This is a genomic window from Streptomyces sp. NRRL F-5755 (assembly GCF_001279365.1).
In the GTDB taxonomy this organism is placed as follows: domain Bacteria; phylum Actinomycetota; class Actinomycetes; order Streptomycetales; family Streptomycetaceae; genus Streptomyces; species Streptomyces rimosus.
The window spans coordinates 56,285-113,955 of record NZ_LGCW01000295.1 but is presented as its reverse complement, the minus strand read 5'-3'; the positions used below and the strand labels follow the sequence as shown (position 1 = coordinate 113,955).

The following is a 57,671-nucleotide window of genomic DNA, read 5'->3' as shown; positions in this document are numbered from 1 at the left end:
GCCCTGATCCAGGCGCTCGGCGACGCGGACCTCGCCGCACCCCTGTGGTGCGTCACCCGCGGCGCGGTCGCCGCCGCGCCCTGCGAGCCGGTACCCGGGCTCGCCCAGGCCGCCGTCTGGGGTCTGGGACGGGTCGCCGCGCTGGAGCACCCGCAGCGCTGGGGCGGCCTGGTCGACCTGCCCGACACCCTCGACGAGCGGTCCACGGCCCGCTTCGCCGACATCCTCGCGGCCCCCGGAGGCGAGGACCAGATCGCGGTCCGGCCCTCCGCCGCCCTCGGCCGCCGGCTGGTCCCCGTACCGGCCGGACGCGGCACGGCGGAGTGGGACCCCACCGGCACCGTCCTGATCACCGGTGGCACCGGGGCCCTGGGCGCCCACGTGGCACGCCGCCTCGCCGAGGCGGGCGCCCGGCACCTGCTGCTCCTCAGCCGCCGGGGCCCGGACGCGCCCGGAGCCGACGAACTGCGGACCGAACTCACCGCCCTGGGCGCCGAGGTCACCCTCACCGCCTGCGACGCCGCCGACCGCGACGCGCTCGCGGCAGTCCTGGCCGGCATCCCCGAGGAAGCACCGCTGACCGGCGTGATCCACACGGCGGGCGTCCTGGACGACGGTGTCCTCGACAGCCTCACCCCCGACCGCTACGAGGCTGTCTTCCACGCCAAGGCCGCCTCGGCCCTGGCCCTGCACGACCTCACCCGCGACCGGGACCTGGCCGTCTTCGCCCTGTTCTCCTCGTCCTCCGGCGCGGTCGGCAACGCCGGCCAGGCCAACTACGCCGCCGCCAACGCCTTCCTGGACGCGCTCGCCGAACAGCGCCGCGCCCAGGGCCTGGCCGCCACCTCGATCGCCTGGGGCGTGTGGGGCGGCGACGGGATGGCCGCCGGCCACCGGGCGGCGGACGTGGCCCGGCGTACCGGCATCCGCCCGCTCGACCCGGACCTCGCCGTCGTGGCGCTGCGCCGGGCCGTGCTGGACGGGCGGCCCACCGAGGTCGTCGCCGACATCGAACGCGAGCAGTTCGTCCGCTCCTTCACCGCTGTACGGCCCAGCCCGCTCCTCGGCGAGCCGGCCGCGGCCGGACACCCGGCGGCGGACGGCACCGGCGAGGACACCACCGGCGACGCGCTGCGCGAGAAGCTGACGGGCCTTTCGCCCGCCAAGCGCTCCGAAGCCGTACTGGACCTGGTGCGCACCCGGGCCGCGGCCGTACTCGGCCACCCCACGGCCGACGCGGTGGGCGCCGACCGGGCGTTCCGCGACCTCGGCTTCGACTCCCTGAGCGCCGTCGAACTGCGCAACCAGCTCGGCGCCGCGACCGGACTGAGCCTGGCCGCCACGCTCGTCTTCGACCACCCCAGCCCCGCCGGCCTGGCGGCGCACCTCCTGAGCCTGCTCGTACCCGACGCGGGGCCGGGGGAGGGGACCGGCGACGGCGACCCGGACGCGGCCGGCATCAGGGCCCTGCTCGCCTCCGTATCGCTGCACCAGCTGCGGGAGATCGGCGTACTGGAGCCCCTGATGAAGCTCGCCGCCGAACAGACCGCGGCGGCCGGTGGCCAGGCCGCCGGAGCGCCGGAGACCGACGCCTACGAGGAGTCGATCGACGCGATGGACGTCGCCGACCTGGTGCAGGCGGCACTTGACGGCAATGCCCCCGAAGAGCGCTGAAAGAGGGACCATGACCACATCCAGTGAGCAGATCGTCGCGGCCCTCCGCGCGTCGCTGAAGGAAGTCGAGCACCTGCGCCGGCAGAACCGCACCCTCGTCGCCGCGGCCACCGAACCGCTCGCGATCGTGGCGATGAGCTGCCGCTACCCCGGCGGCGTCAACTCGCCCGAGGACCTGTGGGAACTGCTGGCCTCCGGCAAGGACGCGATCGGCGCGTTCCCCACGGACCGCGGCTGGGACCTCGACGCCCTGCGGGACGCCGGGGTCGACCAGCGGGGCAACGCCGTCAGCCAGGAAGGCGGCTTCCTCGACGGCGTGGCCGACTTCGACGCGGACTTCTTCGGGATCTCGCCGCGCGAGTCCCTGACCATGGACCCGCAGCAGCGGCTCCTGCTGGAGACCTCCTGGGAGGCGATCGAGCGGGCCGGCATCGACCCGGTGTCCCTGCGCGGCAGCCGCACCGGCGTGTTCGTCGGCACCAACGGCCAGGACTACGCCTATCTGCTGGTGCGCTCCCTGTCCGACGCCACCGGCGACATCGGCACCGGGATCGCCGCCAGCGCCACCTCCGGGCGGCTGTCCTACACGCTGGGCCTCGAAGGCCCGGCGGTGACGGTCGACACGGCGTGCTCCTCCTCGCTGGTGGCCCTGCACTCGGCGGCCCACGCCCTGCGGGCCGGTGAGTGCTCGCTCGCCCTGGTCGGCGGCGTGAACGTGATGTCGTCACCCGGCTCCCTGATGGAGTTCAGCCGGCAGGGCGGCCTCGCGGCGGACGGCCGGTGCAAGGCGTTCTCCGAGGCCGCCGACGGCACCGGCTGGTCGGAAGGCGTCGGCATGCTCCTCGTCGAGCGGTTGTCCGACGCCCGCCGCAACGGGCACCCCGTGCTCGCCGTCGTGCGGGGCTCGGCCGTCAACCAGGACGGCGCCTCCAACGGCTTCACGGCGCCCAGCGGCCCGTCCCAGCAGCGGGTGATCCGCCAGGCGCTGGCGAGCGCCGGCCTGTCGGCCACCGACGTGGACGTGGTCGAGGCCCATGGCACGGGCACGCCGCTCGGCGACCCGATCGAGGCACAGGCGCTGCTGGCCACCTACGGCCAGGACCGCGACCCCGAGCGCCCGCTGCTGCTCGGCTCGGTGAAGTCCAACCTCGGCCACACGCAGGCCGCGGCCGGGGTCGCCGGGATCATCAAGATGGTGCTGGCGATGCGGCACGGCGTGCTGCCGCAGACCTTGCACGTGGATACGCCGTCGTCGCACGTGGACTGGGCGTCCGGCGCGGTGGAACTGCTGGCCACCGGGCCGCGGGAGTGGCCGGCGGCCGGCCGGCCGTGGCGGGCGGGTGTGTCGTCGTTCGGCATCAGCGGCACCAACGCCCATGTGATCGTGGAACAGGCGGCACCGGCCGACGAACCGGCCCCCGAATCCGAGGTGGCGCCCGCCGTGGTGCCCTGGCCGGTGTCGGCCAGGTCCGAGGAGGCCCTGGCGGCGCAGATCGAGCGGATCTCGGCGCTGCGGGGCGCGTCGTCCCCGGTGGACGTGGGTTTCTCGCTCGCCAACGGCCGTTCGGTCTTCGAGCACCGCGCGGTGCTGCTGGCGCGGTGCCCCGACGGTGAACTGTCCGAGGCGGCCCGGGGCCGCGCGGAGACGGGCCGCTCGCTCGCGGTGCTGTTCTCGGGCCAGGGCGCGCAGCGCGCCGGGATGGGGCGGGAACTGTACGGCCGGTTCGCCGTGTTCGCCGAGGCGCTGGAGGGCTGCGGGACGTGATCTTCGGCGAGGCGGAGGGCCTGGACGAGACCGGGTTCACGCAGCCCGCGCTGTTCGCGGTCGAGGTGGCGCTGTTCCGGCTGGTGGAGTTCTGGGGGGTCCGCCCGGACTACGTGGCGGGGCACTCGATCGGCGAGATCGCCGCCGCGCATGTCGCTGGGGTGCTGTCGCTGGAGGACGCGTGTGCGCTCGTCGCGGCGCGGGCGCGGCTGATGCAGGCGCTGCCGGAGGGCGGCGCGATGGTGGCCGTGCAGGCCGCCGAGGACGAGGTGGCCGGGCGGCTGGTCGACGGGGTGTCGATCGCCGCCGTCAACGGCCCGGAAGCCGTGGTGATCGCCGGGCAGGAAGCCGAAGTGCTGCGGATCGCCGAGGAGTTCACCGGCCAGGGCCGCAAGACCCGCCGCCTGCCGGTGAGCCACTCGCCGCTGATGGACCCGATGCTGGCGGACTTCCGGCAGGTGGCCGAGGGGCTGGCGTACGAGGCCCCGCGTATCCCGCTCGTGTCCAACGTGACCGGCGAGGTGGCCGACGACGAGCTGGTGTGCTCACCCGAGTACTGGGTCCGGCACGTACGGGAGACGGTGCGCTTCGGCGACGGCGTACGCGCGCTGGCCGGCGAAGGCGTCTCGGTCTTCCTGGAGCTGGGCCCGGACGGCGTGCTGACGGCCATGGCCCAGCACACCCTGGACGAGACGGCCGTGACCGTACCCGCCCTCCGCAAGGACCGCCCCGAAGAGACCGCCCTGCTCACCGCGCTGGCACGGCTGCACGTCACCGGTGTCGGCATCGACTGGTCCGGCGTCTTCGACGGCACCGGCGCCCGGCGCGTGGACCTGCCCACCTACCCCTTCCAGCACCAGCGGTACTGGCCTCAGCCCGCCGCGCTCTCCGGAGACGTGACCGGAGCGGGCCTCCAGCCCGCGGAACATCCGCTGCTGGGCGCGACACTGACCGTCGCGGACTCGGGCCAGGTCGTGTTCACCGGCCGGCTGTCGTTGCAGACGTACCCGTGGCTGACCGACCACAAGATGGGCGGCAGCGTCCTCTTCCCGGCCACCGGCTTCCTGGAGCTGGCGATGCGCGCCGGTGACCAGATCGGCTGCGACCGGGTCGAGGAATTCCTGCTGCTGACTCCGCTGGTCCTCACGGCGGAGGGCGCCGCACAGGTCCAGGTGGTGGCAGGAGCCCCCGACGAGACGGGCGCCCGTACGGTCTCGGTGCACTCGCGCCCCGGCGGCGCCGCCGACGAGCCCTGGACCCAGCACGCCGAGGGAACCCTGACCAGCGGCGAGCGCATCGCGGACTTCGGCGTCCGCACCTGGCCCCCGCAGGACGCGGTGGCCGTCGACCTGGAGGGCTTCTACGAGGGGACCGGTTACGGCCCGGCCTTCCAGGGCCTGCGCTCGGTGTGGCAGTACGAGGGCGGGGCCTACGTGGAGGTGGCGCTCCCGGCGCAGGCGGCCGAGGAGGCCGGTTGCTTCGGGCTCCATCCGGCGCTGCTGGACGCGGTGCTCCAGTCCCACCGGATGGCCGGGGTCGGCAGCGAGCACGAGGACGCCCTGCCGTTCGCCTGGCGGGGCGTCTCCCTGCATGCCGGGGGAGCCTCCGTGCTGCGGGCCCGGGTCGCGAAGACCGGTGACGACTCGGTGTCCATCGCGGCCGTCGACATCGAGGGCGCGCCCGTCCTGTCCGCCGAGGCGATGGTGATACGGGCCTACCAGGACCCCGGCACCGGCCGGCCGGCGGGACAGCGCGGCACGGAGCAGGGAACGCTCCTGTCGCTGGACTGGGTGGCGGCACCCGAGGCGGGTTCCACCGAGATCCGGTGCGTCTGCCTGGGCGACGATGAACTCGGAGTGGGCGCATCGGTCGCGTCATTGGCGGACCTGACGGGGGACGAGGACCTGGTGGTCGTCCCGGTGTCCGGCGGCACGGGCGCCGACGTACCCGCCGCGACACACGAAGTGACGGCCCAAGCTCTGGGCGTGCTTCAGGACTGGCTCGGCCGGGAGGAGTCCGGCGCCACGCGTCTGGTGTTCGTCACGCGCGGTGCCGTCTCCGCCGACGAGGGCGAGACCGTACGGGATGTGGCCGCGTCCGCGGTGTGGGGCCTGGTGCGCTCGGCGCAGACGGAGAACCCCGGGCGGATCGCGCTCCTGGACCTCGAAGACGGCTGCGACCCGAAGGACGTACTCGCGGAACTCCCGGGCCTGCCGGCCACCGACGACGCCCAGTTCGTGGTCCGCGACGGCGCCCTCCGAGTGGCACGGCTGGCCTCTCTCAGCGGCAGCGCGGGCCTGCTGCCGCCCGCCGACGTGCCGTGGCGGCTGGACAGCGCGGCCAAGGGCAGCCTGGACAACCTGGTCCTCGCGCCGTGCCCGGACATCCTCGCCCCGCTCACCGAGGGCCAGGTCCGCATCCAGGTCCAGGCCGCGGGCGTCAACTTCCGCGACGTACTGAACGCCCTGGGAATGTACCCGGGCGAGGCCGGGCTGCTGGGCGCCGAGGCCGCCGGTGTGGTGACCGGGACCGGGCCCGGCGTGCACGGACTGCGCCCGGGGGACCGCGTCATGGGCATGGTCTTCGGTGGCTACGGACCGGTGGGCGTGACCGACCAGCGGCTGCTGACCCGTATCCCCGAGGACTGGGCACCCGAGCAGGCGGCGTCGGTGCCGCTGGTCTTCCTGACCGCGCTCTACGCCCTGAAGGACCTCGCCGGTCTGCGGCCCGGTCAGACGATTCTGGTGCACGCCGGAGCCGGCGGTGTCGGTATGGCGGCGATCCAGCTGGCCCGGCACTTCGGTGCCGAGGTGTTCGCCACGGCCAGTGAGGGCAAGTGGGACACGCTGCGCGAACTGGGCGTCGCGGACGACCACATCGCCTCCTCCCGGACCACGGACTTCGAGGAGCGGTTCCGCGCGGTCACCGGCGGCCGCGGCGTGGACGTGGTCCTCAACGCCCTGGCGGGCGAGTTCGTCGACGCCTCCCTGCGGCTGACCGCCCCCGGCGGCCACTTCCTGGAGATGGGCAAGACGGACATCCGCGAGCCCGGGTCCGCAGCCCCGGTCCACTACAAGGCGTTCGACCTCGCCGACGCGGGCCCCGACCGCGTACAGGGGATGCTGACCGAGCTGCTGGAGCTGTTCGGGGCGGGCACGATCCGCCCGCTGCCGGTGGTGACCTGGGACGTGCGGCGCGCGCCGGAGGCGTTCCGGTTCATGAGCCGGGCGCAGCACGTCGGGAAGATCGTGCTGACGCTGCCCCGCGCGTGGGACCCGGACGGCACCGTGCTGATCACCGGCGGCACGGGCGGTCTGGGCGGTGAGCTGGCCCGGCACCTGGTGGCCGAGCGGGGCGTACGGCACCTGCTGCTGGCCAGCCGCAGCGGCCCGGACGCGCCCGGCGCCGAGGAGCTGCGGGCGGAACTGGCCGCGCAGGGCGCCGAGGTGACCATCGTCGCGGGCGATGTGGCCGACCGGGAAGCGGCCACGGGGATCGTGGCTTCGGTGCCCGCCGACCACCCGCTGACCGCCGTCATCCACACCGCCGGCATCCTGGACGACGGTGTGGTGGCGTCGCTGACGCCCGAGCGGCTGTCGGCCGTGCTGCGTCCGAAGGTGGACGCGGCCTGGCATCTGCACGAGGCCACCAAGGACCTCGACCTCGCCGATTTCGTCATGTACTCGTCCGTCTCGGGCATCCTCGGCGGCGCGGGCCAGGGCAACTACGCCGCGGGCAACGTCTTCCTCGACGCACTGGCCCGGCACCGTACGGCACAGGGCCTGCCCGCCCACTCCCTGGCCTGGGGCGCCTGGGCCCCGAGCGGCGGCATGACCGCCACCCTCTCGGACACCGACGTCCAGCGGATCGCCTCCTCCGGAGCCACGCCCCTGACCGTCGCACAGGGACTGGCCCTGTTCGACGCCGCCACCACGACCGACGCGGCACACCTCGTGCCCATCGGACCGGTCACCACCGGCGCCCGGGACCGGGGCGCCGTACCGCCGGTCCTGCGGAACCTCGTCAAGGGCGCCCGGCGTACGGCGGCGGGCGGCGCGGGCGGCGCCGAAGCGGCCGCGACGCTCACCCAACGGCTGCGCGAGGCACGTCCGGAGGAGCGCCTGCGCATCATGACCGACCTCGTACGCACCGAGGCCGCCGCCGTGCTCGGACACGCCTCGGCCAAGGCCATCGACACCCGGCGGGAGTTCAACGAGCTGGGCTTCGACTCGCTGACCTCGGTCGAGCTCCGCAACCGGCTGTCCACCGCCACCGGCCTGCGGCTGAGCGCCACCCTCGTCTTCGACTACCCCAACCCCGCCGCACTCGCCGGTCACCTCGTCCCGCAGCTCGTGGACGAGTCCGCAACGGGTCCCGACCTCCTCGCCGAGCTCGACCGGCTCGACGCCGCACTCGCCGCCGGCGAGCCCGACGCCCGTACCAGGGCCGCCGTCGCCGGGCGCCTGGCGCAGCTCCTGGACGCCTGGCGCGGGGCCCCGGCGGAGGAGGACGGCGAGCAGGTCGCCGAGCGGATCGAGGCCGCCAGCACCGACGAGATCTTCGCCTTCATCGACAACGAGCTCGGCCGGCACAGCGCTCGCTGAATCCGGCCCCCGCACATACACGGAAGGTTCCAGTCATGCCGAACGACAACAAGCTCGTTGACTACCTCAAGTGGGTCACGAACGACTTGCACCAGACCCGCCAACGGCTTCGGGAGGCTGAGTCCGCCAAGCAGGAGCCGATAGCCATCGTCGGCATGTCCTGCCGGCTGCCCGGGGGAGTCCGGTCGCCGGAAGAGCTCTGGCGGATGCTGGACGAGGGCCGCGACGGCATCGCGGCCTTCCCCACGGACCGTGGCTGGAACCTCGACATTCTCAGCGGTGACGGAGGCGGCAGCAGCGCCACCGCCGAAGGCGGCTTCGTGGACGCCGCCTCCTTCGACGCGGGCTTCTTCGGCATCTCGCCCCGCGAGGCCGTGGCGATGGACCCGCAGCAGCGCATCCTGCTGGAGACCTCCTGGGAGGCGTTCGAGCGGGCCGGCATCGACCCGGTGTCCCTGAAAGGCAGCCGGACCGGTGTCTTCGTCGGCACCAGCGGCGTCGACTACATCAACGCGGTGCTGAACTCCCGCGAGGACATCGAGGGCCACGGCAGCACCGGCCTCGCGGGCAGCATCCTGTCCGGCCGGCTCGCCTACAGCTTCGGCCTGGAGGGCCCGGCCCTCACCGTCGACACAGCGTGCTCCTCCTCGCTCGTCTCCCTGCACCTGGCGGCCCACGCGCTGCGCAACGGCGAGTGCACGCTGGCGCTGGCCGGCGGTGTGACGGTGATGTCCACGCCGATGAGCTTCGCCGGCTTCACCCGGCAGGGCGGGCTGGCCGGTGACGGCCGGTGCAAGGCGTTCTCCGACGACGCCGACGGCACCGGGTGGTCCGAGGGCGTCGGCATCGTCGTGGTCGAGCGCCTGTCCGACGCCCGCCGCAACGGCCACGAGATCCTCGCCGTGGTGCGCGGCTCGGCCGTCAACCAGGACGGCGCCTCCAACGGCCTGATGGCACCCAACGGCCCCTCCCAGCAGCGGGTGATCCAGCAGGCGCTGGCGAGCGCCGGACTCACGCCCTCGGACGTGGACGCCGTCGAGGCCCACGGCACCGGCACGACCCTGGGCGACCCGATCGAGGCGCAGGCGCTGCTGGCCGCGTACGGCCAGGACCGCGACCCGGAGCGGCCGCTGCTGCTCGGCTCGGTGAAGTCCAACCTCGGCCACACGCAGGCGGCGGCCGGTGCGGCGGGGCTCATCAAGATGGTCCTGGCGCTGCGGCACGGCGTCCTGCCGAAGACGCTGTACGCCGATGTGCCGTCGTCGCACGTGGACTGGGCGTCCGGCGCGGTCGAGCTGCTGACGGAGTCCCGGGAGTGGCCCGAGTCCGACCGGCCGTGGCGGGCGGGTGTGTCGTCGTTCGGCATCAGCGGCACCAACGCCCACGTCATCCTTGAGCAGGCACCGGCTGCTGCCGAAGAGACCGGTGAGGAGTCCGGCGCGGAGTCCGGCGAGCAGGACGGGAGCGAGCCGAAGGCCGCTGCGGAGGCCGCTCCGGAGCCCGCGACGGTCGTTCCGACGGCCGTGCCGTGGCTGGTCTCCGCCAGGTCCGAGGAAGCCCTCGCCGCCCAGCGCGAGCAGATCACCGCGCTGACCGGCCTGTCGCCCGTCGATCTGGGCTTCTCCCTGGCGACCACCCGCGCGCATCTGGAACACCGCGCGGTCCTGCTGGCCGAGGGCGGCGAAAGCGTCGAGGTGGCGCAGGGCTTCGCCGAGGACACGACCGGGAACGTCGCGGTGCTGTTCTCGGGCCAGGGCGCGCAGCGGGGCTGCGGGACGTGATCTTCGGCGAGGCGGAGGGCCTGGACGAGACCGGGTTCACGCAGCCCGCGCTGTTCGCGGTCGAGGTGGCGCTGTTCCGGCTGACCGAGTCGCTGGGCATCCGGCCGGACTTCGTGGGCGGTCACTCGATCGGTGAGATCGCTGCCGCCCACGTGGCCGGGGTGCTGTCGCTGGAGGACGCGTGTGCGCTCGTCGCGGCGCGGGCGCGGCTCATGCAGGCCCTTCCCGCAGGCGGGGCGATGGTGGCCGTGCAGGCCGCCGAGGAGGAGGTGGCCGGGCGGCTGGTCGACGGGGTGTCGATCGCCGCCGTCAACGGCCCGCAGGCAGTGGTGATCGCGGGGGAGGAGGCCCGGGTTCTGCGGATCGCCGGGGAGCTGGCGGCCGAGGGCCGCAAGACACAGCGCCTGTCGGTGAGCCACGCCTTCCACTCGCCGCTGATGGACCCGATGCTGGACGACTTCCGGCAGGTGGCCGGGGAACTGTCGTACGCGGCCCCGCAGATTCCGCTCGTCTCCAACGTGACCGGGGACCTCGCCGACGGCGAGCTGGTGTGCTCGCCCGAGTACTGGGTCCGGCACGTACGGGAAACGGTGCGCTTCGCGGACGGCGTCCGCGCGCTGGAGGCCGAAGGGGCCTCCGTCTTCCTGGAGCTGGGCCCGGACGGGGTGCTGACGGCGATGGCCCAGCACGGCGCGGACGAGGCCGCGGTCTTCGTCAGCGCCCTGCGCAAGGACCGGCCCGAGGAGTCGGCGCTGCTGACCGCGCTGGCGCGGCTGCACGTCACCGGCGTGCCGGTGGACTGGGCGGCGTGGTTCGCCGGCACCGGCGCCCGCCGCGTGGACCTGCCCACCTACCCCTTCCAGCACCAGCGGTACTGGCCCCGCCCCGCAGCGCTCTCCGGAGACGTGACCGGAGCCGGGCTCCTCCCGGCGGAGCACCCGCTGCTGGGCGTGACCCTCACCCTCGCCGACTCCGGCGAGGTGCTGTTCACCGGCCGGCTGTCGGCGCAGACGTACCCGTGGCTGACCGACCACGCCCTGGGCGGCCGTGTCCTCTTCCCGGCCACCGGCTTCCTGGAACTGGCCCTGCGCGCCGGTGACCAGGCCGGCTGCGACCGGATCGGGGAGTTCGCCCTGCTCGCCCCGCTGGAGCTGGCCGAGGAGGGCGCCGCACAGGTCCAGGTGCTGGTCGGCGCCCCCGACGAGGCGGGCGCCCGTACGGTCTCGGTGTACTCGCGGGCCGAGGGCGCCGCCGACGAGCCGTGGACGCAGCACGCCCAGGGCATCCTGACCAGCGGCGAACGGATCGCGGGCATCGGCTCCGAGATCTGGCCGCCGGAGGGCGCCGTGGTCGTGGACCTGGAGGGCTTCTACGAGGGCACCGGTTACGGCCCGGCCTTCCAGGGGCTGCGCTCGGTGTGGCGGCGCGGTGACGAGATCTTCGTCGAGGCGGCGCTGCCCGGCCAGGTGGCCGAGGAGGCCGGTTCCTTCGGGCTCCATCCCGCACTGCTGGACGCCGTGCTCCAGTCCCACCGGATGGCCGGGATCGGCGACGGCGGCGAACTCCTCCTGCCGTCCGCCTGGCGGGGCGTCTCCCTGCATGCCGGAGGAGCCTCCGTGCTGCGGGCCCGGGTGACGAAGACCGGTGACGACTCGGTGTCCATCGCCGCCGTCGACACCGAGGGCGCGCCCGTCCTGTCCGCCGAGGCGATCGTCCTGAGCAGTCAACTCGACACGTCGGGGCGGGCGTTGACGATGCGGCCGGGCGTGGAGTACGACGGACTGCTGTCGTTGGACTGGGTGGCGGCGCCCGAGGTGGGCTCCACCGAGGTTCGGTGTGTGTCCCTGGGCACCGATGAACTCGGAGTGGGCGCGTCGGTCGCCTCCCTGGCGGACCTGACGGGGGCCGAGGACTTCGTGGTCGTTCCCGTCTCCGGCGACGGTACGGGCGATGATGTGCCCGCCGCGACGCACCAGCTCACCGCCCGGGTTCTGGGCCTGCTCCAGGACTGGGCGGGCCGGGGCGGGGCCGACGCCACGCGTCTGGTGTTCGTCACGCGCGGTGCTGTGTCCGCCGACGAGGGCGAGACCGTACGGGATGTGGCCGCGTCCGCGGTGTGGGGCCTGGTGCGTTCGGCGCAGACGGAGAACCCCGGACGTTTCGTCCTCCTGGACCACGAAGGCGCCGACCCGAGCGGAGTGCTCGCAGCCCTCCCGGGCCTGCTGGCCACCGACGACGCCCAGTTCGTGGTCCGCGACGGCGCCGTTCGCGTGGCACGGCTGGCGCCGCTCGGCAGCCACGCCGGACTGCTCCCGCCCGTACGGACGCCGTGGCGGCTGGACAGTGCGGCCAAGGGCAGCCTGGACAGCCTGGCCCTCACCCCCTGCCCGGAGGTGCGGGAGCCGCTGACCGAGGGCCGGGTGCGTCTCGGGGTCGAGGCCGCCGGCGTCAACTTCCGCGACGTACTGGCCGCCCTGGACATGTACCCGGGCGAGGCCGGGCTGCTGGGCGCCGAGGCCGCCGGTGTGGTGACCGAGACCGGGCCCGGCGTACAGGGCCTGCGTATCGGGGACCGCGTGACGGGCCTGGTCTTCGGCGGTTTCGGCCCGGAAGCCGTCGCCGACGAGCACCTGCTGGCCCGGATTCCCGACGGCTGGACGGCCACCGAAGCCGCCTCCGTACCGATGGTCTTCCTGACCGCGTACTACGCCCTGAAGGACCTCGCCGGTCTGCGGCCCGGTCAGTCGATTCTCGTGCACGCCGGAGCCGGTGGCGTGGGGATGGCGGCGATCCAGCTGGCCCGGCACTTCGGTGCCGAGGTGTTCGCGACGGCCAGTGAGGGCAAGTGGGACACGCTGCGTGAACTGGGCGTCGCGGACGACCACATCGCCTCCTCCCGTACGACCGACTTCGAGGAGCGGTTCCGCGCGGTCACCGAAGGCCGCGGCGTGGACGTCGTCCTCAACGCCCTCACCGGCGAATTCATCGACGCCTCCCTGCGGATCACCGCCCCCGGCGGGCACTTCCTGGAGATGGGGCAGACGGACCTCCGCGACCCCGGATCCGCCGCCGGAGTGCGCTACCGCGCCTTCGACCTCGCGGAAGCGGGCCCGGAGCGCACCCGGGACATGCTCGGCGAACTGCTGGAGCTGTTCACCGCCGAGAAGATCCGCCCGCTGCCGGTGACGACATGGGACGTACGACGGGCCCCCGAGGCGTTCCGGTACATGAGCCGGGCGCAGCACGTCGGGAAGATCGTGCTGACGCTGCCCCGCGCCTGGAACCCGGACGGCACCGTGCTGATCACCGACGGCACGGGCGACCTGGGTGGTGAGCTGGCCCGGCACCTGGTGGCCGAGCGGGGCGTACGGCACCTGCTGCTGGGCGGCCACAGCGGCCCGGACACGCCCGGCGCGAGCGAGCTGGAAGCGGAACTGATCGCGCACGGCGCCGAGGTGACCTTCCTCGACGGCGACCTGGCCGACCGCGATGCGGTGGCCGCCGCCGTCGGCGCGGTACCCGCCGCGCACCCGCTGACCGCCGTCATCCACACCGCCGGCGTCGTCGACGGCGCCGAGGTGACCTCGCTGACGCCCGAGCAACTGTCGGCCGTGCTGCGTCCGAAGGCGGACGCGGCCTGGCACCTGCACGAGGCCACCAAGGACCTCGATCTCGCCGCGTTCGTCATGTACTCGTCCGTTTCGGGCATCCTCGGCAGCGGCGGACACGGCGACTACGCCGCGGGCAACGTCTTCCTCGACGCGCTGGCCCGGCACCGTACGGCACAGGGCCTGCCCGCCCAGTCCCTCGCGTGGGGCGCCTGGGCGACGCCGGACGGGACGACTGGCGCGCCGTCCGCCCCGGAGCGGATCGCGTCGCTCGACGTGCCCCCGCTGCCGGCCGAGCGGGGCGTGGCGCTGTTCGACGCCGCCACCGCGACCGACGCGGCACACCTCGTGCCCATCGGCCCCGTCGCCGCCAACGCCCGTGGCCGCGGCGCCGTACCGCCGGTCCTGCGCGGCCTGGTCAAGGGCGCCCGCCGTACGGCAGCGGGCTCCGCGGGCGGCGCCGCCGCGGCGGCGCGGCTCACCCGGCGGCTGACGGAGCTGAGCGGGGACGAGCGGAGCGCCTTCACGGTCGACCTCGTACGCACCGAGGCCGCCGCCGTGCTCGGGCACGCCTCGGCCAAGGCCATCGACACCCGCCGGGACTTCAACGACCTGGGCTTCGACTCGCTGACCGCCGTCGAACTCCGCAACCGGCTCTCCACCGCCACCGGTCTGCGGCTGCCCGCCACCCTCGTCTTCGACTACCCCAACCCCGTCATCCTCGCCGACCACCTCATCGCCGTCCTGCTCGACGAGCAGGGCGAGGCACGCACCGCCACCGCGGTCACCACGGCATCCGCCGACGACCCGGTCGTCATCGTCGGCATGGCCTGCCGGCTGCCCGGCGGCGTACGGTCCCCGGAGGACCTGTGGCGGCTCGTCACCGACGAGCGCGACGGCATCTCCGCCTTCCCGACCGACCGGGGCTGGGACCTGGAGACCCTGCTCGGCGGGGCCGAGGGCGACCAGGGCCGCAGCTCCGCGTCCAAGGGCGGCTTCCTGGACGGCCTCGGCGACTTCGACGCCCCCTTCTTCGGCATCTCCCCGCGCGAGGCCATGGCGATGGACCCGCAGCAGCGGCTGATGCTGGAAACCTCCTGGGAGGCCGTCGAACGGGCCGGCATCGACCCGGTGTCCCTGCGCGGCACCGAGACCGGCGTCTTCGTCGGCACCAGCGGCTCCGACTACGCCAGCATCCTGATGAACTCCGGTGAGGACGTGGAGGCCCACGCCAGCACCGGCCTCGCGGGCAGCGTCCTGTCCGGCCGGCTGTCCTACACCTTCGGCCTGGAGGGCCCGGCCGTCACCGTCGACACCGCGTGCTCCTCCTCGCTCGTCTCCCTGCACCTGGCGGCCCACGCGCTGCGCAACGGCGAGTGCTCGCTCGCGCTGGCCGGCGGTGTGACGCTGCTGTCCACGCCGATGAGCATCGCCGGATTCAGCCGGCAGGGCGCGCTGGCGACGGACGGCCGGTGCAAGGCGTTCTCCGACGACGCCGACGGCACGAGCTGGGCCGAGGGCGTCGGCGTCCTCGTACTGGAACGGCAGTCCGACGCCCGCCGCAACGGGCACGAGATCCTCGCCGTCGTCCGCGGCTCGGCCGTCAACCAGGACGGCGCCTCCAACGGCCTGACCGCCCCCAACGGCCCCTCCCAGCAGCGCGTCATCGGCCAGGCCCTGGCCAGCGCCGGGCTGTCCACGGACGAGGTGGACGCGGTCGAGGCACACGGCACCGGCACCTCGCTCGGTGACCCCATCGAGGCACAGGCGCTGCTCGCCACCTACGGCCAGGACCGGCCCGAGGGGCAGCCGCTGCTCCTCGGCTCGCTGAAGTCGAACATCGGCCACACCATGGCGGCGGCCGGCGTCTCCGGCGTCATCAAGATGGTCATGGCGCTGCGGCACGGCGTACTGCCGCGCTCCCTGCACATCGACACGCCCTCCTCCCACGTCGACTGGACGGCGGGGGACGTCAGGCTCCTCACCGAGCGGACCGATTGGCCGGACACCGGCCGCCCGCGCCGCGGCGCCGTCTCCTCCTTCGGCATGAGCGGCACCAACGCCCACGCCATCCTCGAACAGGCACCGGCGGACGCCGGGCGGCCGGCCGAGGACACCCGGGCCGCCGAGCCGGGAGCCGTCCCGTGGCTCGTCTCGGGCAAGTCCGCCCAGGCGCTGGACGACGGGATCGGACAGCTTCAGGAGTGGGTCGCCGAGCGGCCGGAACTCGCACCCGCCGACGTGGGCTTCTCGCTGGCCACCGGGCGGCCGCTGTTCGCGCACCGCGCGGTGCTGCTGGACGGTGCCGAGGTGGCGCGCGGCACCGCCGAGGACCGCTCGCTGGCCATGCTCTTCCCGGGCCAGGGCGGACAGCGCATCGGCATGGGCCGCGAGCTGTACGACCGGTTCCCGGCGTTCGCCGAGGCCCTGGACGCGGTACTGGCCCACTTCGACGACGAGCTGCGCGAGGTGATGCGCAGCGACGCGGAGCGGCTGGACCGGACCCGGTTCACCCAGCCGGCCATGTTCGCCATCCAGGTGGCGCTGTTCCGGCTCGTCGAATCCTGGGGCGTACGGCCCGACTTCGTCGGCGGGCACTCGTTCGGCGAAATCGCCGCCGCGCACGTCGCCGGGGTCCTCTCCCTGAAGGACGCCTGCACCCTGGTGGCCGCCCGCGGGCGGCTGATGGGCACCCTGGAGGGCCGGGGCGCCATCATGGTGGCGGTCCAGGCGAGCGAGCAGGAAGTGACCGCGCGGCTGGTCGACGGCGTCTCGATCGCGGCGGTCAACGGACCGGAGTCCGTCGTCATCGCCGGCGACGGGCCCGCCACCCAGCGCGTCGCCGACGCGTTCGCCGCCGAGGGCCGCAAGACGCGGCAGGTGGCGGTGCAGGTCGCCGGCCACTGCCCGCTGATGGACCCGATCCTGGACGAGTTCCGCCAGGTTGCCGAGGGCCTGTCCTACCAGGAGCCGCGCATCCCGCTCGTCTCCACCGTGACCGGCGGGCGGGCCCCGGAGGAGCTGATGTGCTCCGCCGACTACTGGGTCCGCAACGTCCGTGAGCCCGTCCGCTTCGCCGACGCGATCCGCACCCTGGCCGACGAGGACGTCTCGGCGTTCTTGGAGCTGGGCCTCGACGGGGCACTGACGGGCATGGTCCCGCATAACCTGGACGGCACCGCCGTCACCGTCAGCGCCCTGCGCAAGGACCACCCCGAAGAGCCGGCCCTGCTCACCACCCTGGCGCAGCTGCACGTCGCCGGGGTCGACGCGGACTGGGCCCGGATCTTCGACGGCACCGGCGCCCGCCGCGTCGACCTGCCCACCTACCCCTTCCAGCGCCAGCGGTACTGGCCCAAGCGCAGGGCCCTGGCGGGCGATGTGACCTCCGCCGGCCTGCTGCCCACCGAGCACCCGCTGCTCGGCGCGGCGGTGCCGCTGGCGGACGGCGGCGGCACGCTGTTCACCAGCCGGCTGTCGCTGGAAACCCACCCCTGGCTCAAGGACCACGTGGCGGGCGGCACGGCCGTCTTCCCGGCCGCCGGCTTCGTCGAGCTGGCCGTGAGCGCCGGGGACCGGTTCGACTGCGACCGGATCGCCGAACTGACCCTCGACACGCCGCTGGGGCTCACCGACGGCGCGGCCCTGGTGCTCCAGGTGTGGGTCGGCGCCCCCGACGACGACGGCAACCGGCAGATCCGGTTCTTCACGCGTCCCCAGGCCGCGCCGGACGAGCCCTGGGTCCGGCACGCCACCGGCACCCTCGCCGCCGACCGGCACACCGACACCCTCGACGTGTCCGGCTGGCCGCCCAGCGACGCGACCGAAATGGACGTGGACGAGTACTACGAGGGCACCGAATTCGGACCCGCCCTCCAGGGGCTGCGGGCGGTCTGGGTCCGCGACGACGAGACCTTCGTCGAAGCCGAACTCCAGGACGACACCGCCTCCGACGCCCCGTCCTTCGGCCTGCACCCCGCACTGCTCGAAGCGGTCCTGCACGGCACCTCCTTCAGCGGCGTGGGCGACGGGAAGCACATCTCCTACGGCGCCTCCTGGAACGACGTGTCGCTGCACGCCTCCGGCGCCGCGGCCCTGCGGGCACGGATCACGAAGACCGGCGAGGACACCGTCGCCGTCACCGCGGTCGACGCCGCCGGGGAACCCGTGCTGTCGGCCCGCACCGTCACACTGCGCGCGCTGGCCGAAGCCCCCGAGCGCACCGCCCGCGGCCAAAGCCAGAAACTGCTCCGCCTGGAGTGGATCCCCGCACCGCGTACGGAGGACGCGCCGAGCGCCCGGAGCACCGTCCTGGCACCCCTGGGCACCACGTCGCTCGCCGGCCTCACGGACACCCCCGACCTGGTCGTGGTCCCCGTGCCCCGTACGGCGGACGGCTACCCGGAGGCCGTGCACGAGCTGACGACCCAGGCCCTGCTCCTGGTACAGCAGTGGATCGCCGACGAGCGCTTCACCACGTCCCAGATGGTGTTCCTGACCTCCGGCGCCGTCGACGGCGGCGACCTGGTCGGCTCCGCCCTCTGGGGCCTGCTGCGCTCGACGATCGCGGAACACCCCGGCCGTTTCGTGCTGGCCGACGTCGAGGACCCGGACGAGGACGGCGACGACCTCGCCACACTCCTCGACGCCCTGCCGGGCCTGCTGCCCACCGGCGAGACCCAGTTCGTCGTCCGCGACGGCGCGGTGCTCATGGGCCGGCTGGCCTGGCTGCCCGCCGACGCCGGCACCCGGCCGGGGCAGTGGGACCCCGAAGGGACCGTACTGATCACCGGTGGCACCGGCGGCCTGGGCATCGAACTCGCCCGGTACCTGGCCACGACCGGCACCCGGCACCTGCTGCTGGTCAGCCGCAGCGGCCCGGCGGCCCGCGGGGCGGACGAACTGGCCGAAGAGCTGCGGGCCCTCGGCGCGCGGCCCACGATCGCGGCCTGCGACACGGCGGACCCCGCCGCGCTCGCCGGCCTGCTGGCCGCCATCCCCGAGGAGCACCCGCTGACCGCGGTCGTCCACCTCGCCGGCGTCCTCGACGACGGCGTGGTCACCGCGCTGACCCCGGAGCGCCTGACGCCGGTGCTGCGGCCGAAGGTGGACGCCGCCTGGCACCTGCACGAGGCCACCAAGGACCTCGGCCTGTCCGCGTTCATCATGTTCTCCTCCGTCTCCGGTGTGCTGGGCGCCCCGGGCGTGGCCAACTACGCCTCCGCGAACGCCTTCCTCGACGGCCTGATCCGGCACCGCGCCGCCCTGGGCCTGCCGGGCCAGTCACTGGTGTGGGGCCACTGGGACGGCGGCGGCATGGCCGACGCGATGAACCAGGCCACCGTGCAGCGCATGCGCCTCAACGGCATGGCGCCGGTCTCCATCGAGGAGGGCATGGAACTGTTCGACATCGCGCGCGGCTACGCCGAGCCCGTCGTGATGGCGGTGGGCCTGATCCCCGGCGCCCGTGTGCCGGAAGGACAGATCCCGCCGCTCTTCAGGGGGCTGGTGCGGCACAGCAGGCGGACCGCCGTCAACGCCGCGAGCACGTCCGCCTCCCCGGACACCTTCGCCCAGCAGCTGCTGGCGCTGCCGGAGGGGGAGCGCGTACGCCACCTCGTCGACCTCGTCCGTACCGAGGCCGCCACCATCCTCGGCCATGTCTCCGCCGAGGAGATCGAGGCCGGCCGGGACTTCTACGAGCTGGGCATCGACTCGCTGACCTCGATCGAGCTGCGCAACCGGCTCGCCACCGTCACCGGGCTCCAGCTCCCGGCGACCCTGGTCTTCGACAACAAGACCCCCGACGCCCTCGGCGCCCGGCTGCGCAGCGAGTTCGCCGCACAGCCCGGCCTGGGCGGCGGCGAGGGCGGCCTCCTGCTGGCCGGGCCCGACCCCGACTCGCTGGAGCGGATGTTCCTCGACGCCATGGACGAGGGCAGGTTCCCGGAGATCCGGCTCATGCTGCGGGCCCTGACCGGCCTGCGCACGACCTTCGAGAACACGGCCGAACTGGTGGAGCTGCCGCTGCCGACCACGCTCGCCGAGGGCCCCGCCGAGCCGCGGCTGATCTGCATCAGCACACCCACCGCCAATGGCGGCGTCCACGAATACGCCAGGTTCGCCGCGTCCTTCCGGGGCGAGCGGCACGTCAGCGCACTGCCGCTGGTCGGCTTCGCCGCCGGGGAACGGCTGCCCGCCACACCCACCAGCGCGGTCAGGACCATCGCGGAGAGCGCCCTGCGCGCAAGCGACGGCAACCCGTTCATCCTGGTCGGACACTCCTCCGGCGGGGCGTACGCCTACGTGGCCGCCGGGCTGCTGGAGAGCACCTGGGGCATCAAGCCCGAGGCCGTGGTGCTGCTGGACACCGTCAGCATCCGGCACGACGACCGGGAGGACATCGACTACGACAACCTGATGCACCGCAACTTCCTCGCCGACCAGGAATCCCCGGTGCGGGTGACCAACTCCCGGCTGTCCGGGATGGGGCGGTACATGGGCCTGCTCGGGCAGCTCGACGTCCAGCACACCAGCGCACCCGTGCTGATCGTCCGCGCCGCCCGGGAGACCTTCGCCATGGAGGGCACCGCGGCCGTCTCGCCCGACGACACGAAGAGCGACATGCTCCCGTCGGCCGAGGTCCGCATCGTCGACGCGGATCACTTCTCCATGGTCCGCGACCACGCCCCGCAGACCGCGCAGATCGTCAAGGACTGGCTGGCCACCCTCGGCCAGGAATGATCCGGCAGCGGTGACCAGCGCCCCGGCGGGCGGCCACCCGGCCGCCCGCCGGGGCGTATCCGCGCACTCATCTAGGGAAACCCGCAGTCCACCGCGGCGAAGATGGCGGGGCAACGGTCAAACGTGCGTGTCGGGTCCCCGGGCCGGCATCCCACCGAAAGATTGGCGTCCTGATGTCGAACGAGGAGAAGCTGCGCGAGTACCTCAAGCGCGCGATCGCGGACCTCCACGAGACCCGTCAGCAGTTGGACGAGACCGAGGCGAAGCAGCGCGAGCCCATCGCGATCGTCTCGATGGCCTGCCGCTTCCCCGGTGGCGTCCGGTCCCCGGAAGACCTCTGGGACCTGCTGCGGGACGGCGTCGACGCGATCTCCTCCTTCCCCCGCAACCGCGGCTGGGACCTGGATGCGCTCTACCACCCCGAGCCGTCCCACCAGGGCACCAGCTACGCCCGCGAGGGCGGGTTCCTGCACGACGCGGGCGAGTTCGACCCCGGCTTCTTCGGGATCTCCCCGCGCGAGGCGCTGGCCATGGACCCCCAGCAGCGGCTGCTGCTGGAGACCGCGTGGGAAGCCGTCGAACGCGCCGGCATCGACCCGGAATCCCTCGCGGGCAGCAGCACCGGCGTGTTCGTCGGCACCGGCCACGGGGAGTACGACACCGAGGGCGGCCGGCGCGCCGACGAGGTCGGCGGGCACCTGCTGACCGGCAACCACATCAGCATCGCCTCCGGCCGGATCTCCTACGTGCTGGGCCTGGAGGGCCCCGCGCTGACCGTGGACACGGCCTGCTCCTCCTCGCTGGTTGCCCTGCACCTGGCCGCGCACGCGCTGCGGCGCGGCGAGTGCGCCATGGCCCTGGTGGGCGGCGCGACCGTGATGTCCACGCCGAAGATCTTCGTGGAGTTCTCCCGCCAGCGCGGCCTGGCGCCCGACGGCCGCTGCAAGCCGTTCGCGGCCGCTGCCGACGGCACCGGCTGGAGCGAGGGCGTCGGCATGCTGTGCGTCGAGCGGCTCTCGGACGCGGTGCGCAACGGCCATCCCGTACTCGCCGTACTGAAGGGCTCGGCCGTCAACCAGGACGGCGCGTCCAACGGCCTGACCGCCCCCAACGGCCCCGCGCAGCAGCGCGTCATCCGCCAGGCGCTCACCGGCGCCGGCCTGGCCGCCGCGGACATCGACGCCGTGGAGGCGCACGGCACCGGCACCACCCTCGGTGACCCCGTCGAGGCGCACGCGCTGCTGGCCACGTATGGTCAGCAGCGCCCCGCCGACCGGCCCGTGCTGATCGGCGCCATGAAGTCCAACGTCGGGCACACCCAGGCCGCCGCCGGTATCGCGGGCGTGATGAAGATGGTCCTGGCGATGCGGCACGGGCAGCTGCCCAGGACCCTGCACCTGGACGAGCCCACCGGGCACGTCGACTGGAGCGAGGGCAACGCCAGGCTCCTCGCGGAGCCCGAGCCCTGGCCGAGCGCCGACCGGCCCCGCCGCGCCGCCGTCTCGTCCTTCGGCATCAGCGGCACCAACGCCCACGTCATCCTGGAACAGGCGCCCGCCCAGGACGCCGAACCGGCCCCCGAACCGGCCGTCCGGCCGGGCGCGCTGCCCCTGGTCCTGTCCGCCCGCACCGAAGAGGCCCTGCGCGCCCAGGCCGAACGGCTCGGCCGCCACCTGCGGGACCGGGCCGACCTGGAACCGGCCGCGGTCGCGCGCGCCCTCGCGAGCAGCCGTACGCTCATGGAGCACCGCGCGGTCGTCGTCGCGGACGACCGGGAAGCGCTGCTGAACGGCCTGGACGCGCTGGCCGCGAGCCGCACCGCCACCGGCCTGGTCAGCGGCGTCGCCGCCACGGCCCCCACCGCCTTCCTCTTCGCCGGACAGGGCTCGCAGCGCGCCGGCATGGGACGCGAGCTGTACGCGACGTACCCCGCGTTCGCCACGGCCTTCGACGCGGTGTGCGCGGAACTCGACCCGCACCTGGACCGGCCGCTGCGCGACATCGTCTTCGCCGAGGAAGGCAGCGACGAGGCCGCCCTGCTGGACCGCACCGCCTACACGCAGACCGCCCTGTTCGCCCTGGAGACCGCCCTGTTCCGGCTGGTCGAGTCCTGGGGCATGGCGCCCCGGTTCGTCGCCGGGCACTCCATCGGCGAGCTGACCGCCGCCCACGTCAGCGGCGTACTGACCCTCCAGGACGCCGCACGGCTGGTCGCCGCGCGCGGCACCCTGATGCAGGCGCTGCCCGAAGGCGGCGCGATGGTGGCGGTCCAGGCCACCGAAGAGGAGATACGCGGCCACCTCGCGGACCGCGAGGACGTGGCCCTGGCAGCCGCCAACGGGCCCGATTCCACCGTCATTTCGGGCGACGAGCAGGCCGTGACCGAGATCGCGGAGCACTGGGCGGCGCAGGGCCGCCGCACCAAGCGGCTGCGGGTCAGCCATGCCTTCCACTCCCCGCACATGGACGGCATGCTGGAGGACTTCCGGCGCGTCGCGCGCGGCCTGACCTTCCACGCGCCCCGTATCCCCATCGTGTCCACGGTGACCGGCGCGCTCGCCGCCGAGGAGGACCTGCGCTCACCCGACTACTGGGTACGGCAGGTCCGCGAAGCGGTGCGCTTCTGCGCCGCGGTACGCACTCTCGAAGCCGAGGGCGTCACCACGTACGTGGAGATCGGCCCCGGCGGCGTCCTGACGCCCATGGTCCAGGACAGCCTGACCACCCTCGAAGCGCCCGTGCTCGTCCCGCTGCTGCGCACCGGACGCCCCGAGGCGCCCGCCCTCACCGAGGCCGTCGCCACCGCCTTCGCGCACGGCGACCGCGTCGACTGGACCGCCTGCTTGGGCGCGCCCGGCACCTCGCACGTCGACCTGCCCACCTACGCCTTCCAGCGCCAGTGGTACTGGCTGGACCCGGCGGGCCGCGACGAGGAGGAGACCGCCGCCGCAGCGGGCGAGGCCGGCTTCTGGGCGGCCGTCGAACGCGAGGACCTCCAGGAACTCTCGGCCGTCCTGGCCATCGACGGCAGCGAGGCGGACTCCCTCGGCAGCCTCCTGCCCACCCTCTCCTCCTGGCACCGGCAGCGCAGGACGCAGGCCGCCGCGGACCGCTTCAGCTACCGCGTCCACTGGACCCCGCGCACCGCCTCCGGCGGCCCCGCCGCCACCGGCCACTGGCTCGTCGTGGTGCCCGAAGACGGCACCGGCGACCCGTGGACCGCCCGCCTCCTGGACACGCTGCACGACCAGGGCCTGCACACCGACGTACGCGAACTGCCCGCCGACCATGACCCCGACGCGCCCATCGCCTGGCCCGACACCCCACTCGACGGCGTGCTCTCCCTCCTGGCCCTGGACGAGCGGCCCCACCCGGACCTGCCCTCCGTGCCCCGCGGCCTGGCCGCCACCACCACACTGCTGCACGCCCTGGAGAGCGCGGGCGTCCAGGCGCCGCTGTGGTGCGCGACCCGCGGCGCCGTCGCCGTCGACCGGCACGACGCGCTCGACAGCCCCGTACAGGCACAGATCTGGGGCCTGGGCCGGGTGGCCGCCCTGGAGGCGCCGCAGAGCTGGGGCGGCCTCGTCGACCTCCCCGAGAACCTGGACCGGCGCACCGTCTCCGCACTGCTGGACGCCCTCGCCTCGGAAGAGGACCAGGTCGCGATCCGCCCGGCCGGGACCTTCGCCCGCCGCCTGGAAAGGATCGCCCCCGGCGGCGACACCGGTGTCCGGTGGAGCATCCACGGCACCGTCCTGGTCACCGGCGGCACCGGAGCCCTCGGCGGCCACCTCGCCCACTGGCTGGCCGACGCCGGGGCCGAACACCTCGTGCTCACCGGCCGCCGCGGCCCGCAGGCCCCCGGCGCCCAGGAACTCGCCGCCGCGCTCACCGACCGGGGCGTCAAGGTCACCCTCGCCGCCTGCGACGCCGCCGACCGCGAAGCGCTGGCGGCCGTCCTCGCGGACATCCCGCCGGAACTGCCGCTGACCGGCGTCGTGCACGCCGCGGGCGTCCTGGACGACGGCGTGCTGGCCGCGCTCACCCCCGAGCGCTTCGAGACCGTACTGCGCCCCAAGGCGCGTGCCGCACAGCACCTGCACGACCTCACCGAGGGCATGGACCTGGACCTCTTCGTCCTGTTCTCCTCGATCGTCGGCGTCCTGGGCAATGCCGGGCAGGCCGGCTACGCCGCCGCCAACGCCCACCTGGACGCCCTTGCCGCGCACCGCCGCCAACAAGGACTCCCGGCCACCTCCGTGTCCTGGGGCCCCTGGGCGGGCGAGGGCATGGCCACCGACAGCGACGCGGCCGACCGGCTGAGCCGTGACGGACTGCTGCCCATGGCCGCGGCCCCTGCGCTCGCCGCCCTGCGCCAGGCCCTCGCCCAGGACATGACGCACGTGACCGTGGCCGACATCGACTGGAGCGCGTACGCCCCGGCCCTGACCGCCGTCCGCCCCAGCCCCCTCATCGGCGACCTGCCCGAGGCCCGCCGCGCGCTCGGCCCCGCGGACGGCCCGCGCCGGGAACGCTCCCCCCTGCGCGACCGGATCGCCGCCCTGCCGCCCGCCGAGCAGGAACAGGCCCTCGTCACCACGGTCAGGGAAGAGGCCGCGAAGGTCCTCGGACACCCCTCGCCGGACACCGTCGACGTCCAGCGCGCCTTCCGCGAGCAGGGCTTCGACTCGCTGATGTCGGTCGACCTGCGCAACCGGCTCTCCGCCGCCACCGGCCTGCGGCTGCCCGCCACCCTGCTGTACGACCACCCCTCCACCGTCGCGGTCGCCGCGTACCTGCGCTCCGAGGTCCTGGGCGCCGCGGGCCCCGCCACGGTCGTCCAGGCGTCGGCCGCCGCCCTCGACGAACCGGTGGCGATCGTCGGCATGGCCTGCCGCTTCCCCGGCGGGGTGGACTCGCCCGAGGCCCTGTGGCGCCTGCTCGCCGAGGGCGGCGACGCCATCACCCGGATGCCCGCCGACCGGGGCTGGGACCTGGACCGGATCTACCACCCCGACCCCGACCACCAGGGCACCAGCTACACCCGCGACGGTGGCTTCCTGGAGGGCGTGGCCGGCTTCGACGCGGACTTTTTCGGCATCTCGCCGCGCGAGGCCCTCACCATGGACCCCCAGCAGCGGCTGCTCCTGGAAACGACCTGGGAAGTCCTCGAACAGGCCGGTATCGACCCGGAGACGCTGCGCGGCAGCAGCACCGGCGTCTTCGCGGGCACCAACACCCAGGACTACGGCACGGTCCTGGACGCGGCCCAGGACGAGACCGGCGGCCACCGGATCACCGGCAACGCGATGAGCGTCGTCTCCGGCCGCGTCTCCTACACCTTCGGCTTCGAGGGCCCGGCGGTCACAGTGGACACGGCGTGCTCCTCCTCGCTGGTGGCCCTGCACATGGCGGCACAGGCGCTGCGCCAGGGCGAATGCTCCCTCGCGGTCGCGGGCGGCGTCACGGTGATGTCCACCCCGTCCTCCTTCGTGGAGTTCGCCCGCCAGCGCGGACTGTCCCCCGACGGCCGCTGCAAGCCGTTCGCTGCCGCCGCCGACGGCACCGGCTGGAGCGAGGGCGTCGGCCTGCTGCTCGTGGAACGGCTCAGCGACGCCCGCCGCAACGGCCATCAGGTGTTGGCCGTCGTCCGCGGCTCCGCCGTCAACCAGGACGGCGCGTCCAACGGCCTGAGCGCCCCCAGCGGCCCGTCCCAGCAGCGGGTCATCCGCCAGGCCCTGGCCAACGCCCGGCTGGACGCCTCCGAGGTCGACGCCGTGGAGGCGCACGGCACCGGCACCACGCTCGGCGACCCGATCGAGGCGCAGGCGCTCCTCGCCACCTACGGCCAGGGGCGGCCTGCGGAGCAGCCGCTGCTGCTGGGCGCGGTGAAGTCCAACCTCGGCCACACCCAGGCCGCCGCCGGTGTGGCGGGCGTGATGAAGATGGTCCTGGCGATGCGGCACGGCGTACTGCCGCGCACCCTCCACCTGGACGAGCCCACCGGGCACGTCGACTGGACCGCGGGCGCCGTCGAACTGCTCGCCGAGAACACCGACTGGCCCGAGACCGGCCACCCCCGGCGCAGCGCCGTCTCCGCATTCGGCATCAGCGGCACCAACGCGCACGTGGTCCTGGAGCTGCCCCCGGCCACAGAATCCGAAGCGCCCGCCACCGCTCCCGACGGGCCGGCACCGCTGCTGCTCTCCGCCAAGACCGAGAGCGCCCTGCGCGCCCAGGCGGCCCGCCTGCACGCCCACCTCGGCCGCGAGCCCGCGCCCCGGCTCACGGACACCGCGTACACGCTGATGACGCGCCGCGCGGCCTTCGCCCACCGCGCGGCCGTCCGCGCCGACGACCACGGCGCCGCACTGCGCGCTCTGGCCGCACTGGCCGCGGGCGAGCCCGACCCCGCCGTGGCCACCGGCACCGCCCGGACCGGCCCGGACGCCGTCCTCTTCTCGGGTCAGGGCTCGCAGCGTCTGGGCATGGGCCGGGAGTTGTACGGCCAATACGCGGCCTTCACGGACGCCTTCGACGCGGTGTGCGCGGCCTTGGACGAGCACCTGGACCGCCCCCTGCGGGAGGTCGTCTGGGGCGAGGACGCCGAGCTGCTGAACCAGACGGCCTACGCGCAGGCCGCGCTGTTCGCCATCGAGGTGGCCCTCTTCCGGCTCGTGGAGTCCTGGGGCGTACGGCCGCAGTACGTGGCCGGGCACTCCGTCGGCGAGATCGCCGCGGCGCATGTGGCCGGAGTGTTCTCGCTGCCCGACGCCTGTGCGCTGGTGGCGGCGCGTGGCCGGCTGATGCAGGCGTTGCCCGTCGGCGGGGCGATGGTGGCGATCCGTGCGACGGAGGCCGAGATTCTTCCGCATCTGACGGAAGAGGTGTCGATAGCGGCGATCAACGGCCCGTCGTCGGTCGTGGTCTCGGGCGCGGAGGAAGCCGTACTTGCGATTGCGCGGCACTTCGAGGAGGAGGGCCGCAAAACGACCCGCCTCCGGGTCTCGCACGCTTTCCACTCGCCCCTCATGGAACCGATGCTGGAGGAATTCCGGGCCGTCGCCGAGGGCCTTTCCTACGGCGAACCGGAACTGGCCGTCGTATCGAACGTCACCGGCGAACTCGCCACCCCCGACCAACTGCGCACCCCCGAATACTGGGTGACCCATGTCCGCGCGGCGGTCCGGTTCGCCGACGGCGTCCGCGCCCTGCGCGCTCAGGGCGTGACGCGCTTCCTGGAACTGGGGCCCGACGGCACGCTCTCGGCGATGGCACGCGAGTCGCTGCCGGACGGGGCCGCCGACGGCGGCACTCCCGAGGAGGCCGTTCTCGTCCCCGTCCTGCGCAAGGACCGCCGCGAGGAGACAACGCTCCTCGCGGCCCTGACGGAACTGCACGTACACGGCGCCGACATCGACTGGACCGCGTTCCTCACCGGCCTCTCCGGCCGGGACGCGCACGCCATCGACCTGCCGACGTACGCCTTCCAGCACCAGCGGTTCTGGCCGACCCCCGACCCGGCCCGTACCGGGGACCTCGGTGCCGCCGGTCTCGCAGCGGCCGGACACCCCCTGCTCAGCGCCGCCCTGGAACTGCCCGACGGCGACGGCCTGCTGTTCACCACGCGCCTGTCGCTCGCCACCCACCCCTGGCTGGCCGGGCACGCCGTCATGGGCGCGGTGCTGCTGCCGGGCACGGCATTCGTCGAACTGGCGATCCGCGCCGCCGACGAGGCGGGCTGCGACCGCGTGGACGAACTGACCCTGGCCACCCCGCTCGTCCTGCCCGAACACGGCGGCGTGCACCTCCAACTGCGCGTGGGCCCCGCCGACGAGACGGGCCGCCGCGCATTCAGCGCGCGCTCCAGGGCGGAGGGCGACGGCGACCACCCGTGGGTGCAGCACGCCACCGGCACACTCTCCACCGGCCCGCAGCCACCCGCGACCGACATCGACTTCGCCGCTTCCTGGCCGCCCGCCGACGCCGAGCCCGTCGACCTGACCGGCCTCTACCCGGGCCTGGCCGACCGCGGATTCGACTACGGCCCGCACTTCCAGGGCCTGCGCGCCGCATGGCGCCGGGGCGACGAGGTGTTCGCCGAGGTCGCCCTGCCCGAGGAGGCCGAGGGCGACGCGTCCGGCTACGGCCTGCACCCGGCGCTGCTCGACGCGGCCCTGCACATCGTCAACGTCGACGGAACCCACGGGCAGGTCGTGCCCTTCTCCTGGGAGGGCGTCTCGCTGCACGCCTCCGGCGCCGCTGCGGTACGGGTGCGGATCACCCGGCACGACGCCGACACGGTCTCCGTGGACGTCGCCGACACCGCGGGCGGGCCCGTCGCCTCCATCGGCGCGCTCGTCGTACGGGCGGTCTCCGCGGACCAGTGGGAAAGCGGCACCGACACGGTGGGCCGGGACGCGCTGTTCCGGCTCCAGTGGAATCCCGTACGGCTTCCCTCGGCCGGGGCCGGGGAGACCGTCGCGGTGCTCGGTTCCCTCCCGGACTCGTCGTTCGAGCAGTACGCGGACCTGGAGTCCTTGGCGGCGGGCGGCGCCGTGCCGGGTGCGGTGCTGATGGTTCCGACGGCCGGGGCCGCGGGGACGGTGGACTCTGTTCACGCCATGGCGGCCGAGGCGCTGGATGTGATCCAGTCGTGGCTGGCGGATGAGCGGTTCGCGGCTTCGCGTCTGGTGTTCGTGACGCGGGGCGCGGTGTCGGGTGCGGATCTCGCGGGTGCGGCGGTATGGGGCCTGGTGCGGTCGGCGCAGTCGGAGCACCCGGGCCGCTTCGGCCTGGTGGACCTGGCGGACGACGCCGATGTGGCGCTGGTGCCGCGAGCACTCGCGACGGATGAGCCGCAGCTGCTCGTACGCGGCGGTGAGGTGCTGGCGGCGCGGCTGGTGCGGTCGCAGGCGCAGCAGGCGATGACGTGGGACCCGTCCGGCACGGTGTTGATCACCGGTGGTACGGGTGGTCTGGGCCGGGTTGTCGCCCGGCATCTGGTGGCGGAGCACGGGGTACGGAGTCTGCTGCTGGTCAGCCGGAGCGGTCCGGCTGCCGAGGGCGTCGATGAGCTGGTGGCCGAGCTGCGGGACCACGGCGCCGAAGCCGTCGTCGAGGCGTGCGACGTAACCGACGCGACCGCCGTAGCCGACCTCGTTACCCGTCATACGCCCACCGCCGTGGTGCATACGGCCGGTGTCCTGGACGACGGCGTGGTGGAATCCCTCACCCCCGAGCGGCTCGCGGCCGTACTGCGTCCCAAGGTGGACGCGGCCTGGAACCTGCACGAGGCGACCAAGGATCTGGCCCTGGACGCGTTCGTGGTCTTCTCCTCCGTGGCCGGGACGATCGGCAGCGCCGGCCAGGGCAACTACGCGGCCGGTAACACCTTCTTGGACGCGCTGGCCCACCACCGCCGGGCTCAGGGCCTCCCGGCCACGTCGCTCGCGTGGGGCCCGTGGTCCCAGGACAGCGGCATGACCGGCACCCTCACCGATGCCGACGTCCAGCGCATCGCCCGTCAGGGCATGCCGCCGTTGTCGGCCGAGGAGGGCGTGGCCCTCTTCGACGCCGCCGTTGGCGGCCCCGAGGCCATGGCGCTCCCCGTCCGCCTGGATCTGGCGACCTTGCGCGAGCAGGGCGAGGTGATCCCGCTGCTGCGCGGCCTGATCAGGACCCGCGCGCGGCGCTCGGTGGTCGCGGGCTCGGCCGCGGTCGCCGGGCTGGTGGAGCGCCTGTCCGGGCTGTCCCCGGCGGAGCGGCGCGAGGCGCTGCTCGATGTCGTCCGTACGCAGATCGCCACGGTCCTGGGGCACGCGAGCCCGGAGACGGTCGACCCCGACCGGGCCTTCCAGGAACTCGGCTTCGACTCCCTGACCGGCGTCGAGCTGCGCAACCGGCTCAACAAGGCGACGGGCATGCGCCTGTCGGCGACCACCGTCTTCGACTACCCCACGGCCGGTACGCTCGTCGACTTCCTGCTGGACGAGCTGTTCAGCGCGCAGAAGGCCGCGGACGAAGCGCTGCCGGCGCGGATGCCGACGGCCACGGCCGACGATCCGGTGGTGATCGTCGGCATGAGCTGCCGCTACCCGGGCGGCGTCACCTCGCCCGAGGACCTGTGGCGGCTGGTGTCGGACGGCGTGGACGCCGTCTCGGACTTCCCCGCCGACCGCGGCTGGGACGTGGACGCGCTCTACAACCCCGACCCCGAAGCGCTCGGCACCTCGTACACCCGCTCCGGTGGGTTCCTGCACGAGGCGGGCGACTTCGACCCCGAATTCTTCGGGATGAGCCCCCGGGAGGCCCTGGCGACGGACGCCCAGCAGCGGCTGCTGCTGGAGACGACCTGGGAGGCCATCGAGCGGGCGGGCATCGACCCGGCCACGCTCCGGGGCAGCCGTACGGGCGTCTTCGCGGGCGTGATGTACACCGACTACAGCGAGATCATGGTCGGCGACCAGTACGAGGGCTACCGGGGCAACGGCAGTGCCGCCAGCATCGCTTCCGGCCGGGTGTCGTACACCTTCGGCTTCGAGGGCCCGGCGGTCACGGTGGACACGGCGTGCTCGTCGTCGCTGGTCGCCCTGCACCTGGCCGCGCAGGCGCTGCGGTCCGGTGAGTGCTCGCTGGCCATGGCGGGCGGTGTGACGGTGATGTCGACGCCGACGACGTTCGTGGACTTCTCGCGGCAGCGCGGCCTGTCGGCGGACGGCCGCTGCAAGGCGTTCGCCGAGGCGGCCGACGGTGTCGGCTGGGGCGAGGGCGTCGGCATGCTGGTGCTGGAGCGCCTGTCGGACGCCGGTGAACCAGGACGGCGCGTCGAACGGTCTGACGGCGCCCAACGGCCCGTCGCAGCAGCGGGTCATCCGGCAGGCGCTGGCCAGCGCGGGCCTGTCCGGGGCGGACGTGGACGCGGTCGAGGGCCACGGCACGGGGACGGCACTGGGCGACCCGATCGAAGCGCAGGCGCTGCTGGCCACGTACGGCCAGGAGCGGCCCGAGGACCGGCCGCTGCTGCTGGGCTCGGTGAAGTCCAACATCGGCCACTCGCAGGCGGCCGCGGGCGTCGCCGGCGTGATCAAGATGGTGCAGGCCATGCACCATGGCGTACTCCCGCGGACGCTGCACGTCGACGAGCCCTCGACGCACGTCGAGTGGAGCGCGGGCGCCGTGGAACTGCTGACCTCCGCGGCCGAATGGCCGCAGGGCGACGGGCCGCGCCGCGCCGGCGTCTCCTCCTTCGGCATCAGCGGGACCAATGCCCACGTCATCCTCGAACAGCCCGAGCCGGTCGCGGCCGACGCCGGAACGGACGTCCCGGCGACCGGGCCCGGCGCGCTGGCGTGGGTGCTGTCCGGCAGGAACGAGGCCGCGCTGCGCGGCCAGGCAGCACGCCTGCTGCCCCTGGTCACCGGCGACGACACGCTGTCCGCACGGGACATCGGCCACTCGCTGGTGACCGGACGGTCGACGTTCGCCCGGCGTGCCGTGGTGTGGGGCCAGGACCGCGACGCACTGGTGCGGGCCCTGTCCGCACTCGCGGCGGGCGAGACCGACCCCGGCCTGGCGGAAGGCCCGGCCGATGCGGGGAAGACGGCCTTCCTGTTCTCGGGCCAGGGATCGCAATGTCTGGGCATGGGCCGGGAGTTGTACGGCCGCTACCCGGTGTTCGCGGACGCCTTCGACGCGGTGTGCGCGGCCTTGGACGAGCACCTGGAGCACCCTCTGCGGGAGGTCGTCTGGGGCGAGGACGCCGAGCTGCTGAACCAGACGGCCTACGCGCAGGCCGGGCTGTTCGCCATCGAGGTGGCGCTGTACCGGCTGGCGGAGTCGTGGGGCGTCCACGCGGACTTCGTTGCGGGGCATTCGATCGGTGAGGTAGCGGCGGCGCATGTTGCCGGGGTGTTCTCGCTGGGCGATGCCTGTGCGCTGGTGGCGGCACGCGGCCGGTTGATGCAGGCGCTGCCCGTCGGTGGGGCGATGGTGGCGATCCGGGCGACGGAGGCCGAAATTCTTCCGCATTTGACGGAAGAGGTGTCGATAGCGGCGATCAATGGCCCGTCGTCGGTCGTCGTCTCGGGCGCCGAGGAAGCCGTACTGGCGATTGCGCGGCACTTCGAGGGCGAGGGCCGCAAAGCCACCCGTCTCCGGGTCTCGCACGCTTTCCACTCGCCCCTCATGGAACCGATGCTGGAGGACTTCCGCACGGTCGTGGCACGGCTGTCGTTCGGCACGCCGGCGATCCCCGTCGTGTCCAACCTGACGGGCGAACTCGCCGAGCCCGACCAGCTCGCCGACGCCGACTACTGGGTCCGGCACGTCCGCGAGGCCGTGCGCTTCGCGGACGGAATCGGGGCGCTGCGCACGGCAGGGGCCACGCGGTTCCTGGAACTCGGCCCGGACAGTGTGCTGACGGCGATGGCCCGCGAGACGGCATCGGACGAGGCCGTACTCGCCCCCGTCCTGCGCAAGGACCGCCCCGAGGAGACGACGCTGCTGGGCGCCTTGGCGCAGCTGTACGTCCGGGGCGCGAGCGTGAACTGGGCGGAAATGTTCGCCGGTTCGGGCGCGCGGTGGGTGGATCTGCCGACGTACGCGTTCCAGCATGAGCGGTTCTGGCCTGCGGGCGGGGCGGCACGTACAGGCGATGTGCGGTCCGCCGGTCTGGGCTCGGCGGGGCACCCGTTGCTGGGTGCGGCGGTGGAGCTGGCGGGCTCGGGCGGGCTGCTGTTCACCGGTCGGCTGTCGGTCTCGTCGCATCCGTGGCTGGCTGATCATGTGGTGCTGGGCTCCGTCCTGGTCCCCGGTACGGCGCTGGTCGAACTGGTGCTGCGAGCGGCCGACGAGGTCGGCTGCGACCTGCTGGAGGAACTGACCCTGGCCGCGCCCCTGGTGCTGCCTGCCTCGGGTGGCGCGGTTCAGGTACAGGTCTGGGTCGGCGAGCCCGACGACGACGGTCGCCGACCGGTGTCGGTGCACTCGCGCGAAGGCGAGGCCCCCTGGACGCTGCACGCCGAGGGCGCGGTCACCACCGGAGCCGCAACGGCCTCCTTCGACGCTGCCGTATGGCCTCCGCAGGGCGCGGAGCCGCTGGAGGTGGCGGGCTGCTACGACGCACTCGCCGACGCCGGGCTCACGTACGGCCCGGCCTTCCAGGGCCTGCGGGCAGCCTGGAAGGCGGGCGAGGACATCTATGCCGAGGTGGCGCTCCCCGAGGGCACCGACGGCGACGCCTACGGTCTGCACCCCGCCCTCTTCGACGCCGCGCTGCACGCGGCAGCGCTGGGCGGCGGCGAAGCGGGCGCCGTCCCGTTCTCGTGGACCGGAGTGACCCTGCACGCCACCGGCGCCTCCCGGGTGCGGGTACGCATCCGCGGCGCGGCCGGCGCGCTGTCGGTCGCGATCGCGGACACGTCCGGTGCGCCGGTCGCCTCCGTGGATGCGCTGGTGATACGCCCGCTCTCGGCCGGACAGCTGCGGACCGCCGACCGCGACGCCCTGTTCAAGGTCGAATGGGCCCCCGTCCCGCTCACGGACGAGCGTGTCGAGCCCGGCACCGGCCCGGAGGGCGAGCCGCTGCGCACCTACGCGGACCTGGACGCCCTGACCGGCGCGAACGTGCCCGGAACCGTCCTGGTCGCGCCGCCCGCCGACACCGCCGCAATGGTGGACTCCGTCCACGCGGCGACCGCCTGGGCGCTGGAAATGGTCCAGTCGTGGCTGGCCGACGACCGGTTCGCCACCTCGCGTCTGGTGTTCGTCACGCGCGGGGCGGTCACCGGCGCGGATCTGGCGGGCGCCGCCGTACGCGGTCTGGTCCGGTCGGCGCAGTCGGAGAACCCGGGCCGCTTCGGCCTGGTGGACCTGGCGGAGGACGCCGATACGACGGTGCTGCCGCAGGCGCTGGCGACCGACGAACCCGACCTGCTGGTACGCGGCGGTGAGGTGCTGGCGGCACGGCTGGCCCGTACCGAGGCCCAGCAGCCCTTGAGCTGGGACACCTCCGGCCCGGTGCTGATCACCGGTGGTACGGGTGGTCTGGGCCGCATTGTCACCCGGCACCTGGCGGCTGAGCACGGGGTACGGAGTCTGCTGCTGGTCAGCCGGAGCGGTCCGGCTGCCGAGGGCGTCGAGGAGTTGGTGGCCGAGCTGCGGGATCACGGCGCCGAGGCGGTGGTCGAGGCGTGCGACGTGACCGACGCGGCGGCTGTCGCCAACCTGGTCACGCGTTACGAGCCGACCGCCGTGGTGCATACGGCCGGTGTCCTGGACGACGGCGTGGTGGAATCCCTCACCCCGGAGCGGCTGGCGGCCGTACTGCGTCCGAAGGTGGACGCGGCCTGGAACCTGCACGAGGCCACCAAGGACCTGGCCCTGGACGCCTTCGTGGTCTTCTCTTCCGTGGCCGGTACTTTCGGCAGCGCGGGTCAGGCCAACTACGCGGCCGGTAACTCCTTCCTGGACGCGCTGGCCCACCACCGCCGGGCCGCGGGCCTCACGGCCACGTCCCTGGCATGGGGCCCCTGGTCCCAGAACAGCGGTATGACCGGCACCCTCACCGACGCCGACGTCCAGCGCATCGCCCGGCAGGGCATGCCCCCGCTGTCGGCCGAGGAAGGCACGGCCCTCTTCGACGCCGCCCTCGGCAGCGCGGAGCCCCTGGCGCTCCCCGTCCGTCTGGACCTCGCGGTCCTGCGCGAGCAGGGCGAGGTGCCCCCGCTGCTGCGTTCCTTGATCCGTACGAGGACCCGCCGTACCGGCGCCGCCGCGGCCTCCGGCATCGCGCAGCGCCTGGCCGGGCTGTCCCCGGCGGAGCGGCGCGAGGCACTGCTCGACGTCGTCCGTACGCAGATCGCCACGGTCCTGGGCCACGCGAGCCCGGAGACGGTCGCCCCGGACCGGGCTTTCCAGGACCTCGGATTCGACTCGCTGACCGCAATCGAACTCCGCAACCTGCTGGGCAAGGCCACCGGCCTGCGGCTCCCGGCGACGACCGTGTTCGACTACCCGACGGCCGACGCCCTGGCGAGCCACCTCCTCGACGAGCTGTTCGGCGCGGAGACCGAGACGCCGCTCCCGGTGTCCGCCCTCCCGTCCCTGACGGACGACCCGGTCGTGATCGTCGGCATGAGCTGCCGCTTCCCCGGCGGCGTCACCTCGCCCGAGGACCTGTGGCAGCTGGTCTCCGAAGGGGTGGACGCGGTCTCCGGCTTCCCCACCGACCGCGGCTGGGAGATCGACGACACCTACGACCCCGACCGCGAGGGCGCCATCGCCACCCGCTCCGGCGGCTTCCTCCACGACGCGGCGGACTTCGATCCCGAGTTCTTCGGCATGAGCCCCCGCGAGGCCCTGACCACCGACGCCCAGCAGCGGCTGCTGCTGGAGACGACCTGGGAGGCGCTGGAGCGCGCCGGCATGGACCCGGCCACCCTGCGCGGCAGCCGTACGGGCGTCTTCGCGGGCGTGATGTACCACGACTACTCGTCGCTGCTCTCCGGGCGCGAGTTCGAGGGCTACCAGGGCAGCGGCAGCGCGGGCAGTGTCGCCTCGGGCCGGGTGTCGTACACCTTCGGCTTCGAGGGCCCGGCGGTCACGGTGGACACGGCGTGCTCGTCGTCGCTGGTGGCCCTGCACCTGGCGGCGCAGTCGCTGCGCCAGGGGGAGTGCTCGCTGGCGCTCGCGGGCGGTGTGACGGTGATGTCGACGCCGCTGACCTTCGTGGAGTTCACCCGCCAGGGCGGGCTCTCCCCGGACGGGCGCTGCAAGGCGTTCGCCGATGCCGCCGACGGCGTCGGCTGGGCCGAAGGCGCGGGATTCCTGGTGCTGGAACGGCTGTCGGACGCGCGCCGCAACGGGCATCAGCGGTGAACCAGGACGGCGCGTCGAACGGTCTGACGGCGCCCAACGGCCCGTCGCAGCAGCGGGTCATCCGGCAGGCGCTGGCCAGCGCGGGCCTGTCCGCCGCCGATGTCGACGCGGTGGAGGCGCACGGTACGGGGACGACGCTCGGCGACCCGATCGAGGCGCAGGCACTCCTGGCCACGTACGGTCAGGAGCGACCGGAAGACCGGCCGCTGCTGCTGGGATCGGTGAAGTCCAACATCGGCCACGCGCAGGCGGCTGCGGGCGTCGCGGGTATCGTGAAGATGGTGCTGGCCATGCGCCACGGCGTCCTTCCCCGGACGCTGCACGTCGATGAGCCCTCGACGCACGTGGACTGGAGCGCGGGCGCCGTCGAGCTGCTGACCTCCGAGGCCGAGTGGCCGCAGAGCGACGGGCCGCGCCGCGCGGCCGTCTCCTCCTTCGGAATCAGCGGGACCAACGCACACGTGATCCTGGAGCAGCCCGAACCGGTCACGCCCGACACCGAACCGGACGATGCCGGACCGGACGATGCCGAAAACCGGACGGCCGACTCCGATGCACCGGTGCCGGTGCTCCTGTCCGGCCGGAGCGAGCCGGCGTTGCGCGCCCAGGCGGCACGGCTGCTGTCCCGTCTGGACGGCGAACCGGGCCCGCGGGTCACGGACGTCGCCTATTCGCTCGCGACCGGCCGCTCGGCGTTCCAGCACCGCGCGGTGATCCTGGCCGCGGACCGGGAGGAGCTGCTGAGCTCGCTGTCCGCCCTGGCCGAGGGCCGCGGCGAAGCGGCCGTCGTCGCGCAGGACCGGGCCCGCTCGGGCAAGCTGGCGTTCTTGTTCTCGGGCCAGGGGTCGCAACGCCTGGGCATGGGCCGGGAGTTGTACGGCCAATACGCGGCCTTCAAGGAGGCGTTCGACGCGGTGTGCGCCGCCTTGGACGAGCACCTGGACCGCCCCCTGCGGGAGATCGTCTGGGGCGAGGACGCGGAACTGCTGAACCAGACCGCGTACACCCAGGCGTCCCTGTTCGCCATCGAGGTCGCCCTGTTCCGCCTGCTGGAGACGTGGGGCGTACGCCCGGACCAGCTCCTCGGACACTCCGTCGGCGAGATCGCCGCCGCGCATGTGGCCGGCGTGTTCTCACTGCCCGATGCCTGTGCGCTGGTGGCGGCGCGTGGTCGGCTGATGCAGGCGCTGCCTGCCGGCGGGGCGATGGTGGCGATCCGTGCGACGGAGGCCGGGATCCTTCCGCATCTGACGGAAGAGGTGTCGATAGCGGCGATCAATGGCCCGTCGTCGGTCGTGGTCTCGGGCGCCGAGGAAGCCGTACTGGCGATTGCGCGGCACTTCGAGGGCGAGGGCCGCAAAACGACCCGCCTTCGGGTCTCGCACGCTTTCCACTCGCCTCTCATGGAACCGATGCTGGAGGAATTCCGGACTGTCGCCGACGGCATGACGTACGGAGAGCCACGCATCCCCGTGATCTCCAACGTCACCGGCGAACCCGCCGCCACGGAACAGCTGTGCTCCGCGCAGTACTGGGTCAGCCACGTCCGCGAGGCCGTACGGTTCGCCGACGGGGTCGGCGCGCTGACCGCGCAGGGCGTCGTGGCCTTCCTGGAACTCGGCCCCGACGGCGCCCTGTCCGCACTCGCCACCGAGTCCGCGACGGACGATTCGGTCCTGGCCCCCGTACTGCGCAAGGACCGGCCCGAGGCACCGGCGCTGCTCACGGCCCTGGCCCGACTGCACGCCTGCGGCATGCCGGTCGACTGGTCGGCCGTCTTCGCGGGTTCGGGTGCGCGGTGGGTGGACCTGCCGACGTACGCGTTCCAGCACGAGCGGTTCTGGCCTGCGGGCGGGGCGGCGCGTGCGGGTGATGTGCGGTCGGCCGGTCTTGGCTCGGCGGGGCACCCACTGCTGGGCGCGGCCGTGGAATTGGCCGGCTCCGATGGCTTGCTGTTCACGGGGCGGCTGTCGGTGTCGTCGCATCCGTGGCTGGCGGATCATGTGGTGCTGGGCTCCGTCCTGGTCCCCGGTACGGCGCTGGTCGAACTGGTGCTACGAGCGGCCGACGAGGTGGACTGCGGTGCGGTGGAGGAGCTGACACTCGCCGCGCCCCTGGTGCTGCCTGCCACGGGCGGCGCGGTCCAGGTACAGGTCTGGGTCGGTGAGCCCGACGACGACGGTCGCCGCTCGGTGTCGGTGCACTCGCGCGAAGGTGAGGGCCCGTGGACGCTGCATGCCAGCGGCGCCCTGACCCCGGCCCCCGCCGAGGCGGTGCCGTTCGATGCCGCCGTGTGGCCCCCGCAGGGCGCCGAGCCGCTTGAGGTGGCGGGCTGCTACGAGCGGTTCGCGGACGCCGGATTCGAGTACGGCCCGGTGTTCCAGGGCCTGCGCGCGGTCTGGCAGGCGGGCGAGGACATCTATGCCGAGGTGGCGCTCCCCGAGGGCACCGACGGTGACGCCTACGGTCTGCACCCCGCCCTCTTCGACGCCGCGCTGCACGCGTCGCTGGTGAGCGCCGGGGGAGCGGACGAAGGAGCCGTCCCCTTCTCGTGGAACGGAGTGACGCTCCACGCCACCGGCGCTTCCCGGGTGCGGGTACGCATCCGTCCCACCGAGGACGGCAGCTCGATCGCCGTCGCCGACACGGCCGGCGCCCCGGTGGCCTCGGTACGGTCCCTGACCGTGCGGCCGATCACCACCGGACAGCTCCGGACCGGCGACCGTGACGCCCTCTTCAAGGTCGACTGGACCGGCGTACCCCTCATGGGCGAGCGCGCGGACTCCCTCGCCCTGCTCGGCAAGGACACCGAAGGCATCCTCGACGGCCTCGCGCTCCAGCCCCGCACGGATCTCGACGACCTCGCGGAGGCAGGCGACCACGGCACCGTGCTCGTCCCGCCGGCGGCCGGGGCCGCGGGGACGGTGGAGTCCGTTCACGCCGTGGCGGCCGAGGCGCTGGGCGTGGTCCAGTCGTGGCTGGCGGATGAGCGGTTCGCGGCTTCGCGTCTGGTGTTCGTGACGCGGGGTGCGGTGTCGGGTGCGGATCTCGCGGGTGCGGCGGTGTGGGGTCTGGTGCGGTCGGCGCAGTCGGAGCATCCGGGCCGCTTCGGTCTGGTGGATGTGGAAGACGACGCCGATGCGACGCTGATCCGTCAGGTGTTGGCGTCGGACGAGCCGCAGTTGCTGATACGCGGCGGTGAGGTGCTGGCGGCGCGCCTGGCCCGTACCGAGGCCCAGCAGCCCCTGAGCTGGAACACCTCCGGCCCGGTGCTGATCACCGGTGGTACGGGTGGTCTCGGCCGCATTGTCGCCCGGCACTTGGCGGCTGAGCACGGGGTACGGAGTCTGCTGCTGGTCAGCCGCAGGGGGCCGGCTGCCGAGGGCGTCGAGGGGCTGGTGGCCGAGCTGCGGGACCACGGCGCCGAGGCGGTGGTCGAGGCGTGCGACGTGACCGACGCGGCGGCTGTCGTCGACCTGGTCACGCGTTACGAGCCGAGCGCCGTGGTGCATACGGCCGGTGTCCTGGACGACGGCGTGGTGGAGTCGCTGACTGCGGAGCGGCTGGCGGCCGTACTGCGTCCGAAGGTCGATGCGGCCTGGAACCTGCACGAGGCGACCAAGGACCTGGCCCTGGACGCGTTCGTGGTGTTCTCCTCCGTGGCCGGCACTTTCGGCAGCGCGGGCCAGGCCAACTACGCGGCCGGTAACGCCTTCCTGGACGCGCTGGCCCACCACCGCCGGACGCAGGGCCTCCCGGCCACGTCGCTCGCCTGGGGCCCCTGGTCCCAGAACAGCGGTATGACCGGCACCCTCACGGACGCCGATGTCCAGCGCATGGCCCGCTCGGGTATGCCGCCGCTGTCGGCCGAGGAAGGCGTGGCGCTGTTCGACGCGGCCCTCGCCAGTGAGGAGCCCGCGACCGTCCCCGCTCGCCTGGACCTGGCGGGCCTGCGCCGGCAGGGCGAGGTGGCCCCGCTGCTGCGCGGCCTGATCAGGACCTCGGGCCGGCGTACGGCGGTGGCCGCGACCGACGGCGACGCCGCGGTCGCCTTCGCCCAGCGGCTGACCGGTCTGTCGGCGGCGGAGGGACGCGAGGTCGTCCTCGATGCCGTACGCGGCCAGGTCGCGGCCGTTCTGGGACACGGCGGGGACACGGAGATCGATGAGGACCGCGCCTTCCTGGACCTCGGTTTCGACTCCCTCACCGCGGTCGAACTCCGCAACCGGCTGAGTGCCCTCACGGGAATCCGCCTGCCGGCGACGCTGCTGTTCGACTACCCGACGCCCGCGGAACTCGTCGACCACCTCCAGACCCGCATCGCACCCGAGCCGTCCTTCGGCCCGGAAACGCTCCTGGGCGAACTCGAAAGGCTGGAGAAGGGCTTCGGTGAACTCGTCATCACGGAGGAGGTGCACGAGCAGATAGCCGGCCGCCTGGAAGTCCTCCGGGCGAAGTGGCAGGCCCTGCGGGACACGGCCCCGGCGGCCGGACGCGACGGCTCCCCGGCCGACGAGGACTTCGACTTCGAGTCCGCCTCCGACGAAGAGGTCTTCGACCTCCTCGACAACGAACTCGGCCTGAACTGACAGGACGAGCCGAAAGAACGCCCCCTCCCCGATGGAATGTCGGGGAGGGGGCGTTTCCTTCCTGCGGGCCGGTGGGCCGGTGGGCCGGTGGGCCGGTGGGCCGGTGGGCCGGTGGGCCGGCCGACGGCCGCCCCACCGGTCAGCCGGTCAGTCGGTGAGCAGCGCCGCCCGCAGCCGCTCCAGCTCCTGCCCGTTCAGCCCCAGCCCCTCCCGCAGATAGGCGCCGAAGGTGCCGAAGCGCGCCTCGATCTCGTCGAAGGCGGCGTTCAGGTATGGGGCCCTCGTCTCCAGGACCGGCTTGAGGCGGGCGGCGATCTCGGGGGGCTGCGCGGCGAGTTCGGCGGTGTTGCTTGCGGCGAGGTAGTCGTTGCTGGCCAGGTAGTCGCGCATGACCGTCTCGCGGTCCACGCCGAGGGCCATGAGAAGGACGGCCGTTGCCCAGCCCGTACGGTCCTTGCCGCTGGAGCAGTGATGGACCAGCGCGTACGAGCCGGGCTCGGCGGCCGTGCGGAACAGCGAACGGTAAGCCTTGGCGGCCGCGGGCCTGACGATGAACTGCCGGTAGGATTCGGCCATCAGCCGCTCGGACGCCTCGGCTGTGGGGGGCAGTTCGCCGGAGTTCTCCTCGCCGATGACATTGGCGACGACATAGCGTGCGCCCGCGGGCAGCCGGTCCGGGGCCTTGGCCCGCTCGCCCGGCGTGCGCAGGTCGAAGTCCGTATGGATGCCCAGGCGCCGCAGCTTGGCCAGGTCGGCGTCGGTGAGCTTGTGCAGGGCGTCGGCGCGGTACAGCACGCCCATCTTCACCCACCGGCCGTCGGCGGTGCGGTAGCCGCCCGCGTCACGGAAGTTGGCGGCGCCCTCCAGGTGCAGCGAGCGGTCGGCGAGGGTGAGCGGATCGCCCTCGTCCGGCACGAGGCGGAACCACTGACGGTCGGCCGCGGGCAGCCGGCGTACGGTGACGGTGGCCTCGGCCCCGCCGTACGCCACGACCTTGCCGTCGGCGTACACGGTCACCGAACCGGCGCCGGGCGCCTTCCAGGACACGGTGAAGGAACCGTCCTGCTGCTGGGCCACCGTGGCATGGGTGAACGGAATGCCGCGCGTGGCCGGTGACGCCTGCGCCGCGTGCCGCCCCGCTTCGGTGGTCGGCGCGGCGACCGGCTCGGCCGAGGCGAAGGACGCGGTGACCCCCACGGCCGAAACGGTGGCGACGAACGACACGGCGATGCGGCGGGCGGTCTGCACGGCCGCCGTGGATGGTGAGTTCATAGCCGGGACCGTACGGCCGGAAACAGCACGGAATTACTAGAGCGGGCGGGACGGGCCGGGCGGGGCCGAAAGGCGATCCGCGCACGCCGTACCTTTAACATTTCCCTTAGTCTTTTGTGGGCAGGATGGGGGCGCGCGGCGGCCCGGGGCCGGTGGAACAGGCCCGCATTCTTCTTGGTGGCGGCGCCGCGGAACAGCCCTGCGGGGAAAAATCCTGTGGCGAAGGTTGGGTACTACCAGCGTGATCGAGAACCAGCATCTGTCACGGCGCCGTCTGCTCGGACTGGCCGCCCTCGGCGGCGCCGCCGTCGCCGGAATGACCACGATTTCCGCCGCCCCGCGCGCCGCGGCCGCCGGCCAGGGAAGCCCGCGGGCCGGTGACGGCGCGTTCGTACCGGCGGTGGTGATCGGCACCGGTTACGGTGCGGCGGTCTCCGCGCTGCGGCTCGGCGAGGCGGGAATTCCGACGCTCATGCTCGAAATGGGCCAGCTGTGGAACAAGCCGGCCGACGACGGCAACATCTTCTGCGGAATGCTCAAGCCCGACCGCCGGTCCAGCTGGTTCAAGTCGCGCACCGAAGCCCCGCTGGGCTCGTTCCTGTGGCTGGATGTCATCAACCGCAACATCGACCCGTACGCGGGCGTCCTCGACAAGGTGCACTTCGACGAGATGTCGGTGTACGTGGGACGGGGCGTCGGCGGCGGCTCGCTGGTCAACGGCGGCATGGCCGTCGTACCGAAGCGCTCGTACTTCGAAGAGGTCCTCCCGCGGGTGGACGCCGCCCAGATGTACGACCGGTACTTCCCGCGCGCCAACTCCATGCTCAAGGTGAACCACATCGACAAGGGGTGGTTCGAGGACACGGAGTGGTACAAGTACGCGCGGGTCTCGCGCGAACAGGCGGGCAAGGCGGGCCTGAGCACCACCTTCGTCCCCAACGTCTACGACTTCGGCCACATGCGGCGCGAGGCGGACGGCACGGCGCCCAAGTCGGCGCTGGCCGGCGAGGTGATCTACGGCAACAACCACGGCAAGCAGAGCCTGGACAAGACCTACCTGGCCGCCGCGCTGGGCACCGGCAAGGTCACCATCGAGACGCTGCACCAGGTCAAGGCGATCCGCCGGCAGCCGGACGGCAGCTATGTGCTGTCCGTGGTCCAGAGCGACGCCGACGGCAAGGTCGTCGCGCAGAAGGAGATCGGCTGCCGCCACCTGTTCCTCGGCGCGGGCAGCCTCGGCTCCACCGAACTGCTGGTGCGCGCCCGCGACACCGGCACACTGCCCGAGCTGAACGCCGAGGTCGGCGCGGGCTGGGGCCCCAACGGCAACATCATGACCGGCCGCGCCAACCACGTCTGGAACCCCACCGGGGCCCACCAGTCCTCGATCCCCGCCCTGGGCATCGACGACTGGGACAACCCGGCAGCCCCGGTCTTCGCGGAGATCGCGCCGATGCCGGCCGGCCTGGAGACCTGGGTCAGCCTCTACCTGGCGATCACCAAGAACCCCGAGCGCGGCACCTTCGTCTACGACAAGGCCACCGACCGGGCCAAGCTACGCTGGACCCGGGACCAGAACACTCCCGCGGTCAACGCCGCGAAGTCGCTGTTCGACCGGATCAACAAGGCCAACACGACGATGTACCGCTACGACCTGTTCGGTTCGCAGCTGAAGAACTTCTCCGACGACTTCAGCTACCACCCGCTCGGCGGCTGCGTCCTGGGCAAGGCCACCGACCTCTACGGCCGCGTCGCCGGCTACCGGAACCTCTACGTCATGGACGGCGCGCTCGTGCCGGGCTCCATCGGCGTCAACCCCTTCGTGACCATCACGGCCCTCGCCGAGCGCAACATCGAGCGGATCATCGCGGAGGACGTCAAGGCCGCGTAGCCGTGCCCCGGTGACGGCTAGGGCGTGTCTTTCGGATCATCCTGGGCCCGCGACGCCTGGCACGGCACCTCGCACCCACGGACACCCAGTCCGAGGGCAATGCTCCGCCTTGCGATGCACCGCACCAGACGCCGCGGGCTGCTCCAGGCTGATCCAAAAGACACGCCCTAGCCCCGGCGCGCGCGTCCGCGACCCCGGCCCTCCTCTCACGCGGAGGGCCGGTTCGCTGCTGCCCGGATATCTCCGCAGCCCGCACAACACCGCACAGGCTCTAAGGATTTTCCGGTGCGCGGCGTGAGATCAATGGACGGTGCGGCCGGACGATCCGCACGGGGTGTGCTCGCGAACCCTGTTCATCAGCGCGAAAGGGAATCCATGGAATCCGCCCGACGGCCGATCCTCTTCGTCAGTCTTCCGGAGGCCGGGCTGGCCAATCCGCTGCTCGTCCTGGCCGAGGAACTCTCCCGCCAAGACGTGCCGGATCTCTGGTTCGCCACCGACGAGCCGCGGCGCGAGGACGTGAAGAGGATTTCGGTGGGATCTCCGGTGGAATTCGCCTCACTGGGGGAGGTCGTCCCCGAACTGTCGGCGGTGACCTGGGGCGACGAGGTGTACCGGGAAGTCACCCAGTCGTCGCGGTTCAAGGCGCACCGCGCGGTGATCCGGCACTCGTACGTGCCCCGCGCGCAGGAGGAGAAGTTCCAGAAGCTCGCGGCCGTCGTCGACGAGATCCGGCCGGCGCTGATCGTCGTCGACTGCATCAGTTCGTACGGCGTGGAGCTGGCCATGGCGCGGAAGATCCCGTACGTGCTCAGCGTGCCGTTCACCCCGAGCAATGTGCTGACGGCGTTCACCCCCTTCGCCAAGGGCTATACCCCGAAGGACTTCCCCGTACCGCACACGGGGCTGCCCTATCCGATGAATGTCCCGCAGCGGGTGCGCAACATGCTCTTCAAACTGCGGACTCTCGCGATGTTCTGCACGCCCACGATGAGCAAGGTGCTGGCCGAGGACAACCGGCGGCGCAAGGCGCACGGGCTCGGGCAGATGAGCCCGATGGCGCGGATCGACCACGCCGACCTGGTGCTGTGCAATTCGATCGCCGAGCTGGACTATCCCTTCGACATTCCGGAGAAGTTCCGGATGGTCGGCACGATGGTGCCGCCCCTGCCGGAGGCCGAGCAGGAGGACGAGCTCTCGCGCTGGCTGGACGAACAGTCCTCGGTCGTCTACGCGGGATTCGGGACCATCACCCGGCTCACCCGGGAACAGGTCCATTCCATGGTGGAGGTGGCCCGCCGGCTCCAGGGACGGCACCAGGTGCTGTGGAAACTGCCCTCGGGACAGCAGCACCTGCTGCCGCCGAAGGAATCCCTGCCGGACAATCTCCGTATCGAGAACTGGGTCCCTTCGCAGCTCGATGTCCTCGCGCATCCGAACGTGAAGCTGTTCTTCACCCACGCCGGCGGCAACGGCTACAACGAAGGCGTGTATTTCGGCAAGCCGCTCGTGGTACGGCCGCTGTGGGTGGACTGCTACGACCAGGCCGTGCGCGGCCGGGACTTCGGCATCAGCCTGACCCTCGACCGGCCCCGGGACCTCGACGTCGACGATGTGGTCGACAAGCTGACCCGGGTGCTCGACACCCCCTCCTTCCGCGAGAACGCGGAGCGGCTCGGCGCCCTGCAGCGTGCGGCGGGCGGCCGTGCGGCCGCTGCCGAGGTGATCCTCGGACACCCGGCCCTGGCCCGGGCGTAACACCGCACGCACATCTGTCCGTGGACCACGAAAAGGCAAGGAAGAGACAGCGGATGTCGTTCAAGTATCCCGTGTCCAGGCCCGCTCTGGAGGGCAACGAGCTGGCGTATCTGACCGGTGCCGTCGAGGACGGGTGGATATCCTCCCAGGGCCCGATGGTCGGGCGGTTCGAGCGTGCCTTCGCCGACTACAACGGCATCGCGCACGGCGTTTCCTGTTCCTCGGGAACGGCGGCGCTCACCCTCGCGCTGCGGGCGCTGGGCATCGGCCCGGGGGACGAGGTGATCGTCCCGGAATTCACGATGATCGCCTCGGCGTGGGCGGTCACCTACACCGGCGCGACGCCCGTGTTCGTGGACTGCGGGGACGACCTCAACATCGACGTCACCCGTATCGAGGAGAAGATCACGGCGCGCACGAAGGCCGTGATGCCGGTGCACATCTACGGCCGGCGGTGCGACATGGACGCGGTGATGGACATCGCGTACCAGTACAACCTGCGGGTCGTGGAGGACAGCGCCGAGGCGCACGGAATCCGCCCGGTCGGTGACATCGCGTGCTACTCGCTGTTCGCCAACAAAATCATCACGGCGGGGGAGGGCGGCATCTGCCTCACCGACGATCCGAAACTCGCCGGGCAAATGGCGCACCTGCGGGCCATGGCGTTCACCAAGGACCACAGTTTCCTGCACAAGAAGGTGGCGTACAACTACCGCATGACGGCCATGCAGGCCGCCGTCGCGCTCGCCCAGACCGAGCGGCTGGACGACATCCTCGAAGTGCGCCGCGGCATCGAGAAGCGCTACGACGAGGGACTGGCCGATGTCCCCGGTATCACGCTGATGCCGCCGCGGGACGTGCTGTGGATGTACGACCTGCGCGCCGAACGCCGCGAGGAACTCCGGGAATTCCTGGCCGGGGAGTCCATCGAGACCCGGCTGTTCTTCAAGCCGATGAGCCGGCAGCCCATGTACTTCCACCCCGACTGGCCCTCGCTCAAGGCGAACACCTTCGCCGAGGACGGACTGTACCTGCCCACCCACACCGGACTGACCGCCGGCGACCAGGACTTCGTGATCGACCGGGTCCGCGCCTTCTACGGCGTCGGCTGACGGCCCGTCCGAAAGGGGAATTCCACCCATGACGCACACCGAACCGGCCGCGCCGGCCACCTGCCCGGTCACGGGAGCGGCGGCCGCGGCCACGGACACGACGGATTCGACCGGGCACGGAACGGACCCGCTGGTCGTCGACTTTCCGCTGCGCGCGCCCGGCATACCCTTCCCGCCGCCCGAATACGCCGACTACCGCGACAAAAAGGGGCTGGTGCTCTCGCACCTGCCCGACGGCAAACGGGTGTGGCTGGTCACCCGGCACGAGGACGTACGCGCCGTCCTGACAAACCCGGCCATCAGCTCCAACCCCCAGCACCCGGGCTTCCCCAATGTCGGCGAGACGATCGGCGTACCCAGGCAGGACCAGATACCCGGCTGGTTCGTCGGAATGGACTCGCCCGAACACGACCGGTTCCGCAAGGCCCTCATCCCGGAGTTCACCGTGCGGCGCGTCCGCGCGATGAAACCCGCGATCGAGCGCACGGTGGACGCGCAACTGGACGCGATGCTGGCCGCGGGCAACACCGCCGATCTCGTCGCCGACTTCACCCTGCCCATTCCCTCCCTGGTGATCTCGGCACTGCTCGGCGTGCCGCCCGCCGACCGCGAGTTCTTCGAATCCAGGACCCGCGTCCTGGTCTCGTTCCGTGCGTATTCCGACGAGGACCGCATGGCCGCCGGCAAGGACCTCATGCGGTACATCAACCGGCTGATCGAGATCAAGAAGAACTGGGGCGGCGACGACATCGTCACCCGGCTGCTGGCCACCGGCGCCATCGGTGCCCACGAAATGTCCGGCGTACTGATGCTGCTGCTCATCGCCGGCCACGAGACCACGGCCAACAACATCGCGCTCGGTGTGGTCACCCTGCTGAAGAATCCCCAGTGGATCGGCGACGAACGGGCCGTCGAGGAAACCCTGCGCTTCCATTCGGTCGCCGACCTGGTGTCCCTGCGGGTGGCCGTCGAGGACGTGGAAATCGCCGGGCAGCACATCAAGGCGGGCGAGGGCATCGTGCCGCTGGTCGCCGCGGCCAATCACGACGAGGAACTCTTCGCGTGCCCCCACGCGTTCGACCCCTCCCGCTCCGCCCGCGGCCACGTGGCCTTCGGCTACGGCGTACACCAGTGCCTGGGACAGAACCTGGTACGGGTCGAGATGGAAGTCGCGTACCGCAAGCTCTTCGAACGCATTCCCAACCTTCAGCTCGACGTGCCCGAGGACGGGCTGAACATCAAGTACGACGGCGTGCTCTACGGCCTGCACGAGCTGCCCGTCCGCTGGTGACCTGACCGGAACCCGCGCCCGCCCGGCGGCACGCATCACCGGCCGCCGGGCGGCCCCCATCCACCGCAGGAGAGAGACCCGACATGCGTATCACCGTTGACTCCGACCGCTGCGTCGGGGCGGGCCAGTGCGTGCTGAACGCGCCCGCGATCTTCGACCAGGACGACGACGGCCTGGTCACCCTCATCGCCGAGCCCGGCGCCGACCAGGAGGCCGCCGCCAAACTGGCCGGCGCCCTGTGCCCGTCCGGGGCCATCACCGTGCACGAGGGCTGACGCCCGCCCGGGCAGGAGCTCGTGTCCGAACCCCGGCCCGCCCACCGACCGAACGAGAGTGCTCAGAGCGATCCGGGAGTGATGGTGCCCGTCCACACAGCTGACTACGTGATCCAGCCGCCCACCGACGCGGCGGAGGTAGGGGGCGGCCATACGCTGCCCGAGGTGTTCGAGGCCGCGTCGAGGGCCGCCCCCGACGCGGTGGCCATCGTGGACGGGGACCGTTCGCGGACCTGGGCGCAGTGGCGGGCCGACGTCGGCGCGCTGGCCCGTGGCCTGCAGGAATCGGGCGTCGGGCCCGGTGACGTGGTGGCGGTGCGGCTGCCGAACAGCTGGGAGTTCCAGACCCTGCACCTGGCCGTCGCGGCCGTCGGCGCCGTACTGCTGCCCATCCACCAGGGCACCCCGACCGCGGAGGTCCGCGCGCTGCTGACCCGCGCGGAACCCGTACTCCTCGTCCTGTCGGCTTCCGGGAGCGAGGGCACGGCAACGGCCCGCTCGCTCCTGGAGAGCGTGCCGACGCTGCGCGGCGTGCTGCTGGCCGGGGCGTCGGAGGCGGAGTGCGAGGAGCCGGGTATCGGGGCGCTGGACGGGCTGCCGGCAGCCTGGATGGGCAGCGAGCCCCGGCCGGTGCACCTCACCCCCGACATGCCGCTCGCCCTGATCCCTTCGTCCGGCACCACCTCGGCGCGGTCCAAGCTCTGCGTGCACACCCATGGCGGCCTGCTGGCGAACACCGCGGCCGTCGTGGCCGAGGCCGCCGACGCCTTCGACGGCACGGTCCTCACCGCCTGCCCGATGACCCACCTGTTCGGACTCCAGTCCCTGCACACGGCGCTGTTCGCCGCCCGGACGCAGGTCCTGCTCACCGGCTGGGACGTGGACCGCTTCCTGGCGCTGGCGCGGCAGCACAACCCCCGCGTCGTCTTCGCCGTACCCGCCCAACTGCGGGAAATCGTCGCGCGGCTGGCCAGGACGGACGAGCCGGCGGGCTTCGCACCGCACCAGGTGCGTACGGCGGGCGCCGCCCTCGCGCCCGCGCTCGCCGCACAGATACGCGCCGCCCTCGACTGCGAACTCGCCGTGGTGTGGGGCATGTCCGAGATCGGCACCGGCACCGTGACCCGGGCCCACCATCCCGACGGCAGCGTGGGGGAGCCGGTCGACGGCGTGCGCGTACGGGTCGTCGACGACAACGGCGATGAGCGCGCGGCGGGGGAGACGGGCGAGCTCCAGTACCGGGGACCGGCGATGTTCCGCGGCTATTTCCGCGAGCCGGAGCTGACGCGCTCGGCCCTCACCGAGGACGGCTGGCTGCGGACCGGCGACATCGCCGCCATCGACACGGACGGCGTGGTCGTCCTGCACGGCCGGGCGGCCGAGGTGATCGACACCGGGGGCCGGAAGGTCAGCGCCACCGAGGTGGAGGGCCTGCTCGCGGATCTCGTGGGCCTCGGCCCGCTGGCCGTGGCGGGCGCGCCGGACGACCGGCTCGGGGAGTACCCGTGCCTGGTCGTGACCGACCGCGCGGACCGTACGATCGGGCTGACCGAGGTGACCGCGTTCCTGCGCCGGCGGGGACTCGCCGACCACAAGATCCCCCTCGAACTGGTCACCGTGCGCGAGCTGCCCTTCACCCCCGCGGGCAAGCTCGACCGCAGAGCACTCAAAAAGCAGCTGCTCACCGGCCTGGAAGCGACATCCGTAGCGGCCCGTCTCGGCGCGGTCCCGCCGGAGACGGCCGAAGAGGCGCTGGAACTGGTACGCGACTGCGTCCGCCAGGTCCTCGGCAGCAGCGGCGACCCGGCCGGCCCCGCCGCCGGTACGCCGGAATTCCCCGACACCGAATTCCGCCGGCTCGGCCTCGACTCCGTCCTCGCGGTCCGGCTGCGGAACCTGCTGCGGGAGGAGACCGGGCTGTCCCTCCCGGTCACGCTGGCCTTCGACTTCCCGACTCCGCGGGCCGTGGCGCACGTACTGGCCGAACAGAACGACCCGGCTTCGGCGACGGCACCGGGGAAGACGCCGCAGGAGCCGCGGAGGTTCCCGGCCGGCGAGGCCGATCCGGTGGCGATCGTCGGCATGGCCTGCCGCCTGCCGGGCGGCGCCGACTCTCCCGACGCCCTGTGGGAGCTGCTGGCCGACGGAACCGACGCGATGTGCGCCTTCCCGGACGACCGCGGCTGGGACCTGGACCGCCTCTTCGACGAGGACCCCGACCGGCCGGGCACCTGCTACGCCCGCGAAGGCGGCTTCCTGCCCGACGCGGGCGACTTCGACGCGGGCTTCTTCGGCCTGTCCGACCACGAGGCGACGGCCACCGACCCGCAGCAGCGCCTGCTCCTGGAGGCGGCCTGGGAAACCTTCGAGCGGGCGGGCATCGACCCGGCGTCCCTGAAGGGCACCCGTACGGGCGTGTTCACCGGCGCGATGGAGCGCGGCTACGGCGCCCTCGCGTCCGCCGTGCCCAGCGAGTGGGAGAGCATGCTCGGCACCGGGGCCGCCAACAGCGCGATCTCCGGGCGCATCGCCTACACCTACGGCCTCGAAGGCCCCGCGCTGACGGTCGACACCGCCTCCTCGTCCTCCCTGGTCGCCCTGCACCTGGCCTGCCGCTCCCTGCGGTCGGGCGAGACCGACCTGGCGCTGGCCGGCGGCGTCACCGTCATGGCGACCCCGGCGCCCTTCACGCACTTCGCCCGGCTGCGCGCGCTCGCCCCCGACTCGCGCTCCAAGGCGTACGCGGACACCGCGAACGGCTCCGCATGGGCGGAAGGCGCGGGACTGCTGCTGCTGGAGCGGCTGAGCGACGCCCGCCGCAACGGACACCGTGTACTGGCGCTCGTACGGGGCTCCGCAGTGAACCAGGACGGCGCCTCCAACGGGCTCACCGCCCCGAGCGGCCCCGCACAGCAGCGCGTCATCCGCCAGGCCCTGGCCGACGCCGGGCTGTCGCCGCAGGACGTGGACGCGGTGGAGGGGCACGGTACCGGCACTCCGCTCGGCGACCCGATCGAGGCCCAGGCCCTGATGGCCACCTACGGCCAGGAGCGGCCGGAGGGACGGCCGCTGTGGCTGGGGTCGGTGAAGTCCAACCTGGGGCACACACAGGCCGCCGCCGGGGTCGTCGGGGTCATCAAGACGGTGCTCGCGCTGGGCCGCGGCGTCCTGCCCAGGACGCTGCACGTGGAGGCTCCCTCCACCAAGGTCGACTGGTCCGCCGGGGCGGTACGGCTGCTGACCGAGGAGCAGCCCTGGCCCCAGGAGAGCGGGCACACGCGCCGGGCAGGAGTGTCGTCCTTCGGGCTCACCGGCACCAACGCCCACGTGATCCTGGAGGAGGCCCCGGGCGGGAAGCCCGAGCAGGCGCCGGCTACGGAACCGGCCGACGACACCGACGTACCGTGGGTGCTGTCCGCCCGCAGCCGGGCGGCGCTGCGCGAACAGGCCCGGCGCCTGGCCGAGCATGTGGCGGCCCACCCCGGGCTGCGCACACAGGACATCGCCCACGCCCTGGCCACCACCCGTACCCGGCACCGGCACCGGGCCGTCGTCAGCGGCCCCGACCGGGACCGGATGTTGTCCGCGACGGCCGCGTTCGGGCGCGGGGAGCGGGCCGCGGAGGTCACCCCGCAGGATTCCGCGCCGGGCGGGCTGGCCTTCGTCTTCTCCGGGCAGGGCGGCCAGCACCCCGGCATGGGGCGCGCGGCGGCCGACGCGTTCCCGGTCTTCGGGCAGGCGCTGCGCGAGGTGTGCGCCGCGCTGGATCCGCTGCTGAGGCGTCCGCTGACCTCGGTGATGTGGGCGGACCCCGACTCCGACGATGCGGCGCTCCTGGACAACGCCGAGTACTCGCAGCCGTCGCTGTTCGCCCTCCAGGTCGCCCTCTACCGGCTGTACGAGTCCTGGGGCATGGCCCCGGACCACGTGGCGGGCCACTCGGCCGGCGAGATCGCCGCCGCGCACGTGACCGGCATCCTCTCCCTCCAGGACGCCTGCACCCTGGTGGCGGCACGGGGCCGGCTGATCAGCTCGCTGCCGACCGGCGGCGCGACGGTGGCGGTGCGCATCCCGGAGGACGAGGTGCAGGCGTGGCTCGCCGAGGACACGACCGGCTCCGTGTCGGTCGCGGCCGTCAACGGGCCGCACTCCCTCGTACTCTCCGGTGCCGAGGCCCCGCTCCTCGCCCTCACGGACCGGCTCCGCGCCGCCGGCCACAAGACCCACCGGGTCCCCGTGCGCGTCGCGGCCCACTCGTCGCGGATGGACCCCATCCTGGACGAGTTCCGCGCGGTCGTCCGCACGCTGTCCTACGGCACGCCCACCCTTCCCCTCGTCTCCACCGTCACCGGCCGCCCGCTGACCGACGAGGAGGCGCGCGACCCCGAACACTGGGTGCGGCACCTGCGGCAGCCCGTGCGCTTCAAGGACGCCGTCGGCCGGCTCCGGGAAGCAGGCGTCACCGGGTTCCTGGAGCTGGGCGCCGAACCGACGCTCACCCCCATGATCGACGAGTGCCTGGAGGCGGCCGGCCCGCAGCCCGGCGCCGCCGTCATCCCGAGCCTGCGCACCGGGGCACCGGACCGGCACACCCTGCTCACCGCGGCGGCCCGGGTGCACGCCCACGGCGCTCCCGTCGACTGGGACGCGGTGCTGCCCGGGGCCCGGCCCGTCGCCCTGCCGACGTACGCGTTCCAGCGGCGGCGGTTCTGGCTGGCGGCGGGCCCGGGTGCGGGCGCCGAGGCCGCTTTCGTGGGCGCCGCGATCGGCGCGCCCGTGCCGGAGGCCGATGAGGAGCCGTCCGGGCTGGAGGTCCGCCTGGCCGGTCTCGAAGACGCCGAACAGGACGCGTACGTACGCTCCCTGGTGCTCGCCGAAACCTCGGCCGTGCTCGGCGGCCAGGAGCCGCCCGACGGCGAGGGCACCCACACGTTCAAGGAGATGGGCATCAACTCGGTGAACGCCGTCGAACTCCGCAACCGCCTCATCGCGGCCACGGACCTGCGGCTCCCCGCCACGCTCGTCTACGACCACCCCACCCCGAACGCGGTCGTCCGTCTGGACTCGGTCGTGGCCGAGCTGGAGTCCCTGCTCACGGCCGGCGCGGAGGTCTCGGCGGAGGCGGCGGCACGGCTGAAGGCGATGGCGGCGGGGCGGGGCGGCGGGACGGACACCCGGGTCGGCGGGGCCCCCGGCCCCGGCGGGCGCCCAGCGGCGGGGCCGTGTCCGGGCTGGGGGACGCGGACCCCTGGGGGGGGGGGGGGGGGTCTTTCCGGGACCCCCCCCCCCCCGCCGTTCATGGCTGAGGGGGCCGGCCCCGCAAGGGCCGGCCCCCTCAACCGCTGTGCGGATCAGTCCTCCAGCGTCCCGCGGAAGCGGTTGATGGCGTTGACGTGCCGCGCCCGGAACTCGGCGTCCCGTACGCCGAGCCCTTCCTCGGGAGCGAGCGCCAGAATGCCGACCTTGCCCTGGTGGAGGTTGCGGTGCACGTCGTACGCCGCCTGCCCGGTCTCCCCCAGGGGATAGGTCTGGGACAGCGTCGGGTGGATCCTGCCCTTGGCGATCAGGCGGTTGGCCTCCCAGGCCTCGCGGTAATTCGCGAAGTGCGAGCCCACGATGCGCTTGAGCGACATCCACAGATAGCGGTTGTCGTACTGGTGCTGGTAGCCCGAGGTGGAGGCACAGGTGACGACCGTGCCGCCCTTGCGCGTGACGAACACACTCGCGCCGAACGTCTCGCGCCCCGGGTGCTCGAAAACAATGTCCACGTCCTCGCCGCCGGTCAGTTCGCGGATGCGCTTGCCGAACCGCTTCCACTCCCGGGGGTCCTGCGTCTGCTCGTCCTTCCAGAACCGGTATCCCTCGGCGTTGCGGTCGATGACCGCTTCCGCGCCCATGGACCGGCAGATCTCCGCCTTCTGGTCGTTGGACACCACACAGACGGGGGTGCCGCCGCCGGCCAGCACCAACTGCGTCGCGTACGAACCGAGTCCACCGCTCGCGCCCCAGATCAGCACATTGTCACCGACCTTCATGCCCGCGCCGTTGCGGGAGACCAGCTGGCGGTACGCGGTGGAATTCACCAGCCCGGAGGCCGCCGCCTCCTCCCACGTGAGATGGCCGGGCTTGGGCATCAGCTGATTCGACTTCACCAGCGCGAGTTCGGCGAGACCGCCGAAATTGGTCTCGAAGCCCCAGATGCGCTGCTCGGGGTCGAGCATCGTGTCACCGTGGCCGTCCGCGCTCTCCAGCTCGACGGAAAGGCAGTGCGCGACGACCTCGTCACCCGGCTTCCAGACGGTGACGCCGGGCCCGGTGCGCAGCACGACGCCCGCCAGGTCGGAGCCGATGACGTGGTACGGCAGGTCGTGCCGCCTGGCGAGCTCGCTGCGCCTGCCGTACCGCTCCAGGAATCCGAAGGTCGGCAGCGGCTCGAAGATCGAGGTCCAGACGCTGTTGTAGTTCACCGAGGACGCCATGACGGCCACCAGGGCCTCGCCGGGACCGAGTTCGGGCACGGCCACCTCGTCGAGGTGCAGCGACTTGCGGGGGTCCTTGTCGCACCCCGCGAGCCCCTCGAACATGTCGGTCTCGTCCTTGTGGACGGTGATCGCGCGGTACGACTCGGGCAGCGGCAGCGCGGCGAAGTCGGCGGCCGTGGTGTCCGGCGCCTGAATAGCGTTCAGTATTTCCTTCACGGGGAGCCTCCGGAAAAGGCGGGTCGGCAGTGCAGCGGTAAGGGCGAGGCGACTCCGGCCGCGTGATCACCATTCCCGTGCGTGAGGAGTCAATGTCTCCCCGTAATCCCCCTGGGCGTCCCTGGGAAGAGCCCCGGAAAACCCGCCCCGCGGGAGCGCGGAAAGACGGGCCAATCATGACCGGAAGGCTCTAGAGGAACGCCTAGTGTTCCCATCGGTAAGTTCACGGCCGACGCCGCACGCCCAGAATCCCGCCGTCCGGAAAAGCAATCTTCCGCGCGTCTTTTCGCCCGGTCGGTGTTCTCAGAGCGCGATGAGACCCGCGTTCGTCGGCTGGAAGCCGCAGGCGTCGAAGGAGAACGTGCGCAGTTCGTCGTCGAAGTCGACGTGCAGCCATTCGCACCGCGCCGCCCGGGCGCCCCGGACGGCCGTGGCGACCAGCCCGGCCCCGATCCCGGAACGGCGCGCGTCCGCCGTCACCACGGTGTCCAGGACGAACGCGTGGACACCACCGTCCCACGCGACATTGACGAAGCCGACGAGTTCACCGTCACGGTCGCGCCGGGCGCACACCCAGCCGAGACTGTGCCGGTGGAGCTGCGCCGACCAGTCGATGTCCAGGACCCGATGGCCGAAGCCCTCCGCGTGCAGCCGGTTGACGGCCGCGTTCTCGAAGCTGCCCCGCCACTCGTACGTGATCGCCATGCCGTCAGCGTAGAGGCGCGCGGTTTCCCCGTGGCGCACACTGGTGTGCATGGCCGAACTTGTCGCAACGTCCGTCGGTGGCACACCGATCACGGCCCTCGACGACGGCGAAGGGCCGCCGCTGCTCCTCGTGCACGGGGGCGGTGGCGGCACCGCGTCCTGGGACGGCGTCATGCGGTCGCTGACCGACGGCTTCCGGGTGGTCAGGATCGCCCGCCGTATCTACGTCCCCGGGGCGACGACCCCGCCGTACTACTCGACGGCCGTCGAAGCGGCGGACATTCTGGCGATCGCCGGGCTCCTCGGCCGGCCCGCGCTGCTGGCCGGCCACTCCTCGGGCGCGGTCGCCGCGCTCGAAGCCGCGGTGCGTGCGCCCGGGGCACTGGCGGGCCTGTTCCTCTACGAACCGCCGGTGTCCGCCCGGTCCCTGGCCGGAGGGGAGGCGGCCCGGCGCGCCCGTGCGGCGTTCGAGGCGGGAGATGCCCGTGAGGCGATGCGGATCCATCTGCGGTACATCGTCCGCGAACCCGCTGACGTGGTCGACACGATGGTCGCGGACCCGAAGGCGCGGGCCGCGTTCACCGCGAAGGCGGCAGCGGGCTTCGCCGACATCGACGCGCTCGACGCGCTGGGTGTCGGCGTCGAGCGCTTCCAACGGCTCCATGTGCCGACCACCCTCGTACAGGGCGAGAAAAGCCCGGCCCACCTACGGGAGCGCCTGACCGACCTGGAGGCCGCCCTGCCCGACGCACGTGTCGTCACGCTCGCCGGACAGGGGCACACGGCCCACCTCATTGCTCCCGGCGAACTGGCCGAGGCGATACGGGAGGCGGCCGGTCGCGTCTTCCGCTGACGGGGTGCCGGCCGCCCGTGGTCCACTACGCCAACGTGACGTCCAGCGCCAGCTCCTTGAGCCCGTTGACGAAGTTGGAGCGGACGTAGCGGGGCTCGGCCGTACGGCGGATGTCGGAGAGGCGGGGCAGGAGTTCTTCGAACATCACACGCAGTTCGAGGCGGGCCAGGGAACTGCCGAGGCAGGAGTGCGGGCCGCCCTTGCCGAAGGTGAGGTGGTCGTTGGGGGTGCGGGTGACATCGAAGCGGTACGGGGCGTCGAAGACCGTCTCGTCGCGGTTGCCCGAGGAGAACTAGAGGACGACCTTCTCGCCCCGGGAAATGCGCCGGCCGCCCAGCTCGGTGTCGCGGGTGGCGGTGCGCCGGAAATGGTGCACGGGGGAGGAGCAGCGCAGGAACTCCTCGACGGCGCCCGGTACCAGGGACGGGTCACGGCGCAGCCGCTCCCGCTGGTCCGGATGGTCGATCAGGGCGAGCATGGTGTGGGAAATGGCGTGCCGGATGGTTTCGTTGCCCGCCACGACCAGCAGCAGGAAATAGTTGTCGAAGTATCGGCCGGACAGCGGCACTCCGTCGGACGGCGGCTGATCGACGAGCCGGCTCACGAGGTCGTCGCCGCCGGTGCCCCTGCGCCGCGCCGCCAGCTCCCGCCCGTACGCGCGACAGGTGCAGATGGAAGCCGGACCCGCCCTCCTCGTTGAAGGGCCTGGCCATGAAGGTCGCCAGCCGCCCTTCCGTACGCGCGATCTCCTTGACGGCCGCTTTGAAGCGGAACGCGCGGTCGGCGGCGTCGAGCGTCGCGGAGTGAGCGAGGTTGATCTCGAACTGGCCGCTGCCGAACTCCCGGTTCCCCGCCGTCGTGCCGATCTTCAGCTCTTTCAAGTGCCGTAAGGTTCGCAGCAGATAACCGACGGGGTCGCCGCGCAGCCCGGCGCTGTAGACATTGCCCGGGGCCTGCCCGTACGGCGGCCAGCCGGTGGCCGCGCCCTCGTCCCGTTCGCAGAGGTAGTACTCCAGCTCCGGCCCGATCACCGGGTGCAGTTCTTCGCCGGTCCGGTGGAGGACGCCACGCAGCAGGTCGCGCGGGGACTCCGGGGCCGGGTGCCCGGTCGCCGGGTCCAGGGCGTCGCCCAGGTGTGCGGGGAGGGATGCGGTTCGGGTGTGTTGTTTGGC

Annotated in this window: 14 protein-coding genes and 4 pseudogenes (1 of these 18 cut by a window edge); 13 read left to right on the top strand and 5 right to left on the bottom strand. The window is 73.0% G+C overall.

The features are described 5' to 3' along the window. From ADK86_RS45795 to ADK86_RS45780, 6 genes and pseudogenes are all read left to right on the top strand, one after another. Window positions 1-1,674: the final stretch of a type I polyketide synthase gene (locus ADK86_RS45795; protein ID WP_234346137.1), read on the top strand. 5,481 nt of this gene lie to the left of the window's left edge; 1,674 of the gene's 7,155 nt are visible here — the last part of the coding sequence; the start codon falls outside the window, past its left edge; its stop codon occupies window positions 1,672-1,674. 10 nt (window positions 1,675-1,684) lie between these two features. After that, window positions 1,685-3,439, top strand: coding sequence for a type I polyketide synthase (locus ADK86_RS45790; protein ID WP_063789132.1), 1,755 nt, complete (start codon window positions 1,685-1,687; stop codon window positions 3,437-3,439). Then, the gene (locus ADK86_RS31815; protein WP_063789131.1) at window positions 3,436-8,043 is read left to right on the top strand and encodes an SDR family NAD(P)-dependent oxidoreductase; all 4,608 of its coding nucleotides are present in this window, start codon (window positions 3,436-3,438) and stop codon (window positions 8,041-8,043) included. Before ADK86_RS45790 ends, ADK86_RS31815 begins: the two co-directional genes overlap by 4 nt. 35 nt (window positions 8,044-8,078) lie before the next feature. After that, complete coding sequence (locus ADK86_RS45785; protein ID WP_053699704.1) at window positions 8,079-9,824, top strand: beta-ketoacyl synthase N-terminal-like domain-containing protein; 1,746 nt, start codon at window positions 8,079-8,081, stop codon at window positions 9,822-9,824. Continuing rightward, a complete protein-coding gene (locus ADK86_RS44950; protein WP_053699703.1) occupies window positions 9,821-20,176 on the top strand; it encodes a type I polyketide synthase in 10,356 nt (3,451 codons plus the stop codon). Before ADK86_RS45785 ends, ADK86_RS44950 begins: the two co-directional genes overlap by 4 nt. 173 nt (window positions 20,177-20,349) lie before the next feature. After that, a pseudogene (locus ADK86_RS45780) lies at window positions 20,350-40,644 on the top strand (type I polyketide synthase). A 147-nt stretch (window positions 40,645-40,791) separates the two neighbouring features. On the opposite strand, the gene ADK86_RS31790 reads toward ADK86_RS45780, so the two are convergent. Beyond that, a complete protein-coding gene (locus ADK86_RS31790; protein WP_234346135.1) occupies window positions 40,792-41,916 on the bottom strand; it encodes a tyrosine-protein phosphatase in 1,125 nt (374 codons plus the stop codon). Window positions 41,917-42,157: 241 nt separating this feature from the next. On the opposite strand from ADK86_RS31790, the gene ADK86_RS31785 reads away from it, so the two are divergent. The 6 genes and pseudogenes from ADK86_RS31785 to ADK86_RS31760 all read left to right on the top strand — a co-directional run. After that, window positions 42,158-43,807: a GMC oxidoreductase gene (locus ADK86_RS31785; RefSeq protein ID WP_030600410.1), complete on the top strand. Its 1,650-nt coding sequence runs from the start codon at window positions 42,158-42,160 to the stop codon at window positions 43,805-43,807. Between the two features lie 375 nt (window positions 43,808-44,182). Beyond that, the gene (locus ADK86_RS31780; protein ID WP_053699700.1) at window positions 44,183-45,565 is read left to right on the top strand and encodes a glycosyltransferase; all 1,383 of its coding nucleotides are present in this window, start codon (window positions 44,183-44,185) and stop codon (window positions 45,563-45,565) included. A 53-nt stretch (window positions 45,566-45,618) separates the two neighbouring features. After that, window positions 45,619-46,677 (top strand): DegT/DnrJ/EryC1/StrS family aminotransferase, encoded by a 1,059-nt coding sequence (locus ADK86_RS31775; RefSeq protein ID WP_030600406.1) that lies wholly within the window; start codon window positions 45,619-45,621, stop codon window positions 46,675-46,677. 28 nt (window positions 46,678-46,705) lie between these two features. Then, on the top strand, window positions 46,706-47,968 hold the full coding sequence (locus ADK86_RS31770; protein ID WP_234346134.1) for a cytochrome P450: 1,263 nt from the start codon (window positions 46,706-46,708) through the stop codon (window positions 47,966-47,968). Between the two features lie 83 nt (window positions 47,969-48,051). After that, complete coding sequence (locus ADK86_RS31765; protein WP_053699699.1) at window positions 48,052-48,243, top strand: ferredoxin; 192 nt, start codon at window positions 48,052-48,054, stop codon at window positions 48,241-48,243. A gap of 81 nt (window positions 48,244-48,324) precedes the next feature. After that, window positions 48,325-53,397: pseudogene (locus tag ADK86_RS31760) on the top strand (beta-ketoacyl synthase N-terminal-like domain-containing protein); the annotation flags it as partial. Between the two features lie 197 nt (window positions 53,398-53,594). Here the strand turns inward: ADK86_RS31760 and ccrA are convergent. After that, window positions 53,595-54,941, bottom strand: a complete 1,347-nt coding sequence (gene ccrA / locus ADK86_RS41625; RefSeq protein WP_053699698.1) for a crotonyl-CoA carboxylase/reductase — start codon at window positions 54,939-54,941, stop codon at window positions 53,595-53,597. Between the two features lie 303 nt (window positions 54,942-55,244). Then, a complete protein-coding gene (locus tag ADK86_RS31750; protein ID WP_053699843.1) occupies window positions 55,245-55,646 on the bottom strand; it encodes a GNAT family N-acetyltransferase in 402 nt (133 codons plus the stop codon). 49 nt (window positions 55,647-55,695) lie between these two features. Between ADK86_RS31750 and ADK86_RS31745 the strand changes: the two genes are divergently transcribed. Next, window positions 55,696-56,499 (top strand): alpha/beta fold hydrolase, encoded by an 804-nt coding sequence (locus tag ADK86_RS31745; RefSeq protein WP_053699697.1) that lies wholly within the window; start codon window positions 55,696-55,698, stop codon window positions 56,497-56,499. A 25-nt stretch (window positions 56,500-56,524) separates the two neighbouring features. Here the strand turns inward: ADK86_RS31745 and ADK86_RS44940 are convergent. Together ADK86_RS44940 and ADK86_RS41610 are read right to left on the bottom strand one after the other, a co-directional pair. Then, window positions 56,525-57,154, bottom strand: a pseudogene (locus ADK86_RS44940) (cytochrome P450); the annotation flags it as partial. Window positions 57,155-57,158: 4 nt separating this feature from the next. Then, window positions 57,159-57,632 (bottom strand): annotated as a pseudogene (locus ADK86_RS41610) (glutamine synthetase); the annotation flags it as partial. Window positions 57,633-57,671 lie beyond the last annotated feature (39 nt).

What these genes read in the sequence shown, in the direction of transcription:
- ADK86_RS31780 (WP_053699700.1), top strand. Translation starts at nt 44,183, where the DNA reads ATGGAATCCGCCCGACGGCCGATCCTCTTCGTCAGTCTTCCGGAGGCC.
- ADK86_RS45785 (WP_053699704.1), top strand. Translation starts at nt 8,079, where the DNA reads ATGCCGAACGACAACAAGCTCGTTGACTACCTCAAGTGGGTCACGAAC.
- ADK86_RS31770 (WP_234346134.1), top strand. Translation starts at nt 46,706, where the DNA reads ATGACGCACACCGAACCGGCCGCGCCGGCCACCTGCCCGGTCACGGGA.
- ADK86_RS31765 (WP_053699699.1), top strand. Translation starts at nt 48,052, where the DNA reads ATGCGTATCACCGTTGACTCCGACCGCTGCGTCGGGGCGGGCCAGTGC.
- ADK86_RS45790 (WP_063789132.1), top strand. Translation starts at nt 1,685, where the DNA reads ATGACCACATCCAGTGAGCAGATCGTCGCGGCCCTCCGCGCGTCGCTG.
- ADK86_RS31750 (WP_053699843.1), bottom strand. Translation starts at nt 55,646, where the DNA reads ATGGCGATCACGTACGAGTGGCGGGGCAGCTTCGAGAACGCGGCCGTC.
- ADK86_RS31790 (WP_234346135.1), bottom strand. Translation starts at nt 41,916, where the DNA reads ATGAACTCACCATCCACGGCGGCCGTGCAGACCGCCCGCCGCATCGCC.
- ADK86_RS31745 (WP_053699697.1), top strand. Translation starts at nt 55,696, where the DNA reads ATGGCCGAACTTGTCGCAACGTCCGTCGGTGGCACACCGATCACGGCC.
- ADK86_RS31775 (WP_030600406.1), top strand. Translation starts at nt 45,619, where the DNA reads ATGTCGTTCAAGTATCCCGTGTCCAGGCCCGCTCTGGAGGGCAACGAG.